The sequence below is a fragment of the Tsukamurella sp. M9C genome (genome assembly GCF_020169415.1).
Taxonomy (GTDB): Bacteria; Actinomycetota; Actinomycetes; order Mycobacteriales; family Mycobacteriaceae; genus Tsukamurella.
On the sequence record NZ_JAIULG010000042.1, the window covers coordinates 1 to 41,941 of the forward strand.

The following is a 41,941-nucleotide window of genomic DNA, read 5'->3' on the forward strand; positions in this document are numbered from 1 at the left end:
GCGGGGGCTCGTACGGCGGGCGGGAGCAGCGGTCCGACGGTGGCTGGACCCCCAAGCGGGCGCTCAGGCCCACGCGGCGTGCGAACAAGCTCTCGCTCGCCGTGGGCGACCGGGTCTCGCACGACTCATTCGGGCTCGGCACCGTCACCGCGGTCACGGGCGCGGGTCCGATGGAGCGCGCGACCTTCGACTTCGGCTCGTCGGGCACAGTCACCCTGATGACCTTCGGCGGCCTGCCGATGGAGAAGCTCTAGCCCGAACGGCGCGAGCGCCCCGAACAACGCGAAAGGCGCCCCGGTGATCCGGGGCGCCTTTCAGCGTGTGGGGAGTCTTAGACGCGGACGCCGCGCTCGGCGAGCCAGCTCTGCGGGTCCAGCTTCGCGCCGCCGGCGCCGTGCACCTCGAAGTGCAGGTGCGGGCCGGTGGAGTAGCCGTTGTTGCCGACCCAGCTGATGAGGTCGCCCGCCTTGACCGTTTGGCCGGCCTGGACGTTGACGTTGTACATGTGGCCGTAGACCAGCACGGTGCCGTCGGTGAGGCGGATCTTGATCCAGATGCCGAAGCCCGAGGCGGGGCCGGCGTCGGTGACCACGCCGTCGGCGGCCGCGAACAGCGGGGTGCCGAGCGGGGCGGCGAGGTCGAGGCCGCCGTGCATGGCGCCCCAGCGGGTGCCGAAGTTCGAGGTGAGGGTGGCGCCGTTCACGGGTGCGGTCACCTTCGGGCGCATCGAGTCGATGATGCGCTTGTCGTCCGCGTCCTTGCGGGCCTTGCCGCCGGCGAGACCGGCGGTGAACTGCTCGGTGTCCTGCGCGGCGGGCAGGGGCGCCTGACGGCCGGCGTTGGCCTCGGGGCCCGCGGCGGGCGGCACGATCGGCTGCTGCGAGGTCGACGGGCCCTCGCTACCTGCGGCGTTGACCACGGCGGCGCCGGCGACGCTGGCACCCGCGGCGAGCGCGAGCAGGGCGGCGCGGCCCTTGAGGGCGTGCGGAGCGGTGGGGACGCGGTGCTTGCCGCCCTTGCGGACCGGCGTGGGGAGCAGCTCGGGGGCGGCCTCCGGCGAGCCGAGGAGTGCGGTGTCCTCGATCTCGTCGAGCTCGGGCGCGTCGAGCTCGGTGTCCCCGGTGAACAGCACCTCGGGGATCATGAGGTCCTGCGTGACCTCGGAGCTGGAGGGGCGGTAGACCAGGCCGGTGTCGTCCGGCGCGTCGGCCCAGGTCTCGGAATAGGCCTCGTCGAGACGGGCCTCGAGCTCATCCAGCGGGATGATCGCGGTGATCGACTCATCATCGAGGACCTGCGTGCCGCCTTGCCAGCGCACGTGGTTCTCGCGACTCCGTGTCATATCTCGCCTACTCCAACCGTAAAACCGCACTTCGGACCACGTGGTGATCCGACGATGTCCTCATCGTGACCGCTTCGTGATCCGCGTCCCGTCGACGATAACGAAATGATTGCGGCGAGACAACCTCTAGGGGGGCGGTTCGGTCGAATGTGCGCTTGGTCACAATGAGATCACAAAGCCTCAGGTCACTATGTGTCATTGCTGGTCCAGCAGGATCCGGCCGCCGTCCGCGTCGTAATCGTAGAGTTCGCCGTACCGACCCCAGTCGACGGCCAGCCGGAGCTGGCGTTCCGCGTCGTCCGGGCCGAAGCCCCGCCGCAGCAGATCCAGGAAGAAGCCGCTGCGCAGCGCACCGGCGGGCGCCGTCCGCAGCGCCCGCAGCACCGTCCGCACCAGCGGGGCCCGCTCGGCGGCCTGCCGCGCGAAGACCTCCTTGGCCTCCGTGAGCGGCACCGAGGCGAACGTGCGACCGATGTCGGTGAGCACGATGTCGTTGCCGCTCACCTCGGCGAAGCCGAGCAGGGCCGCGGCGTCGACCAGCGGCATGATGTCGTCGAGCTCGAAGTTGAGGTCCGCCGCGAGGTCGGGGAGGTCGGCGTGGTCGCCGTGCGCGGCGACGAGCTCGAGCAGGCCGGCGATGCCGTCGACGGTGGCGTCGGGGAGCGGCCGGCTCACGGGCGTCGCCTCGACGGGGTCGGGCTCGTGCTCGATCTCCGCGTCGCGGCCCGTCAGCGCCCCGTACAGCCGGTCGACGATCGCCTCGAACTCCGGCGCCGTGCGGGTGCGCGGGCGCGGCAGGTCGATCCGGGTCTCGTGGACGATGCGGCCGGGCTTGGAGCCGAGCACCACGACGCGGTCGGCGAGGAGCACCGCCTCCTCGATGTTGTGCGTGACGATGCAGACGCTCCGGGTGGGGAAGCCGTCGCCGCCCCACAGCTCCACCAGCTCGCCGCGCAGGTTCTCGGCGGTCAGCACGTCGAGGGCGGAGAAGGGCTCGTCCATGAGCAGGAGGTCCGGCTGCCGCACCAGCGCCCGGGCGAAGCCGACCCGCTGCCGCATCCCGCCCGACAGCTCCCGCGGGTACGCGGACTCGAAGCCGTCGAGGCCGATGGTGTCGATCGCCTCCAGCGCCCGGGTGCGGCGCTCGGCGCGCGGCACGTTCCGGGCCGTCAGGCCCAGCTCGACGTTGTCCTGGACGGTCAGCCAGGGCATGAGTGCGAAGGACTGGAAGACCATGGCGGTGGCCGGGTTGGGCCCGGACAGCGGCGCACCGTCGGATTCGACGGTGCCGGACGTCGCGGGGATCAGCCCCGCCATGATGCGCAGCAGCGTGGACTTGCCCGAGCCGGACCGGCCGAGTAGCGCGACGATCTCGCCGTGCTCGATGGTGAGGTCGATGCCGTCGAGCACGGTCAGGGTGTCGCCGTGGGCGCCCTCGAAGCTCTTGGTGAGGCCCTGCAGCCGGATCAGCGGGGTGGCGAGCGTGGTGGTCATGGAACGGCTCCTAGTAATAAGGGGTGACTAGAGGGAGTAGCGGCGCTCGGCGGTGCGGTAGAGGCGGCGCCAGAGGGCGGCGTTGGTGCCCACGACGAACAGGCACATCACGACGATCCCGAGGAGGAGATGGGAGGTGTGGTCGGGTCCCGTGGCCGCGGTGGCCTGCGCGATGTAGTCGCCGAGCCCGTAGGCGTGGTGGGTCTCGCCGTCGTAGGAGACGACTTCCGCGACGATCGAGGCGTTCCAGGCGCCGCCGGCGGCGGTGATCCCGCCGGTGACGTATCCGGCGAAGACGCCGGGCAGCAGCACGTACCGCCACGTCAGCAGCCGGGGCAGCCGCATGTCGTCGGCCGCCTCCAGCAGGTCGCCGGGGATCGCGCTGGCCGCGGCGATCACGTTGAACAGGATGTACCACTGCGTGCCGAGCGCCATGAGCACGACGCCGCCCAGGTCGAGCGGTATGTTCCACGCCACCAGGACCGCGGTGACCAGGGGGAACAGGAAGTTCGCGGGGAAGCTCGCGCACACCTGGACGACGGGCTGCAGCGCGCGGGTCAGGCGCGGGCTGCGGCCGATGATCACGCCGATCGGCACCCAGACGACGGTCGCGAACACCATGACGACCGCGACCCGCGCCATCGTGGCCAGGCCCAGCAGCAGCACGTGCCCCACCTCGGCGAGTCCGGCGTCGCGGAGGATCACCTCGAGCGCCCGCCACAGGCCGTACGCCAGGACCGCCAGGACGACGGTGCCGAACGCCAGGTCGCCGAGGCGGGTGCGGCGCGGGTCCGCGGGCGCCGCGGTCCCGGTCCGGCCGAACACGGCGAAGGCCCGGTCCAGCCCCGTGATCACCGGGGCGGCGGCGCGGCGCACCCCGTCCGTGACGTGCGAGCGGTGCAGGAGGGTGAGCACCGCCGAACGCGGGACGCGCCCGGTGGCGGAGTCCTCGAGCCGGAACCGCTCGGCCCAGGCCGTCAGGGGGCTCCAGAACAGCAGGTTCACCCCGACGATGACCACGATCATCGCCGCGATCGCCCACCCGACGCGGGCGAGGTCACCGTCGGACGAGGCGGTGGCGACGTAGGCGCCGATGCCGGGGAGGGCGTACTCGTCGCCCGCCACGGAGACGGCCTCCGAGGCGGTGAGGAAGAACCAGCCGCCGCCGAAGCTCATCATGGCGTTCCAGACCAGCGGGATCATGCCGCCGGGCACGTCGAGCCGCCAGAACCGTTGCCAGCGCGACAGTCCCAGGTCGCGGGCGGCCTCGCCGAGCTCGCGCGGCTGGCTGATCAGGCTCTGGTAGAAGGCGAAGGTCATGTTCCAGGCCTGCGAGGTGAAGATCGCGAAGACCGCGGCGCACTCCAGGCCGAGCGTCGACCCGGGGAACAGCGCGAGGAAGACGGTGACGGTCACTGACAGGAAGCCCAGGATCGGCACGGACTGCAGTACGTCGAGCAGCGGCAGTAGTACCGCGCGGGCCCGCCGCGACCGCGCGGCGAGCAGGGCGTAGCCGAAGGTGAAGACGATCGACGCCGCGAGCGCCAGGAACATCCGCAGCAGGGAACGCAGCGCGTAGTAGGGCAGGTTCGCCGGGTCCGTGTCGACACGGGCGGTGCTGTGCGCCAGGTCGATCGGCGCGCCCATGCCCTGGCCGACGCGGATCGTCAGCCAGATCAGCGCGGCCGCGCCGGCGACGACGAGCACGTCGGCGACGATCGAGCGGCGACCGTCGCGCTCGGTCCGCCGGCCGCCGAGCGGGGGAGCGGTCAGCGTGCTCACAGGTCCTCCTCCTCGCGCTCGGGCAGGGCGTCCCAGCGCACCGCCGTCACCGACGGCTCCATGCTGAGCTGGCTGATCGCGGTCTCCAGCGCGCGGTCGTCGCGGCCGTCGGCGGCGAGGGTGGCACGCACCTCCACCTTGCCGTCGGCGGTGTCGACGCTGCTGATCGACTGCAGGTGGAAGACGGTGCGGCTCAGGGCCTGTACCAGCATCACGCGGACGTGCGCCTCGTTCTCGTCGCGCGTCACGGCGACGAACTCGTAGCGGCTCGGCGCCTCCTTGCCGTTGTCGGGCGCGCGGTCGACGGCGTGCCCGACCGAGCGCAGCGCGGTGTTCACCCCGATCACGACGACGGTGCCGATCGCGGCGGGGACGTACATCCCCGCGCCCGACAGCGCACCGACGGCGGCGGAGCACCACAGCGTGGCGGCGGTGTTCAGCCCGCGCACGGTGAGGCCGTCGCGCAGGATCACGCCGCCGCCGAGGAAGCCGATGCCGGAGACGATCTGCGCCGCGACCCGGGTGGGGTCGCCGCCTTCGAATCCGTAGGCGGACAGGACGACGAAGAGCGCGGAGCCGACGGAGACCAGCGCATTGGTGCGCAGGCCGGCCATGCGGGCGCGGTACTGGCGCTCGAGTCCGATCAGGGTGCCGAAGCCGACGCCCGCGACGATGCGCAGCAGGATGTCGAGCTGGTCGATGTTCGTGGTGGCGTGCATGGTGATTCCCCTCGTCCGGGCACGCGCCACTGCGCCGCGGCCCAGGGGAGCGCGGCGGAGTGGGGTGTGGAGGTGTCAGTGGGACGGAGGCGACGCGAGGGCGCCGACGGTGCGTCGTCGGCGGGGCGGGCCTCCGGCCCGGATCATGGTGCGCTCAGCGGCTTCCCGCGGTGATGCGGGAAGCGCCGAGCGATCGACTACGACTGTCGTCGGGCATTGCATCACCTCCGTCGGTTCGACTTCCGCGCGCCGGGAGGGAGGGTGGAGAAAGTGCGCCCCTCCACGTCAGACCTTCAGCACTTCGCGGCGTGAACCCGTGAACGGGAGCCAATCGGGGAGCACCCTTAAGCCGGATGCGCCTGTCCTGACCCGGGGCGTCTCTCGACGTTCGGGGTCGCTGGCCTGTTTCCGCGAAGGAGCCTCAGCGAACGATTGGCGCCTTGCGGAACAAGCATGACACGGGGTCGTTAGCGCTGCAAGCCGAGTAGTGTGGCCCGCCATGGAGGTACCGACGACCCGCCGGTCCGGCGCGGCAGGGCTCGAGGCGGGGACGGCGCGCGAGCGCGCGAAGGCGGCGCGCCGCCGCGAGCTGCTCGCCGCGGCGGCGGCGCTCATGGCCGAGCGCGGCTTCGCCGGCGTGCGCCTCGAGGACATCGGCGCGGCAGCGGGCGTCTCCGGCCCGGCCATGTACCGCCACTTCGCGGGCAAGCAGGACGTGCTCGCCGCCCTCCTGGTGGAGATCTCCGAGTACCTGTACGACGGTGGCCGCCGGGTCGCGGAGGAGCGCGCCGACGATCCGCGGCAGGCGCTGCGCGACCTCGTCGACTTCCACGTCGACTTCGCCGCCTCCGAGCCGGATCTCATCCGCGTGCAGTACCGCGACATGTGGTCGCTCGCGCCGGAGTCGGCGCGCCGGGTGCGCCGGCTGCAGAGGCAGTACGTGGAGCTGTGGGCCGACGCGCTCACCGCGCTCGGCGGCGATCCGGTGGACAACCGCGCCGTCGTGCACGCCGTCTTCGGCCTGATCAACGCCGCCCCGAGCCTGCCGGCCCTGCCGCAGCCCCGGCTGCGCGCGCTGCTGCGCGACAAGGCGCTCGCCGCTCTGGGCGTCTAGCCCGACCAACCCGCGCAATCCGCCGCGCGGAAGCTACCCCCGGGTAAGACTGGACACGGTGGCCGGGCTCACATATTCTCATTTTCAGTTAATGGTGAATAACCCAAAGGAGCGGGCGTGACATTCCGCGAGGAACACGAGGCGAACGTCGCCGAGCTGCGTGAACGGCTCGACAGGGTGGCGCAGGGCGGCGGTGAGCGGGCACGCGCCCGGCACGAGGGCCGCGGCAAGCTGCTGGTGCGCGAGCGGATCCGGCGGCTGCTGGACACGGGCAGCCCGTTCCTCGAGGTGGCGCCCCTGGCGGCCGAGGACATGTACGACGGCAAGGCCCCCTCCGCGGGCGCCGTCGCCGGCATCGGCACCGTCTCCGGGCGGCAGGTGATGATCGTCGCCAACGACGCGACGGTCTCCGGCGGCACCTACTACCCGGTCACCGTGAAGAAGCACCTGCGCGCGCAGGAGATCGCGATGCAGAACCGGCTGCCCTGCGTGTACCTCGTGGACTCGGGCGGTGCCATGCTGCTCAACCAGGAGGAGGTCTTCCCCGACCGCGAGCACTTCGGCCGCATCTTCTACAACCAGGCGACCATGAGCGCCGCGGGCATCCCGCAGATCGCCGCCGTGCTCGGCAGCTCCACCGCGGGCGGCGCCTACGTGCCGGCCATGAGCGACGAGACGATCATCGTCCGCGACCAGGGCACGATCTTCCTCGCGGGTCCGCCGCTGGTGAAGGCCGCCACGGGCGAGGACGTCTCCGCCGAGGACCTGGGCGGCGGCCTCATGCACTCCACCAAGTCCGGCGTCACCGACCACCTGGTCGACTCCGACGACGAGGCGCTGGAGAAGGTCCGGCAGATCGTCGGGCGCCTCGGCCCCGTCGGCGAGCGGCAGTGGGAGGTGCGCCCGGCGCTGCCGCCCCGCCGCCCGCAGACGGACCTCTACGACGTGGTGCCGACCGATCCGAAGATCGGCTACGACGTCCGCAAGCTCATCGAGATCATCGTCGACGACGGCGAGTTCGACGAGTTCAAGGAGCTCTTCGGCACCACCATGGTGACCGCCTTCGCGCGGATCCACGGCCACCCGGTGGGCATCATCGGCAACAACGGCGTGATCTTCGCCGAGGCCGCGCAGAAGGGCGCGCACTTCATCGAGCTGTGCGACAAGCGTCGGATCCCGTTGCTGTTCCTGCAGAACATCACCGGGTTCATGGTGGGCCGCCAGTACGAGGAGGGCGGCATCGCCAAGCACGGCGCCAAGATGGTCACCGCCGTCGCTTGCGCCCGCGTCCCCAAGTTCACCGTGATCGTGGGCGGCTCCTTCGGCGCCGGCAACTACTCGATGTGCGGCCGCGCCTACTCGCCGCGTTTCCTGTGGATGTGGCCCAACGCCCGGATCTCCGTCATGGGCGGCCCGCAGGCCGCCGACACGCTCGGCTCCGTCCGCCGCGAGCAGGAGGGCATGGAGGAGTTCAAGCAGGGCGTGCGCGACCAGTTCGAGCGGCAGTCGCAGGCCTACTACTCCACGGCCCGGCTGTGGGACGACGGCGTGATCGACCCCGCCGACACCCGCACCGTCCTCGGCCTCGCGCTCGAGGCGGCGTCCCGGACGCCGCTGGCCGAGGTCTCCTACGGCGTCTTCCGGATGTGACGCATGTCCATGAGCGGAGGGCACGAAACAAGAGGAACCGACATGCGCACTGATGTGGCACGTGGCAAGAAAATCGAGAAGGTCCTGATCGCGAACCGCGGCGAGATCGCCTGCCGCGTCATCGATACGCTGCGCACGCTCGGCATCGCCAGCGTCGCGGTGTACTCCGACGCGGACGCCGACGCCCGGCACGTGCGGCTCGCCGACGAGGCCGTGCGCCTCGGCCCGGCGGCCGCCACCGAGAGCTACCTGCGCATCGACAAGGTGGTCGAGGCGGCTCGCGTCACCGGCGCCGACGCGGTGCACCCCGGCTACGGCTTCCTCTCCGAGAACGCCGCCTTCGCGCGGGCGCTCGCCGATGCCGGAATCGAATTCCTCGGCCCGCCCGTCGAATCCATCGAGACGATGGGCGACAAGATCACCGCGCGCGCCGCCGTGGTCGAGCGGGACGTGCCCGTGGTCCCCGGCATCAGCCGCCCGGGCCTGACGGACGCCGACCTCATCGGCGCGGCCGAGGGCATCGGCTTCCCCGTGCTCATCAAGCCCAGTGCGGGCGGCGGCGGCAAGGGCATGCACCGGGTCGAGAACCCGGCGGATCTGCCCGCCGCGGTCGCCGCCGCGCGCCGCGAGGCGGCCGCCGCCTTCGGCGACGACACGCTGTTCATGGAGCACTTCGTCGACACCCCGCGCCACATCGAGGTGCAGGTACTGGCGGACAAGCACGGCAACGTGATCCACCTCGGCGAGCGCGAGTGCTCGCTGCAGCGCCGCCACCAGAAGGTGATCGAGGAGGCCCCGTCGGCCCTGCTCGACGAGGCCACCCGCGCCGAGATCGGCCGCGCCGCGTGCGATGCCGCGCGCTCCGTCGGCTACACCGGCGTGGGCACCGTCGAGTTCATCGTCTCGGCCAAGCGCCCCGATCAGTTCTTCTTCATGGAGATGAACACCCGCCTGCAGGTCGAGCACCCCGTCACCGAGCTGGTGACCGGCGTCGACCTGGTGGAGCAGCAGATCCGCGTCGCCAACGGGGAGGCGCTGGCGCTGTCCCAGGACGACATCGTGCTGACCGGGCACGCCGTCGAGGCGCGCGTCTACGCGGAGGACCCGGCGGCCGGCTTCCTGCCCACGGGCGGCACCGTGACGGCGCTGCGGTATCCGCGCAGCGACCGCCGCGGCCCCGTCCGCGTGGACACCGGCATCGAGGCCGGCAGCGTCGTCGGCAGCGACTACGACCCCATGCTCGCCAAGGTGATCGTGCACGCCGACGACCGCGAGCAGGCCCTGCGCCGCCTCGACGAGGCCCTCGCCGGCACCCAGCTCACCGGCCTGCGCACCAACGTCGACTTCTGCCGGTTCGTCCTCGCCGACGCCGACGTGGTCTCGGGGGAGCTCGACACCGAGCTGCTGGATCGCCTGGCGCCCACCTACACCCGCCCCGAGCCGACGGTCCGCGCCTACGCCGCGGCGGCGCTCACCGCGGTCGCCGCATCCCGTGGCGAGGGCGCGTGGGGCACGGAGACCGGCTGGCGCATCGGGGGCGCGCAGCCCACCGTGGTCCGGTTCGCCGGCACCGAGGAGACCGGCGAGGTCCACGTCTCGGTACTCGGGGACGCGGTCACGGTGCGCGGGACCTTGGAGGGATCCACGCTCGACAGCTCCGGCACGGCGCGGATCGTCGGCGAGCGGCTGGTGGTGGACGGCTTCTCGACGCCGGTCACCGTCGCTCTCGACCGCGGAACCTATTGGGTCAGTGGCGAGGACGGCACGTACGAGCTGCCGCTCGCGAAGTCCACGTCGAAGGACCGCGACGGCGCCCACGGCGGCGACGTCGTGAGCCCCATGCCGGGCGCCGTCGTCGCGGTCCCGGTCGAGGACGGCCAGACGGTGACCAAGGGCGAGACCCTGGTGATCATCGAGGCGATGAAGATGGAGCAGCCGCTGACCGCGCCGCACGACGGCGTGGTGTCCATCGCGGTGCGCGCAGGAGACAAGGTGACCGCGGCCCAGGTGCTCGCGAGCGTCACGGCTACCGGAACGGAAGAGAATTGACATGGAACTGACCCAGGACTACGCCGACCTGCGGGACACGGTGCGCGACTTCGCGAACCAGGTGGTCGCGCCCGTCTCGGCCAAGCACGACGAGGAGCACTCCTTCCCGTACGAGGTCGTGAAGCAGATGGGCCAGATGGGCCTGTTCGGCCTGCCCTTCCCCGAGGAGTACGGCGGCATGGGCGGCGACTACTTCGCCCTCGCCCTCGCGCTGGAGGAGCTCGGCCGCGTCGACCAGTCGGTCGCCATGACGGTGGAGGCCGGCGTCGGCCTCGGCGCCATGCCGATCTACAAGTTCGGCACCGAGGAGCAGAAGCAGAAGTACCTGCCCTCCCTGGCCGCGGGTGAGAACCTCGCCGGCTTCGGGCTCACCGAGCCCGGCTGCGGCTCGGACGCCTCCGGCACCCAGACCACCGCCAAGCGCGACGGCGATCAGTGGGTCATCAACGGCTCCAAGCAGTTCATCACCAACTCCGGCACCGACATCACCAGCCTGGTGACGGTGACCGCCGTGACCGGCACCAAGCCCGACGGCCGCAAGCAGATCTCCACCATCATCGTGCCCAGCGGCACGCCCGGCTTCACCGTGGAGCCCGCGTACAACAAGGTGGGCTGGAACGCCTCCGACACGCACCCGCTGAGCTTCTCCGACGTGCGCGTGCCGACGGAGAACCTGCTGGGCGAGGAGGGCCGCGGCTACGCGAACTTCCTCTCCATCCTCGACGAGGGCCGCATCGCCATCGCCGCCGTCGCCACCGGCGCCGCGCAGGGCTGCGTCGACGAGTCGGTGAAGTACGCCAAGGAGCGCAACGCCTTCGGCAAGCCGATCGGCGAGTTCCAGTCGATCGCCTTCGCCATCGCGCGGATGGAGGCGCGGGCGCACACCTCGCGCGTCGCCTACTACGAGGCCGCGCGGCTCATGCTGGCCGGCAAGCCCTTCAAGAAGGAGGCCGCCATCGCCAAGATGATCTCCTCCGAGGCGGCGATGGACAACGCGCGCATGGCCACCCAGATCCACGGCGGCTACGGCTTCATGAACGAGTACCCCGTCGCGCGGCACTACCGCGACTCGAAGATCCTCGAGATCGGCGAGGGCACCACCGAGGTCCAGCTCATGCTGATCGCGCGTTCGCTGGGGCTGAATTCGTGAGCGAGCAGGAGCCCGTGCGGCGGGTCACTCAGCGCGGCCTGTGGTTCGACGAGTTCGAGGACGGCGTGCTCTACGAGCACCGGCCCGGCGTCACCGTCACCGAGGCCGACAACATGCTGTTCACCAAGCTGACCATGAACACCCAGGCGCTGCATCTGGACGCGCACTGGTCGGCGCAGCAGCCCGGCTTCGGCGGCCAGCGCCTGGTGAACTCGATGTACACGCTCTCCACCCTGGTGGGCCTGTCCGTCGCGCAGCTCACCCAGGGCACGCTCGTCGCGAACCTCGGCTTCTCCGAGATCGCCTTCCCCGCGCCGGTGTTCGCCGGCGACACCCTGTACGCGGAGACGCTGTGCACGGGCAAGCGGGAGTCGAAGTCGCGGCCGGGCGAGGGCATCGTCAACCTGCGGCACGTCGCGCGCAACCAGGACGGTGCCGTCGTCGCCGTGGCCGAGCGGTCCACGCTGGTGCGCCGGGCACCGTCGGGGGAGGGGGCGTAGATGTTCCACCACGATGACCTGAACGCGCCCGCCTGGCAGCCGCCCGGCCCCGCGATCCTGTTCTGCCCCGCCGACCGGCCCGAGCGGTACGCCAAGGCGGCCGAGCGCGCCGACGCGGTGATCATCGACCTGGAGGACGCCGTCACCGCCGACGATCGGCCCGCGGCTCGCGAGGCCCTGATCGCGGGCGATCTCGACCCGGCGACGACGATCGTGCGGGTGAACGCCTTCGGCACCTACGACTTCGCAGAAGACATCGAGGCGCTGCGCCGCACGGCCTATCGTGTGGTCATGCTCGCGAAGACCGAGTCGGCGCACCAGCTGGACAAGCTGGCGCAGGTCGACGGTCTGCAGGTGATCGCGCTCATCGAGACGCCCCTGGGCGCGGTGAACGTCAACGAGATCGCCGCCCATCCGCGGTGCATCGGCCTCATGTGGGGCGCGGAGGATCTGGTGGCCGCGATGGGCGGGCGGTCCAGCCGCTTCGCCGACGCGACCTACCGCGACGTCCCGCGGCACGTCCGCTCGGCGACCCGACTCGCGGCCGCCGCGCACGGCAAGTTCGCGCTCGACGCGGTGCACATCGACATCGCCGACACCGAGGGCCTCGCGGCGGAGGCCGAGGACGCCGTGGCGCTCGGCTTCGCCGCCACCGTCTGCATCCACCCCTCGCAGGCGGCCGTGATCCGCGCGGCCTACCGGCCCACGGACGACGAGATCGCCTGGGCCCGCGAGGTGCTCGAGGCCGAGGCCGGCAACAACGGCGTCTACCAGGTGCGGGGTCAGATGATCGACGCGCCGCTGCTCGCCCAGGCCCGCGCGATCGTCGCCCGGGCCGACTGAAGAATCAGTAGGAGTGAAGAGATGACCACCCCGTCCTACGATCGCGGCGAGGCCGAGCCCGCGCTGCTCACCGCCACGATCGGCGCCCAGCTCGAGATGACGACCGACCGGTTCGGCGAGCGCACCGCCCTCGTCGACGTGCCCTCGGGCCGCCGGTGGACCTACGACGAGCTGCTCGCCGACTCCCGCGCGTTCGCGGCGGGCTTGCTGCGGAACGGGATCCGCCGCGGCGACCGCGTGGGCGTGTGGGCGCCCAACACCCCGGAGTGGGTCGTCGTGCAGTTCGGTACGGCGCTGGCCGGCGTCATCCTGGTCAACCTCAACCCCGCCTACCGGCAGCGCGAGCTGGAGTACGCGCTGAACCAGTCCGGCATCGTCGCCGTGTTCACGATGACCCGCTTCAAGACCTCCGAGTACGCGGCGATGCTCGCGACCGCCCGGCCCGAGGCCCCCGAGTTCCGCGACGTGGTGGAGTTCGGCACCCCGGCGTGGGACGCCTACCTCGCCGCGCCCACCGAGGACGAGCTCGACGCCCTCGCCGATCTCGGCGACGAGCTGCGCGCCGACGACCCGATCAACATCCAGTACACCTCGGGCACCACGGGATTCCCCAAGGGCGCCACGCTGACCCACGGCAACATCCTCAACAACGGCTTCCTCGTGGGTGAGCTGCTGAACTACACCGAGCAGGACTCGATCTGCATCCCCGTGCCCTTCTACCACTGCTTCGGCATGGTGATGGGCAACCTCGCGGCCATCACCCACGGCGCCGCCATGGTGATCCCCGGGCCCGCCTTCGTGCCGGAGGACGCGCTCGCCGCCGTCGCCGCCGAGAAGTGCACCAGCCTCTACGGCGTGCCCACGATGTTCATCGCGGAGCTCGCCCTCGGGACCTTCGACACCTACGACCTGTCCAGCCTGCGCACCGGCATCATGGCCGGCTCGCCGTGCCCGGAGGAGGTCATGCGCAAGGTGGTCGACCGGATGGGGATGACCGAGGTCTCGATCTGTTACGGCATGACGGAGACCTCGCCGGTGTCCACGCAGACCCGCGTCGACGACGCGCTCGAGCTGCGCGTCGGCACCGTCGGGCGGGTGGGACCGCACTTGGAGATCCAGGTGATCGACCCGATCGACGGCACCGTGATGCCCCGCGGCGAGGTCGGGGAGCTGTGCACCCGTGGCTATTCCGTGATGAAGGGCTACTGGAACAACGCGGAGAAGACCGCCGAGGCCATCGACGCCGACGGGTGGATGCACACCGGCGACCTTGCGACCATGGACGAGGCCGGCTACGTGCGGGTCACCGGCCGGATCAAGGACATGGTGATCCGCGGGGGCGAGAACATCTACCCGCGCGAGATCGAGGAGTTCCTCTACACGCACCCGGACATCCTCGACGCGCAGGTGATCGGCGTGCCCGACGAGAAGTACGGCGAGGAGCTGATGGCCTGGATCCAGCTCCGGGAGGGAGTGGACTCCTTCACCGTCGACGATCTCAAGGCCTTCGCCGACGGGAAGATCGCCCGCCACAAGATCCCCCGCTACGTGCACGTGGTATCGGCTTTCCCTATGACGGTATCGGGAAAGATTCGCAAGGTGCAGATGCGAGAAGAGTCCGTGACGCTGCTCGGTCTGGAAGGCTGACGGGGTGCATTCGATCGATCGCTTCGCAGAGTCCGCCGGCGTCCCCACGGGGGACTACGACGCCGTGTACCAGTGGTCCGTGTCCGAGCCCGAGGCGTTCTGGGGCGCGGTGTGGGACTTCTTCGAGCTCGGTGAGCGGACCGGACCGGTGCTGGCGGCGCGGGAGATGCCCGGCGCCCGCTGGTTCCCGGAGGTGGAGCTGAACTACGTCGATCGGGTGCTGCGGTTCTCCTCGCTCCCGGGTGCCGCGATCGTGGGCCTGTCGGACGACGGTGCGCGGGTGGAGATCCCGTGGTCGGAGCTGCCCGCGCGGGTGTCCGCGATCGCGGAGCTGCTGCGTTCGCTCGGCGTGGGCGTGGGCGACACGGTCGCCGCGTACCTGCCGGACGAGCCCTTCGCGGTGCTGGCGTTCCTGGCGACGGCGTCGATCGGCGCCGTCTGGTCCGGCTGCGGGCAGGACTACGCGCCGGAGGGCGCGGCCGGCCGGATGGCTCAGCTGGCGCCGAAGGTGCTCTTCGCCCGCGACGGCTACGCCTTCGGGGACAAGCGGGTCGACAAGCGTGCGGACACCGCCGAACTCGCCGGGCTGCTGGGGGTCCCGGCGTCGCACGTGATCACGGAGCTGCCGGAGCCGACGGCTTCCACACCGCCGTTGAACCCGGTGCAGGTGCCGTTCGATCACCCGCTGTGGGTGCTGTTCTCGTCGGGCACGACGGGCAAGCCGAAGGGCATCGTGCAGGGCCACGGCGGCATCCTCGTCGAGCACGTGAAGGTGATCGGCCTGCACAACGAGATCGGCCCGGGCGACGTCTTCTTCTGGCACACCGCGCTGTCGTGGATGATGTGGAACTACCAGATCGCCGGCCTGCTGGTGGGCGCGACGATCGTCACCTTCTCTGGGCACCCCCTGGCCCCGACGGCCGACCGGTTGTGGCAGGTCTGCGAGGACGAGAAGGTCACCTTCTTCGGCACCAGCCCCGGCCAGCTGCAGGCCTCCCGCAAGGCGGGCCTGAACCCCGGCGCCGAGCACGCGCTGGTGCTCAAGACGATCGGCAGCACCGGCTCGCCGCTGGCGCCGGACCTGTTCACCTGGGTCGACGAGCACGTCGCCGCCGGACTGCCGGTGAGCTCCGTGTCGGGCGGTACGGACGTGTGCAGCGCCTTCTGCGGCGGCACCGCCTCGGTGCCCCACGTGCCCGGCGAGCTGACCGTCCGCTACCTGGGCTGCGCCCTGGAGGCGTGGGCGCCGGACCGGACGCCGCTGATCGACGAGGTCGGCGAGATGGTGATCACCGTGCCGATGCCGTCGATGCCGACGAACTTCTGGAACGACCCGGGCGACGCCAAGTACCGCGCGGCGTACTTCGAGCACGAGTGGACCGACGGCATCGCACCGAATGTGTGGCGGCACGGCGATTGGGTGGAGCTGACCGACCGCGGGTCGATCACCATTCACGGTCGCAGCGATGCGACCCTGAACCGCAACGGGATCCGGATGGGCTCGGCCGACATCTACGAGGTCGTCGAGGCCGTCCCGGAGGTCGCCGAGGCCATGGTCGTCGGCGTCGACGGGCCGGACGCGAAGTACTGGATGCCCATGTTCCTCACCCTCGTCCCGGGCAAGGAGATGACGGACGAGTTGGTTTCGCGAATCCGAGCGGATGTGCGGGCGAGGCTCTCGCCGCGGCACGTGCCCGACGAGGTGATCCTCGCCCCCGGCATCCCGCACACCAAGACGGGGAAGAAGCTGGAGATCCCCGTGACCGGCATGCTCGCCGGCCGCGACGTCAACGTCGACCCCAAGTCCGTCGACGACCCGGACCTGCTCGGCTGGTACGAGGAGCAGGGCCGCGCGCACGCCTGGTGATCACTTTTCGCCGGCGGCCTTGTTGATCAGGTACGCGGCGGAGATCGACTGGCGTGCGAGGTCGAGAGAGGTGGAGGTCGCCTGGATCGCCCACCGCCCGACGGTGACGTAACACGAGTACGGCTGAGTGGGGTGCGTGATGGAGTCGCAGCCCGCCTGGTCTCGGGAGAACCCCGGAACGTCGTACGCGGTGGCGGTCGGGTCGGCGCGGGTCTCGGAGAGGAAGGCTTTGGCGGCCGCGGGATCCCGGGCCCGCAGCACCGTCGTGCGAGCCGTGTTCCCGACGAGGTCGACGCCGTTCCGGGTCGCGGACGCGAGCCAGTCGGGGCGGCGGTTCATCAGATATCGGGTGCGCGGCGAGTAATAGCCGTCGCCGAGCTCGAACCCGCTCGAGAAGCCGAACGCGGTCCGGGTCCGGGAATCGTTCTGCGAGGCCAGCGTGCGCGACATGATCCCGTCCTTGTCCATCGGCACGGCCGGCACGGTGAGCCCCGAGAGTCGCACCGTCGGGACGTACGTCCGCGACCGTTCGACCTGGGCCGCGAGGCCCTTGATCGCGAGCTCCTCGCTGCCGGCGCCCCGGGTGGTGGCCCAGACCAGCGAGATGAGGTTGTTCACCGGCGCCGCGACCGCCGTCTTGGTCAGCCCGCCCGCCGTCGTGCTCGACACCACGACCGCGCCGGGGATCCGCGCAAGCGCGGCGGGCGGCGGAATGTCCGCCCGGAGCGTCGTCATGGCCTTCTCGGCGCTGTCGTCGGTGGTGAAGCGGAGGAGCGCCACCGCGAGCTGCGTCTTCGGGGCGGTGGAGGAGTCGCCGGCGGCGGTCGCGAACCCGGCGTCGAACCTGGTGTTGAGCTCCAGGTTCGCTGCAATCCGGGGAGGGATCCCGCCGGTCCGGATGCCGCGGGCGCTGTCCCGCTCGATGAGCTGCCCCACGCGGAGCAGCGGACCGGCCCCGGCCTCTGGCTCGTCCGATACCGCCACCGTCAGGTCCGACCGGATGTCCGACGGCGCCACCACCGCGTCGGCGATGATCATCCCCTCCTGCTGCCACGCGTCGGCCGCGGACTGCGCGGTGACAGCGCGCGGCGTCGTCGGGAAGTTCCCGGGGTCCACCTTCGACACGGTGGTCTCGGCGACCGGCGTGCCCGCGACCACCGTCGAACAGGCGGAGAGCAGCCCGACGACCAGCGCGACGGCGGCCGTCGCCGTTCCGCTACGTGCTTCCATGATCGCCCCCGAACCCGACGACACCGAGTATGTCGGGCCGAGGGGCCGGAGGCCCGGCGAGCGGCGGATCGTGTTCGAATCGCAACAGTACCGATGGAACGGGCCAGGTCAGGTAGGAACCGGGTCAGCGGAAGGCGGCGCGCAGGGCCTCCCAGGCGGGCTTGGCGCCGTAGTTCCGGTCGAGGAGGTTGGCGCTGCCGTAGCCGGAGAAGGTGTCCGGGTAGTCGGTGATCCACGAGCGACGATCGGTGAAGCCCCAGACCGTCATCCCGGTGCAGCGGCTCAGCTCGCGGCACAGGCCGGCCATCGTCGCGTACACGCGCGCCTGCCGCTGCAGGTCGGCCTCGGCGGCGCGCCCCGTGTCCGTGGGGATCCGGACGTCCAGCTCGGTGAACCGGATATCGAGGCCGAGGTCGGTGAAGCGCCGCAGGTTCTTCCGCATGTCGTCGGTGCTCGGCTGCTGATCCGCTCCGCCCAGCATGTGCGCCTGGAAGCCGACACCGTCGAGCAGCGGGCGCCGCTCGGTCCGCCCATCGACGGACACCTCCACGGTCTCGGCGCGCAGCCTCGTCGCCAGCGCCAGCAGCGCAGTCGACTTGTCGCTCACCGTCTCCGCGCTGTGCTCGTTGAGGTACAGCTTCATCGACGGCGCGGCCAGCCGCGCCGCGCGGAAGGCGTCCACGATGTACCGCTCGCTGGAAGTGGTGCGCCACCAGGCGTTGCGCTGCAGCCCGCCGCGCTGGTCGAAGGGCTCGTTGACGACGGTGACCGCGCTCGCGCGGCCCGCGTACCGCTGCACGACCCGCGTGACGAGGTCGGCCATGAACCGGTGCCGCTGCGGGTCGGAGAGGTTTCGCACGTACTCGGGGACGATGCCCCACGCCTGCTGGTCGAGCGGATCCCAGATCAGGGAGTGGATCTGGAAGTCCTGGCCGTGGCGCTGCGCGAGGTCCGCGACCGCGTCGGCCTCGCGGAAGTCGAACCGGCCCGCCTCCGGCGCCACGGTGTTCGTCATGGTGCCGATCTCCGTGGTCAGCGAACCGAATTCGCGCCCGGCGATCGCGTCGTAGCAGGGATCGCCCGCGGCGAAGATGGAGCGGTAGGCCGTGCCGATCGTCTTGCCCTGCGCCGCGACGAGGTCCCGGAGCGCCGGCGCGGGGAGGGGGCAGGCACCGTCGGACGACGGTGACGGTCGCGCGGGCTCCTGCGCGCTGCCGCAGCCCGTCACGGTGAGGGCGACGGCGAGCAGGCCGAGGAACAGCGTTCTGGGCGTCACTACCGCGAGCGTACCGAGGGCGAGGGCGTCCGGTCAGTTCTCGCCGGCGGCCTTGTTGATCAGGTACTCGGCGGAGATCGCCTGCTGAGCGAGCTGCAGGGTGGACTGGTGCACCTGGACGGTCCACCGGCCCAGGATGAGGTAGCACGTGTATTTGGTCTTGTCGGCGTTCGATTCCCGGCCGCAGAGGACGTTGTCGCGGGGGATGCCGGGCGTGTAGAAGACGTTCGCGGACGTGTCGACGCCGCCGCCCTTCCCCTTGTTCCGGACGAAGGCGACCGCGGCGTCGTGGTCGCGGGCGCGCATCACCACGGCGGACTTCGTCTCCGCGATGAGGTCGATCCCGTTCGCCTCGGCGCTGTTCAGCCACTCGGGCAGCAGGTTGACCATGTACCGCGTGCGCCGGGAGTAGTAGCCCTCGAAGTAGGCGACACGTGGCGAGAGACCGAAGACCGCGTTGTCGGTGGCCGGGCTTGCGAGCGTGCGCGACATGATCCCGTCCTTGTCCATGGGAACCGACGGCACCGCGGTGGGAGACAGGACCCCGTTCTGCCGGTACGACGTGGCCTTCGCGACCTGGGCGGTGAGGGCTTCGACCGCGAGTGCGCCGGCTTCGACGGCCGTCGGCCCGGCCGCCGCGGTGAGGGCGATGAGATTGCCCCGACGGGCGGCGACCGTCACCCGTTGCAGCCCAGCTCTGTCGCCGGCTGAGACCGGGACGGCGTCGGCGACGGCGTCGAGACCCGCCGGAGCAGTTGTCTTGTCGTCGCGCATGATGGCGAGCGCTTGTGTCGCGGATTCCGGTGAGTAGAACCGGAGGAGCCCGATGGAGAGGAACGCGGTCGGGTTGGTGGTGGAGTCAGCAGCGGTGGCGAGGAATCCCGTTTGGTAACCGAAGCCGCCGAGGGCGATCACCTTGTCCGTCGGAATGAGTGCCAGCGACTTCGAGCTTCCGTCGTCGCCGAAGCCGGCGACTAGGGTGATCGGGCCGGTGAGCATGGAAATGGCGGTTGCGCGCTTCGACAGGGTCGGCCGGATGTCGAACGGTGCCACCACGGAGTCCGCCATGATGAGCGCCTCCTGCTGCCACGCGTCCCCGGGCGTCACCGCGGCGACGGTTCGCGGCGTGGTGGGGAAGTTGCCGGTGTCGATCTTCGTCGCGGCGGGATCCGGTACCGCTTCGCCGCCGATCGTCGCGGTGCATCCCGTACTCGCCGCGAGCGACAGTGCGAGGACGGCAGCGAGTCGGCGCTTCACACGGGGGTCGGGAGGCCCGACGGGGTGCGATCTCTTCACTGCCCAAGTCTCCCAATGCTCGGTCATAGACGGACCAGGATCTGTGGATGCGAGGGGGCGGCACCGTCGGAAACGGTGCCGCCCCTGCACTATGTGACCGGTCAGAGGTGACCGGAGGTGCACTGCCAGACCAGGATCGAGCCGCCGCCGTTGCGGGCGAGGGCGCTCGACCGTGCGGCGCCGATGGAGCGGCCCGTGCCGCCCTGGAACCAGCCCGGCTTCTGGGCGACCGCACCGCAGCCGTTGGAGAAGGAGGCCAGCACCTTGCAGCTGGCGTAGCCGCACGAGCCGAGCGCGGCCCGCTCGGCGGCGCCGGGGCTGGCGTAGTCCCAGGACCGGCCCGTAGCACCGTTGCTGGCGACGGCGATGGCGCCGAAGTTGACCGCGGCGTTGGCGGCGGGAGTCGCGACGGCGACCTGGATGCCGCCCGCGATGCTCGCGGTGGCGACGGCGGCGACGAACGCCTTCGTGGTGAACGTCTTCATGGTGGTGCCTTTCTCGGGGTTCTGGGGGGGAGAGGGTGTTTCAGTGGGTCGTCAGCGGGGGAGGCTCTCGCCCGGTCCCGGGTTGCTGGGGGTCTCCTCGGGGGCGACGTCGGGCTTGGTGACGGACACCTTCTCGCCCCACTTCGAGAACGTGAGGGTGATGGTGCCCTCGGTCGAGGGCTTGACCTCGATGCGGACGAGCTGCTTGTCGCCGGAGCTCTGGACCCACAGCGTCGTGGGAACGGGGACGCTCTTCGCGGGATCGACCCGGGAGCCGGTGATCGTGGCGATCTCGGTCGCGGGCACCGTGCCGGTGATCTTGGTGGTCTCCTGGCCGTCGATCGTCTCGGTGCCGGCGACCTTCGCGCCGGTGACCTTGGACAGGATGTTGGGGATGCCCTTGCTCTCGTCGAAGAGGGCGGAGACGTCGTAGATCGACGCGCCGTCGCCGTAGTCCGCGTACTTGTCGCCGTAGAGCGAGGCGTACATGCGGCCGTCGATGAAGGTGAACTTGCCCTCGGCGTTGCCGGGCTGGATCATCGCGGTGCCCTGCGCCTGGGTGGACGGCTTGACCTGGAGGTCACCGTCGACCTTGCTGACGGGCAGGCCCTGCACCTTGCCGCCCACGGCGACGGTGAAGTGGGCGCTCGTGACCTTCTTGGCCGACGCGGCGGCGGAGGACAGCAGGGCGGGCGCGTCGGTGGTGGACGCGTTCGCGCCGGCGGTGGTCTCGGAGCCGCTGGTCGACGTGCCCTTGTCGGAGCAGCCGGTGAGCACGACGCTCAGCGCGACGGCTGCCGAGGCCGCGATGAGGGCGGGGCGGGAAGTGCGCTTCATGGGTGTGGTTCTCCTTCAGTAGGACTGAGGAGAGTTTCGATGGCCGGGCTTAACCGGCGCTTGCAACCGCCTGAAGCGGACTTCGGGGGTCCTTTGCCTGGGCCGATCCAAAAACTTACCGACGGGTAGGTTGCGATGACTGATAACCGCAGGTCAAGTGAGATACGTCATTGAACAAGGGTCGCCGCCCGAGCGGATTCGCGGAGGCATAGAGTCGACCCCGGACCCGTGAAGAATGCGGGTGGACCGAGTAACCAGACAGATGGTGAGCTGATGGATCTCTTCGAATACCAAGCGAAGGAACTGTTCGTCAAGCACGGCGTACCGACCTCGCCGGGCCGCGTGACGGACAACGTCGCCGATGCACGCGCGATTGCCGAAGAAGTCGGCAAGCCCGTGATGGTCAAGGCGCAGGTCAAGGTGGGCGGCCGCGGCAAGGCCGGCGGCGTCAAGTACGCAGCCACCCCGGACGACGCCGAGCGCTACGCGAACGACATCCTCGGCCTGGACATCAAGGGTCACGTCGTCAAGAAGCTGCTGGTGGCCGAGGCGAGCGACATCGCCGAGGAGTACTACATCTCCTTCCTGCTCGACCGCGCCAACCGCACCTACCTGGCCATGTGCTCGGTCGAGGGCGGCGTGGAGATCGAGGTCACCGCCGAGGAGAACCCGGACGCGCTGGCGAAGATCGCCGTGGACGCGACCAAGGGCGTCGACCTGGCCACCGCCCGCTCGATCGCCGAGGCCGGCAAGCTGCCCGCCGAGGTGCTCGACGCCGCGGCCGTGACCATCCAGAAACTGTGGGAGGTCTTCGTCGCCGAGGACGCCACCCTGGTCGAGGTCAACCCGCTCGTCCGCACCCCGGACGACCAGATCCTCGCGCTGGACGGCAAGGTCTCGCTCGACGAGAACGCCGACTTCCGCCACCCCGATCACGCGGCCTTCGCCGACGCCGGGTCCACCGACCCGCTCGAGCTCAAGGCCAAGGAGAACGACCTCAACTACGTCAAGCTCGACGGTCAGGTCGGCGTCATCGGCAACGGTGCGGGCCTGGTCATGTCGACCCTCGACGTGGTCGCCTACGCCGGTGAGAACCACGGCGGCGTCAAGCCCGCCAACTTCCTCGACATCGGCGGCGGCGCCTCCGCGGCCGTGATGGCCGCCGGCCTCGACGTCATCCTCGGTGACGAGCAGGTCAAGAGCGTCTTCGTCAACGTCTTCGGCGGCATCACCGCGTGCGACGCGGTCGCCAACGGCATCGTCGGCGCCCTCGAGACCCTCGGCGCCTCGGCCTCCAAGCCGCTCGTCGTGCGCCTCGACGGCAACAAGGTGGAGGAGGGCCGGGCGATCCTGGCCGCCGCGAACCACCCGCTGGTGACGCTCGCGCAGACCATGGACGAAGGCGCCGACAAGGCCGCCGAGCTGGCGAACAAGTAAGGGAGACAACAGAAAAATGGCTATCTTCCTGACCAAGGACAACAAGGTCATCGTCCAGGGCATCACCGGCGGCGAGGGCACCAAGCACACCGCGCTGATGCTCAAGGCCGGCACCAACGTCGTGGGCGGCGTGAACGCGCGCAAGGCGGGCACCACCGTCTCGCACACCGACAAGGATGGCAACGCCATCGAGCTGCCCGTCTTCGGCTCCGTGGCCGAGGCCATCGAGAAGACCGGCGCCGACACCTCGATCGCCTTCGTGCCGCCGGCGTTCTCCAAGGACGCCATCGTCGAGGCCATCGACGCCGAGATCCCGCTCCTGGTGGTCATCACCGAGGGCATCCCCGTGCAGGACTCGGCGTTCGCCTGGGCCTACAACGTGGAGAAGGGCCAGAAGACCCGCATCATCGGCCCGAACTGCCCCGGCATCATCACCCCGGGCGAGGCCCTCGTCGGCATCACCCCGGCCAACATCACCGGCACCGGCCCCGTCGGCCTCGTGTCGAAGTCGGGCACGCTGACCTACCAGATGATGTACGAGCTGCGCGATTTCGGCTTCTCCACCGCCATCGGCATCGGTGGCGACCCGGTGATCGGCACCACCCACATCGACGCCATCGAGGCGTTCGAGAAGGACCCGAACACCAAGCTCATCGTCATGATCGGCGAGATCGGCGGCGACGCCGAGGAGCGCGCCGCGGCGTACATCCAGGCCAACGTCACCAAGCCCGTCGTGGGCTACGTGGCCGGCTTCACCGCTCCCGAGGGCAAGACCATGGGCCACGCCGGCGCCATCGTCTCGGGCTCCTCGGGCACGGCCGCCGCGAAGAAGGAGGCCCTCGAGGCCGCCGGCGTCAAGGTGGGCAAGACGCCCTCCGAGACCGCCGCTCTCGCCCGCGAGATCCTGCAGTCGCTGTAACCGCAGCGCATTCGGTCCACGACCCCGTCTCCCGTCAGGGAGGCGGGGTCGTCCCGTTTCTCCGGCCCGACGGTGCCCGGCCTAGGCCGACGGTGCGCGCTCGACGCCCCGGAACACCAGGTACAGAACCAGCGCCGCGGCGGCGAGGCCCGCGCCGAGCAGGCATGCGCCCGTCCAGCCGGCGAGGGGCCACAGCGCGGCGGTCGCCGCGGAACCCAGGGTGCCGCCGAGGAAGAACGTGCCCATGAACACGGCGTTGATGCGGCCGCGCGCCTCGGGTCGGAGCGAGAAGACCACGGCCTGGGACGAATTCAGTGCCGCCTGCTGGCCGATACCCATGAGTGCCAGCCCCACGATGAGGGCGGGCAGGCCGATCGCGCCGCCCGCGGGAATCATGAGCAGCCACGCCGTCGCCTGCAGGCCCAGGCCGCCCGCGGTGAGCACCGCCCCGTGGCCGCGGTCCACGAACTTCCCGATCGTCGGGCCGGAGAGCGCGCCGACGGCGCCGAGCAGCCCGATCGCGCCAATGGCGGCGGGCGTCCAGCCGTAGCGCGAGCCGGCGAGCAGGAAGGTCACCGCGGCGCCCTGCACCATGAACGAGCCGAGCGCGAGGCCGATCAGCACAGCCCGCAGCCGCAGCACCGGCAGCTCGCGCACCAGCCCGGCCATCGAGACCAGGAGCGCGCGGTAGCCCGACGGGGTCAGGCCCGGCCGGCCCGGATCGTGGCGGGGGAGTGCCCGGGACAGGGCGGCGGTGACGACGACGAGCAGCGCCGCGAGCACGAGGTACGGCGTGCGCCAGCCCGCGAGGTCGGACAGCACGCCCGAGAGGAAGCGGCTCACGACGGTGCCCAGCACGAGCCCGCTCATCACGATGCCGACGGCGCGGGCCTGGTGCTCCGGCCCCGCGAGCTCGGCCGCGTAGGGAACGATCACCTGCGCGCCGACCGAGGTGATCGCGGCGACCGTCGCCGCGACCAGCAGCACCCCGCCCGACGGCGCGGCCCCGGCCGCCACCAACGCGGCCGCCGTGATCAGGAGCAGCGCGAGCGCGAGCGGGCGGCGGCGGACCGCGTCGGCCATCGGCACCAGCAGGACCAGCCCGACGGCGTAGCCGGCCTGCGCCGCGGTGACCAGCATCCCGGCCGCGGTCTCGGACATGCCGAGCCGCTCCTGAAGCAGTCCGAGGATCGGGTGCGCGAGGTAGTTGCCCGCCACCGACAGCCCCGTCGCCAGGGCCATGAGGCGCAGGAGGCCGGGGGCCGACGTCGCGGTGCGGGGAGCGGTGGTGGTCATGGCTTCCAGTCTCTGCTCCCGCTCATCATGAGTCCAACGTATGATTTCGATGGAATGATCTGTCTGGGAGATGGTCGATGGAGCTGCAGCAGCTGCGGTACGTGATCGCGGTGTCCGAGACGCTGAACTTCACGCGGGCCGCCGAACGCTGCCACGTCGTGCAGTCCGCGCTCAGCCACCGCGTCGCGGCGCTGGAGAAGGAACTCGGCGCGCGCCTGTTCGACCGCACCAACCGGTCCGTCCGGCTCACGGCCGCGGGGGAGGCCTTCCTGCCGCAGGCCCGGGCCGCGCTCGCGGCCACCGAACGCGCGGCCGACGAGGTGGCCGCCACCTTCGGCGGGGTCCGCGGCACCGTCACCGTCGGGATGATCCCCACCTTCACCGTCTTCGACGTGGTCGACGTCCTGCGTACCTACCGCGCCGCGTACCCCGACGCCACCGTCCGCCTGCGCAGCGGGGCGAGCGAGGTCCTCATCGAGGGCGTTCGCACCGGCACCGTCGACCTGGCGCTCCTCGGCGTGCCGGACGGCTTCTCGACGGCGGGCGTCGTCGCCCGCAGGCTCGCCGTCGACCATCTCGTCCTCGTCGTCCCCGAGGCCGAGCGGGTCGACGGTCCGCTCACCCTCTCCGCCACCGCGGACCGCCCGTACGCCGACTACCCCGCGGGCGGCGCCGGCCGCGCCGAATCCGATCAGGCCTTCGAGCGGGCGGGCGTGCGGCGCACCGTCGCCTTCGAGGTGGACCGGTCCGAGACCATGCTGGAGCTCATCGCGGCGGGCCTGTGCGTCGGGATGGCCGCGCGGGAGACGGTGCCCGACGGTGCCGGGCTCGCCGTCGTGCCGCTCGTCGACGGCCCCACCCGCTCCCAGCTGCTGGTCCATTCGAAGCTGCTCAGCCCCGCGGCCAGGGCCCTGTTGACTGTCATGGATCATCACACTCAATGAGTTGAATCCCGTTGACGTCGGACTCCGTGTATAGGGTGGTGGCGTACTGGCTCCGTGGGGAGCCGCGTCGACCTTCGGGGAGAAGAACATGACCTACTCAGGTGGAGGGTACGGGCAGCAGCCGGGCCAGGGGGGCTACGGGCAGCAGCCTGATTACTCGCAGCAGGGCTACGGCCAGCAGGGTTACGGGCAGCCGGGTCAGCCGGCTCAGCAGGGCGGCTACGGCCAGCCCGCGCAGCAGGGCGGCTACGGCCAGCCCGCGCAGCAGGGCTACGGCCAGCAGCCGGACTACTCGCAGCAGGGCTACGGCCAGCAGGGCTTCGGCCAGGGCTACCCGCAGCAGCAGGGCTACGGCCAGCAGTACGGCGGCTTCCCGCAGGCCCCGGCCGCGCCGTCGAAGCCGCTCGACCTGGCGCTCGTGCTGTCCATCGCCACCGCCGCGCTGGGCGTGATCACTTTCCTCCTCGGCTTCCTGACGTTCAGCGACTCCAGCACCGAGATCCTCGGCCGCACCTTCGACGGTGCCGTCAACGCCTTCACCGGCCCGCCGCTCACGGCGCTCACCCTCGCGCTCGCCGCGGGCGTCGCCGCCGGCCTCAGCCTGATCTCGAAGGGCAACACGGGCCGCACCCCGGCCGCCGCGCTCGCCGTCGCGGGCTTCATCTCGCTGCTCTTCGGTCTCTTCACCTGGGAGAACCTGGTCTACGGCTACTGGATCGCGCTGGTCTTCTCGCTGTTCACCGCGGCCGCCGCCGTCGTGCTGGTGCTCGTCGACGCGGGCATCGTGAAGAACCCGGCCGCCGTGGCCGCCGCTGCGGAGACCGCCACCGCTGACGCCGCCGCGTCCGCCACCGCCGCTCCGGCCGCCACCGACGCGCCGTCCGCGCCGTCGAACCCGGCGGCCCCCGCCGCCGCCCCGGTGCAGCAGGAGCAGCAGGCCGCCCAGTCGCAGTGGCCGTCCTACGGCGGCTACCAGGCGCCGGCCTCGTCGGGCTACCAGGCTCCGGCCTCGACGCCGTCGACCCCCGCGGCGCCGGCCACCACGGGCTTCCCGTCGGCACCGTCGAACCCGGGCGCCTCGGCGTCGCCCGACGAGGTGACCACGGCCTTCGGCCAGGCCTCCACGGCCAGCACGCAGGCCTTCGGCAGCCCGTCCACCCCGCAGTACGGTTCGCACTCGTCGGACGACGAGAACAAGCCGCAGGGGCAGTAGTCCCCGCCAGCGGCGCGCCTGAGACAACATCGGCCACTGCGATGTCACAGTGGTGAAGATGATCGACTCAGCGCGCGCCGCCGGGCCGGGCCAGAGCGAGACCCGGCCGCTGTTCGTGATGGCCTTCGGGCCGTCGCTCGTGACCCTCGCGTCCACCCTGCTGGTGGGCGTGGTGGTCCTGCTCACCACGTCGACGGGGCTCGGGGCGATCGCCCCGACCGTCGCCGGACTGTGGCTGGCCGTGCACCAGGTGCCGGTCACCATCAGCGACATCACCCTCGGCGTGCTGCCCTTGATCCCCACCGCCGCGCTGGTCGTGGGCGTCGCCCGGGCCGCGCGCCGCGCCGGCGGCGAGGGCCGCCCGCTCGCTGATCTGCGCTCGGTCCTGCTCTGCGCCATCGCCGGCCCCGCCCTCTTCACCGCCATCGCGCTGGCCGTCGTCAACGACGCCGCCGGGCGGTTCACCATCGGCACGCCTCCGCCGCTCACCGCCTTCGTCGCGACCGTCGCGGTCCACCTCGGGGCCGCCCTCATCGGCCTCGCGCCCGCGTACTGGCGCGACGTGGCCCGCTTCCTCCGGATCCCCTCCTGGGTCGACGACTGCGCCCGCCTCGCGGGCCGCGCCCTGCTCACCTTCGGCGCCGTGGGCCTGGCCATCGTCGTGGTGCGTCTCGTGATCCGCTGGGAGACGGTCTTCGAGCTCGTCCGCTCCGGCAACGACGCCGTCGGCATGGTGTCGCTGGTGCTGCTCTCGCTGCTGTACCTGCCCAACGCGGTGATCGCCGCCGCCGCCCTGCCGCTCGGCGCGACCGTGGACCTGGGTCCGATCTCGATGAGCGTCTTCTCGGCGGTCCCCGGCCGCGCGCCCGGCGTGCCGATCCTCGCGGTGCTGCCCCAGGGCCCGTCGCCCTGGTACCTGCTGCCGCTGCTCGCGGTACCGGCCTTCGTGGCGGTCCAGGTGGGCCGACGGTGCGCCGCCCGCTCCCTCGACCTCGGGCCGACGGTGACGGCCGTCGCCGCCACCGCCGCGCTCACCGCGACCGGTTTCGCGGCCGCGGCCTTCCTCGCCGGCGGCGAGCTCGGCGGCTTCGGCTACGCGGGCGCCGACCTGCTCCAGGTCTTCGGCTTCACCCTCGGCTGGATCGGCCTCGTCGGCGTGCTCGCCGCGCTGGTGCTGCAGCAGGCCGGCGAGTCCCGCGCCGTGCGCGCCGCGCGCCGGGCCGAGGAGGAGGCACCGTCGGGCTACACCACCTACGCCGACGAGGCGGACGTGATCGACGACGGCGTGACCGTGGAGATCGAGCCCGCCGAGCGCGGCGACCACGACGACGAGCAGCGCGAACCCGAGGACGAGGCGGCCGACACCGGCGACTTCGACGCCCTCGCCGAGCAGCCCACCGAGGAGGTGCGGCCGGTGTCCCGGCAGGCCGTCGGGCCCGCCGCCTCGAAGCGCGAGCGCGACATAGCAGACATCGAGGAACTGGACAGCTACACCTTCGGGCAGTAGCCCGACGGGGCGGCGCTAGGCTGTTGCCGAATCGTCCCTCTGCGAGGAGTGCATCCTGACCACGCCCAGCCCCACGGTCGTGCCGCCGTGCGCGCCCGCCCGGATCGTCGTGCTGGCGTCCGGCACCGGCTCGTTGCTCGAGGCGCTGCTCGCGGCGGCGGCGGAACCCGGCTATCCCGGGTCGGTGGTCGGGATCGTCGCGGACCGGACCTGCCGCGCGCTGGAGGTCGCCGCGGACGCCGGCATCGACTCCGCCGAGGTCCCCCTGAAGGCGTACGAGGACCGCGCGGCGTGGGACGAGGCGCTCACGGCCGCCGTCGCCGAGCTGGAGCCGCACCTCGTGGTCGCGGCCGGCTTCATGAAGATCCTCGGCCCCGCCTTCCTCGCCGCGTTCGGGGGCCGCGTCATCAACGCGCACCCCGCGCTGCTGCCCGCCTTCCCGGGCGCCCACGCCGTTCCCGCTGCCCTCGAGTACGGAGTCACGCTCACCGGCTCCACTGTGCATCTCGTGGACGCGGGGCTGGACACCGGACCGATCCTCGCGCAGGAGGCGGTCGCGGTGCAGCCGGGGGACACCGAGGAGACCCTGCACGAACGGATCAAGGTCGTTGAGCGCCGGCTTCTGACAGAGGTCGTCGCCGCAGTCGCCCGCCAGGGCTACAGCACGGATGGACGAAAGGTCACCATTCCATGAGCAGCAACATCCCGATCAAGCGCGCGCTCATCAGCGTGTACGACAAGTCGGGCCTGGTGGAGCTGGCCACCGGCCTGGCCCAGGCGGGCGTCGAGATCGTCTCGACCGGCTCGACCGCGCGCACCATCGCGGACGCGGGCGTCGCCGTGACCCGCGTCGAGGACGTCACCGGTTTCCCCGAGTGCCTCGACGGCCGCGTCAAGACCCTGCACCCGAAGATCCACGCCGGCATCCTCGCCGACACCCGCCTGCCCGAGCACCTCGAGCAGCTGCGCGAGCTGGACGTGAAGAAGTTCGAGCTGGTCGTCGTGAACCTCTACCCGTTCACCGACACCGTCGCCTCCGGCGCCTCCGAGGACGAGTGCATCGAGCAGATCGACATCGGCGGACCGTCGATGGTGCGCGCCGCCGCCAAGAACCACCCGTCGGTGACCGTGGTGGTCTCGCCCGACGACTACGGCGACGTGATCGACAGCGCCCGCCGGGGCTTCTCGCTGGAGCAGCGCAAGTCCTTCGCCGCGAAGGCCTTCCGGCACACCGCCGACTACGACGTGGCCGTCGCCTCGTACATGACCTCGGTCGTGGCCCCCGAGCCCGACCAGAAGTTCCCGTCGTGGATGGGCGGCACCTGGACCCGGGAGGCCGTGCTCCGCTACGGCGAGAACCCGCACCAGGGCGCGGCGCTGTACGTCGGCGGCGCGAAGTCCGGGCTGGCGCAGGCGCAGCAGCTGCACGGCAAGGAGATGAGCTACAACAACTACACCGACGGTGACGCCGCCTGGCGCGCCGCCTACGACTTCAACGAGCCGGCCGTCGCGATCATCAAGCACGCCAACCCGTGCGGCATCGCGATCGGCAAGGACGTCGCCCAGGCGCACCGCAAAGCGCACGCCTGCGACCCCGTCTCCGCCTACGGCGGCGTGATCGCCGCGAACCGCGAGGTCAGCCTGGAGATGGCCGAGCAGGTCTCGGAGATCTTCACCGAGGTCATCATCGCGCCCTCGTACGCCGACGGTGCGCTCGCGGTGCTGCAGCGCAAGAAGAACATCCGTGTGCTGCTCGCCGAGCCGCCGGTGCTGGGCACCGAGATCAGGCAGATCACCGGCGGCCTGCTGGTGCAGCAGTCCGACGCCATCGACGCCGCGGGCGATTCGCCGGACGAGTGGACGCTGGCCGCGGGCGAGCCCGCCGACGAGGCCACCCTCGCCGACCTCGAGTTCGCTTGGCGCGCCTGCCGCGCCGTGAAGTCGAACGCGATCCTGCTGGCCTCCCGCGGCGCGTCCGTGGGCGTGGGCATGGGGCAGGTCAACCGCGTCGACTCGGCGCAGCTCGCCGTGACCCGCGCGGGCGACCGCGTGCTGGGCTCGGTCGCCGCGTCCGACGCCTTCTTCCCGTTCCCCGACGGCCCGCAGATCCTCATCGACGCGGGCGTGAAGGCGATCGTGCAGCCGGGCGGCTCCATCCGCGACAAGGAGGTCGTCCAGGCGGCCGTCGAAGCGGGCGTGACGATGTACTTCACCGGGACACGCCACTTCTTCCACTGATCCGCGCGTAGCGAACGCCTCCGGGGTGAATCATTGACCCCCGGGGGCGTTCGCCGTTTCCGCCCCCTCGTCGTGCCCGCGGCGATCGCACGGAGGAGATGTCGATGCAGGTGCCAGCCGAATACCTACCGCTGCTCGAGGCCGCCGTCGGGCCGATGCCCGAGAACGCCGAGCTGCCCCTGCCGCCCATGGGGCTGTCCGTCGACGAGGAGCGCGAGCAGCGCAAGCGCGACCTCGCCGTGGCCTTCCGCGTCTTCGGCCGGCTGGGCTTCTCCGAGGGCGTGGCGGGGCACATCACGGCTCGCGACCCGGGTGACCCCGGCCTGTTCTGGGTGAATCCGTTCGGCATGAGTTTCAACCAGATCCGCGTCTCGGACCTGATCTGCGTGGACCACAACGGCGTCGTCGTGCACGGCCGGCGGCCCGTGAATCGGGCCGCGTTCGTGATCCACGCGCAGGTGCACGACGCGCGGCCCGACGCCGTGGCCGCCGCCCACGCGCACTCCGTCCACGGCAAGGCCTTCTCGTCGCTGGGCATCCCACTCGCGCCGCTCACGCAGGACGCCTGCGCCTTCTACGAGGACCACGGCATCTACGACGACTACGCCGGCGTGGTGAACGAGACCCTCGAGGGCAAGCGGGTCGCGGCGGCGATCGGCGATGCGAAGGCCGCGATCCTCAAGAACCACGGGCTCATCACCGTCGGCGGGTCGGTGTCCTCGGCCGCCTGGTGGTTCGTGACGATGGAGCGCTCCTGCCAGGCGCAGCTCCTCGCGATGGCGGCGGGGGAGCCGCAGGAGATCGATCCCGCGACGGCGCGGTTGACCCACTCGCAGGTCGGCGGCGACATCGCCGGCTGGTTCCAGTTCCGCCCGCTGTGGGAGCAGACCGTCGCCTCCTCGCCCGACGTCTTCGAGTAGACCGCCGCTCGGCGGGTCGAGAACGAGTTCGGGGGCGCGGGTGCTGCCGGACGACGCCGACCCGCAGCGCGTCGTCGCCGAGCATCAGGCAGTAGACGGCCAACTCCGCCGAACAGCCATGCGTTTCTCCTATGTCAAGCGGCGGTCGGGAGGGCGGTGTCGGGGGCTGCTTTCGCGTCGGTTCTGAGGGTGTTGAAGACGGTGCGGGCTAGTCGTCGTTTGAGGCAGCGGAGGGCTTCGCGTTTGGTGTCGCCGGCGGCGAGGCGCTTGCGGTAGTAGATCTGGCCGCGGCTGTCGGGCATGCGGATCTGGGTGATCGCGATCCGATGCAGGGCGCAGTTCAGTTGCCGGTTGCCGGTTCGGGTCATCCGGACGCGACCGTTGGTGCTGCCGGACCAGACGGAGATCGGGGCAACCCCGGTGTGCCGGGCGTAGGCGGCTTCGGTGCGGAACCGTTGAATCCCTGCGGTCTCGCCGACGATCTTGGCGGCGGTCAACGCTCCGCATCCGGGCAGTTCAAGGAGGGCGGGAGCGATTGCGGCAGAGGCCTTCTCGATGCGTCTGGCCAGGGTGTTGATCTGCTCGGTGAGGCGGTCGATGTCGGTGAGTTCGTCGAGGGTGAGCTCAGCGACCAACCCGGTTTGGGTGGTGAGCCACTCGCGGATCGCGGTCCGATGTTTGCGGCAGTCCAAGGTCTGCGGCTTCGGTTCCCGGCGGGGCTCGAGCTCGTGCAGATGCCACCGCAGCCGGTTGATCATCGCGGTGCGGATCTTGACCAGGTCCTCGCGGCGGTCGACCAGCAGCTTCAGCTCGCGGGACCGCTCATCATGGGACGCGACCGGCAGGTCCGGCTCCCGGAGCACCGCGCGGGCGACGGCGAGAGCATCGATCGGGTCGGACTTGCCCCGGGTTCGGGCGGAGGCGCGGACTTGGGCCATCAGCTTCGCCGGGACCCGCACCACGTGCTGCCCGGCGGACAGCAGGTCACGTTCGAGACGGGCGGACATCTGCCGACAGTCTTCGATTCCCCAGGTCAGATCGGTTCCGAACTCGGACCTCGCCCAACGGATCACCTTCTGATGCCCGACCGTGGTGGCCGCGACGACCTTCTCGCCGAGCCTGCGGCCGACGTCATCGACGGCGACGAAGGTGTGCGTGCGCTTGTGTACATCGGTTCCAACTACAACCATGGTGGTTGCCTCCCAATCCTGTGAGGTGGATGGTTGGACCGGCCGGCGGACACATCTCAGTGGGGGCGGTGCCACGCTCCTATCAAGTCACGCCGGTCGGTTCCAGCTCACCGAGCACCGGCAAAACGCATGGTGACCAGCCCTGAACGAGCGGGGCGGCAGGCGCGCATAGAGCCAGATGCCCGGTGAACTGAACCCAACCACCGCAGCGGCGTCAGCACCAGAGACTCCCCAGCTAAGAAAGTGTCTCGGGCCGGTGACACGACCGCGGCAGCTCCAGAATCACACTGAGCTGCACGCATGGGGTGTGACCAGCTGATTTCCGATCGAGTTATGCGAGCGACGCATAACTGGTGCGGGCGTGTGTCGTGCCCCGGCAGTGGAGGGGCTCGACTGAGCGGGCGACGGAGCGCAGGCGCGAAGTGTGCCACGGTGCGCGACGGCTGAGTGGCCTTCGTCCGCGTGGGCTGCGCGGCAGGCCCTCGGTCCCGAGGGGAGTCGCACCGAGGTATGCGGCCGGCGCATGGCTTGCCTCCGTTCGCGCAGGTCAGAGGGGATGCGTCAGACGCATCGCCGGCTGACGGGACTCGTATGTCCCGCCAGACCTCCGCCGCCGCGCCTGCCGAGCCCCGTCGACGTCGCCGGACTCAGTCGCGGGTGAGGTCGTCGAGGAGGGACACCGCCGCGCGGGCGTACTCGCCGATCCAGCGGTCGTGGATGCGCTTGATGGGGACGGGCGCCAGCGTGAGGTGTCGCTCGCGGCCGACCTTGCGGCCGATCACCAGCTCCGCGCGCTCGAGGACGCGCAGGTGCTGCAGCACCGTCGTGCGGTCGAGGTCGGGGAACTGCGCGCACAGGTCGCCCGTGGTGCGGGGCGACTCCTTGAGCACGTCGAGCATGCGGCGACGGGTGGCGTTGGCGAGCGCCTTGAAGACGGCGTCGTCCGCGTCGTCGTCGCCGGCGGGTTCCGCGGAGCCCTTGCGATCGCTCGTAGACATGTTGTAGTTTTATCACATGTCCGAACTCAAAGAACTCTCCTTCACCGTCTCCGGCTACGTGGCGCGCCCCACTGCGCAGGTCTACGAGGCCGTCGCCGACCCCGACCAGCTGTCCAAGTACTTCACCACCGGCGGCGCCCGCGGCCGACTGGAGCCGAACACCGAGGTCACCTGGGACTTCGCCGACTTCCCCGGAGCCTTCCCCGTGCAGGTCGTCGAGGCGACGCCGCACTCGAAGATCGTGATCCGCTGGGACGCCGAGAACGCCGTCGCCGGCGACGGCCACACCACCACGACCTTCGAATTCGCGCCGATCGACGACGACAGCCGCACGCTCGTCACCATCACCGAGTCGGCGTGGACCGCGACCGAGGACGGCGCCAAGGGCGCGTTCGGCAACTGCATGGGCTGGACCGGCATGCTCGCCGCGATGAAGGCCTGGGTCGAGCACGGCATCAACCTGCGCGAGGGCTTCTACAAGTAGCCCACCGTCGACATCCCGCGCCCGCCCTGACAGGGTGAGGGCATGTCGGACAACGCCGTCGCCCTCGCCCGGACCGCCTACGAGACGGTCGAACCCTTCCACGTCGTCGCTTACTTCAATCCCGGTATCCGGGACGCGGTCAGCGACTTGGGGATCGACCAGCACGCCTTCTACGTGGGCGCGCGGGCCGCACCGATCGGCGAGGCGCACGCCGCCGTCGTCGCCGCGGCCTTCTACAACTTCGCGCCGTCGCTGATCGAGGCCGCCTGGCCGGTCGCCGTCGACGCCGGCCTGGCCGAGATCGACGAGCGCCGCTACGTGATGCTCGCGGAGCAGTACCGCACCATCCTCGCCGGGATCGACCCGGCCGAGGTGCGCGCGCTCGCCGACGGATTCGGCACCGTCGTCGCCAACCTGCCCCTGGCCGGCCGGACGCTCGCGGCGGCCTGGGCGTCGTCGACGGTCCCCGACGACCCGGCCCTGGCGCTCTGGCGCCACCTCTCGGTGCTCCGCGAATGGCGCGGCGACAACCACCTCGCCGAGCTGATCCGGCACGGTCTGACGGGCCTGGAGGCGGGCGTCCTGCACGAGGCCGACCTGCCCGACCCGGACGTGCGCCGCCGCGTCATGGGCCGCCGGTTCTTCCGCATCACCCGCGGCTACAGCGAGCAGGAGTGGGGCGACGCGGTCGCGCGCCTCACCGAGCGCGGCCTGGTCGAGGGCGACGCCGAGGAGCACCGGCTCACCGCCGAGGGCATGGGCGTCTACCTGGACATCGAGGCCGGAACCGACGCCATCACCGCGGCGGCCTTCGGGCCCGGGACCGAGGAGCTGATCACCCGCATCCGGCCGCTGACCAAGGCCGTGATCGACGCGGGCGTCATCCCCGGCACGAAGAAGAAGTAGCCGCCGATTCCGCGGTGCCGCCCTCGGCAACCCCGCCGACGTGAGCGTCTATTCCCGGTTTCGCTGCGGGCGTACTCGCTAGGGCGGGGGCCGCGGATCGGCGTAGCGTTGACGGCGTGAGCACTGCACGCCCCGACACGCTGCCCGCCACCCTCGGCGAACTCAAGGCCTCCGGCCACGTCTACCGCGGGATCAAGGACGAACTCCGTAACAACCTGCTCGCCGCGCTGCGCGCCGACACCGATCCCTGGGACGGCATCCAGGGCTTCGACGACACCGTCATCCCGCAGCTCGAGCGCGCCCTCCTGGCCGGCCACGACGTGGTCCTGCTCGGCGAGCGCGGCCAGGGCAAGACGCGGCTGATCCGCACCATCGTCGGCCTGCTCGACGAGTGGACCCCCGTGATCGACGGTGCCGAGCTCGGCGAGCATCCGTACCACCCGATCACGCCCGCCTCCATCCGGCGCGCGCAGGAGCTGGGCGACGAGCTGCCCGTCGCATGGAAGCACCGCGACGAGCGCTACTCCGAGAAGCTGGCGACGCCGGACACGTCCGTCGGCGACCTGGTCGGCGACGTCGACCCCGTCAAGGTCGCGCAGGGCCGCAGCCTCGGCGATCCCGAGACCATCCACTTCGGCCTCATCCCGCGGGCGCACCGCGGCATCGTCGCCGTCAACGAGCTGCCCGACCTCGCCGAGCGCATCCAGGTCGCGATGCTCAACGTGATGGAGGAGCGCGACATCCAGGTGCGCGGCTACACGCTGCGCCTGCCGCTGGACGTGCTGCTCCTGGCGTCGGCGAACCCCGAGGACTACACCAACCGCGGCCGCATCATCACGCCGCTCAAGGACCGCTTCGGCGCCGAGATCCGCACGCACTACCCGCTGGACCTCGAGGACGAGGTCGCGGTCATCGAGCAGGAGGCCGACGTCGTGGCCTCCGTGCCGCAGTACCTCACCGAGGTGCTGGCCCGGTTCACCCGCGAGCTGCGCGAGTCGCCCGCCGTCGACCAGCGGTCCGGCGTCTCCGCCCGGTTCGCCATCGCGGCGCAGGAGACCATCGCCGCGGCGGCGCTGCACCGCGCGGCCGTGGGCGGCGAGGAGCTGCCCGTCGCGCGCCCCGTCGACCTGATGACGGTGCCCGACGTGCTGCGCGGCAAGGTCGAGTTCGAGGCCGGCGAGGAGGGGCGCGAGATCGCGACGCTCGTGCACCTGCTGCGTCGCGCGACGGCCGAGACGATCGGCGAGTACCTGCTGGGCGTCGACCTGGGGCCGCTCGTGGAGGCCATCGAGGCGGGCGGGCCCATCGTCACCGGTGACGACGTGACCGCCGCCGAGCTGCTGACCGCGCTCCCGGAGGTCCCGGTCCTCGCGGAGGTCTACCGCCGCCTCGAGGCCGAGTCGCCGGGGGAGCGGGCCGCCGCCGCCGAGTTCGCGCTCGAGGGGCTGTACCTGGCCCGGCGGATCGGCAAGGAGTCCGACGAGGAGGGCCAGACCGTCTATGGCGGATAGGTCCTCGCGCGCGGGGCGCGACCGGCAGGGACGGCGCGGGCACCTGGCCCGGTACCGCCGCTACACCGGCGGGCCCGATCCGTTGGCGCCGCCGGTGGATCTGCGGGACGCGCTCGACGAGATCGGCCGCGACGTGATGAGCGGCGTCTCCCCGCGCCGCGCGCTGCAGGAGTACCTGCGCCGCGGCGGCGAGAACCGTCGCGGCCTCGACAAGCTCGCCGAGCTGGCGAACCGCCGGCGGCAGGAACTGTTGCAGCGCAACAACCTCGGCAAGACCTTCGAGGACGTGCAGAAGCTGCTCGACGAGGCGGTGCTCGCGGAGCGCAAGGAGCTCGCCCGGGCGCTGGACGACGACGCCCGGTTCCAGGAGATGCGCATCTCGAACCTGCCGCCGTCGGCGGCGCAGGCCGTGCGCGAGCTGGGCGACTATCCGTGGCGCTCTCCCGAGGCCGCACAGAAGTACGAGGAGATCCGCGACCTGCTCGGCCGCGAGCTCCTGGACCAGCAGTTCGCCGGGATCAAGCAGGCCCTCGAGGGCGCGACCGACGAGGACCGCGCGGCGATCCAGAAGATGCTCGACGACCTGAACACCCTGCTGGACAAGCACAACGCCGGCACCGCGACGCAGGACGACTTCGAGGACTTCATGGCCGAGCACGGCCAGTACTTCCCCGAGAACCCGCGCAACATCGACGAGCTCATCGACGCCCTGGCCCAACGCTCGGCGGCCGCGCAGCGGCTCTACAACAGCCTCACGCCCGAGCAGCGGGCCGAGCTGGAGGAGCTGTCGCAGGCGGCCTTCGGCTCGCCCCAGCTCTCCCAGGCGCTGAGCGACCTCACCGGCAAGCTCATGGACGCCCGCCCCGGCGAGGACTGGTACGGCAGTCAGGAGTTCGAGGGCGATTCCGGGATGGGGTTGGGGGATGCCACGCAGGCGATGCAGGACATCGCCGACCTGGAATCCCTTGCCGAGCAACTGAGCCAGCAGCACAACGGCGCCGCGCTCGACGACATCGACCTCGACGCACTGCAGCGGCAGCTCGGCGACGAGGCCGTCGCCGACGCGCGGACACTCGCCGAACTGGAGAAGGCGCTCAAGGACCAGGGCTACTTCTCCCGGGACCCCGACGGAGCGCTGCGCCTGTCGCCCAAGGCGATCCGGCAGCTGGGCCAGTCGATCCTCCGGGACGTCGCGGACCGTCTGACCTCCCGCGGAGGGGAGCGCAACACCGCCCGCGCCGGTGCCACCGGCGAGACCACCGGCGCGAGCCGGGAGTGGCGGTTCGGCGACACCGAGCCCTGGGACGCCACCCGCACCGTGCTCAACGGCGTGCTCCGCCAGGCCGCCTCCGGCGAGTCGGGCCCGGTGACGCTGGACGCCAAGGACATCGAGGTCACCGAGACCGAGGCGCGCAGCCGCGCCGCCGTCGCGCTGCTCGTGGACACCAGCTTCTCCATGGTGATGGAGGGCCGCTGGCTGCCGATGAAGCGCACGGCTCTCGCTCTGCACCAGCTGATCTCGACCCGATTCCGCGGGGACGACCTGGCGCTCATCAGCTTCGGGCGGTACGCGCGCACGCTCAGCGTCGGCGAACTGACGGGGCTGGACGGCGTCTACGAGCAGGGCACCAACCTGCACCACGCGCTCGCCCTGGCGCAGCAGCACTTCCGGTCGCATCCGAACGCGCAGCCGGTGCTCCTAGTGGTCACCGACGGCGAGCCCACCGCGCACCTCGAACGCGACGGCGAACCCTTCTTCGACTACCCGCCGCACCCGCGGACCATCGCGATGACGGTGCGCGGACTGGATGCGGTTGCCGCGCAGGGCGCGCAGATCACCGTCTTCCAGCTGGGCGACGACCCGGGCCTGACCCGCTTCCTCACCGCCGTGGTGCGGCGCGTCGGCGGGCGGCTGGTCTCGCCGGACCTGGACGGGCTCGGTGCCGCCGTGGTCAGCGACTACCTGGGCAGTCGCAAGCGCAGGTAGCTACTTGATCTCGACCTCAACGCCGCCCCAGAAGGCGAAGCCCTTCACCACGATCCGCGGGCCGGTGGGATCACCCGTCTGCGGATTCTTGTGGTCGAAGGCGCCCATCACGCCCACGCCCTCGACGTGCACGTTGGCGCCGCGCGGCAGGATGATCTTCACGCCGCCCATGACGGCGTAGGCGTTGAGCGTCACGTCGCCGACGAGGAACGTCGCCTCCCGCAGGTCCAGCGAGACGCCGCCCCAGAACGCGATCGCGGTGTGCTCGGGCCCGACGGCGACCGGCCCACGCACCTTGGTCTCCGACATCACGGCCCACTTGGTCTCGCCCATCCGCGGCACGCCGGCCGGCGCGGTCGACGGTGCGCGGTAGGCCGGGGCCGCCGTCGCGGGGAGGTTCTGCACGGCGGGCAGGTCCACCACGAGCCGGTCGAGATCGGCGAACGTGCGGGCCGCGACCGCCTGGTGCGAGCGGTCCTCGTACTCGGGAAGCGTGAGTTGCCCGAGGCCGAGGGCCTCGGAGAGCATCTCGACCACCCGGTTGCGGTCGTGATCGGATGCTCGGAGGACGTCGCGGCGCAGGGGCTCCAACTCGTCGGACATGCCCTCGACTCTAGGCGAATCGCCCGGCGTCGCGCTTCCCAAAAACTGCTTCGCCTTCAGGGGGCGCACTCGTCCCGGAACGCGACCGTCCCCCGGTCCGAGGGACCGGGGGACGGTGCTGCTCCCGCGGGGGAGCGAGATGTTCGGTGCCGCGTCAGAGCAGGCGACCCACCACGGGGAGGCGCTTGAGCAGCAGCGCGATCCCGGAGGGCTGGCCCTTCTTCGGGGCCTTCTCCTCGGCCTTCGCGACCGTCTTCGACGGTGCCTTCGGCGCGGCCTTCGCGTCCGCCTTGGCGGCGGGCTTCGAGGACTTCGCGTCGATCGAGGCGGGCGCCTTGCTCTTCGAGGCGGCGTCCTTCTGGGCGGCGATCGGGGTGATCTTGGCCTCGGAGGCCTTGACCGGCGCCTTCTTCGCGGCGGGCTTGGCGGCCGCGGGCTTCGCGGCCGGCTTGGACGCAGCGGTCTTGGCGGCAGCCGGCTTCGCAGCAGCAGTCTTGGCAGCAGCGGGCTTGGTGGCGGCCGGCTTCGCAGCGGCGGGCTTGGTGGCGGCGGACTTCGCCGGCGCCTTCTTCGCGGGCGCCTTCTTGGCCGGGGCGGCCTTCTTCGCGGCCGGGGTCGCCGTCTTGGCGGCGGCCTTCTTGGCCGGGGCCTTCGCGGCGGCCGGCTTCTCAGCGGCGGGCTTGGCGGCGGGCTTCTCAGCGGCGGCGGGCTTCGCGGCACCGTCGAGGCCGAGAACGGCCCAGGCGTCCTCCCACGCGGCGACGGCGTCGGCGGTCACGGCGAGGTTGGTGCCGGCGGTCAGCGCCTTGCCCGGGTTCTTGCCCTCCCACGCGGCGGCGAGCTTCGCCACGTGCGCGGCGTAGTCGGCGGCCGGGGCGAGCGCGATCGGCGCACCGTCGGACAGGTCGACGAGCGCCCACGCGGTGACGGGGGCCTTCGCGGCGGCCTCGGTCTTACGGGCCTGCCATGCGTCACCGGTGGTGGCCTTCACGCGGAGCGTCTCGGTACGGCCGTCGGCTGCGGTCACGGTGACGAGGGTCGTGCTGCCCTTCGTGGTCACCTCTGCCTTGCCCCCGCGGGCCTCAACGGCAGAGACGAACAGGTCGACGGCGCGCTGTGCGGCGGTCTGAGCCATGGGGTCTCTCCTGGGTTCGGTTCGTAGTGCGCCGTTCAGCGCCCTACTCGTGAGTTCATTAACCCACGAGTAGTTTCGTCAACCCAAGCCGAAACGGGGGTCACAGGCGTAATGTGACGGGGTCGTACGTCACATTCGTCAGGTGAGAAGGACCGCGATCAGCATGATCGCCGGAATCGACAGGGCCGTTGTGATAAGCCCGGAATCCCTCGCCAGGATTACGCCCCGGTTGTACCGCAGGCCGTAGACCAGCACGTTCTGCGCGGTCGGGAGGGCGGCGGTCACCGTCTGCGCCATCAGGGCGTGCCCCGACTGCCCGAACAGGAAGCGCGCCATCGCCCACGCCAGTACGGGCATTGCGATCATCTTGAGCACGGTCGCCAGGGCGATGTCCCGGCGGGGCGCCTCGCCCTTCTGGAGCACCCGCACGCCGCCGAGCGAGAGCCCGAAGACGATCAGGGCCATCGGGACGGAGGCGTCGCCGAGCAGCTTCACCGGGCTCATCAACCACTCCGGCGGGTGCCACCGCGTCAGGGAGATCGTGAGCCCGATCAGCGCGCCGACGACGATCGGGTTCAGCAGCGGGGTCGCGACGGTGCGCCACAGCGGCTGCTTCGGCCCCGTGCGTTCGCGGGCCTCGGCGAGGTCGAGCATCGTGAGCGCGATCGTCGAGAAGACGAGGATCTGGAAGAGCAGCAGCGGCGCCACGTACGAGGTGTCGTGCAGCACGAAGACCGCGATCGGGATGCCGAGGTTCGACGAGTTCACGTAGCTCGAGGCGAGCGCGCCGATCGTGGCGTCGCCCATCGTCCGCCGCCAGAAGACGCGGACGATCACGTAGTAGACCGCCGCGATCGCGAGCGCCGACCCCGCGCTCACCCACAGCCGCGAGCTGAAGAGGACGGTCACGTCGGTGGTGGCCAGCGCGTGCAGCAGGAGCGCCGGCGTCAGCAGGTAGAAGACCAGCAGCGACAGTTGCTTCTCCGGCTGCTCGCCCAGGACTTCCAACCGGCCGAGGAGCCACCCGGCCGCGATGATGATCGCGATCACGGCGAAGCCTGCCAGCACGGAAGTCACGTGCCAGAAGGTTACGCGACCGAACTATCACCGCCTCGCGGGTGGGTTCGGTGCACGCGGCGCTCGACCCTCGGATTCTGTCCGGAATGGACAGGGCCGGCGCGGCTGTTCGACGGGCCTCCCCGGTCGCGACACAGCGCCGCGCGGGCGCCGCATGGGGGACGTCGACGCCGCGTGGGGGACGGTCGGTCCCCCCACAGGAAGCCGGTCGTGCGGTGGGGGAAGAACCGCGGCGTGGGGGACGTCGACGCCGCGTGGGGGACGGTCGGTCCCCTCCGGGAAGCCGGTGGTGGGG

Annotated in this window: 35 protein-coding genes, 1 pseudogene and 1 riboswitch; of the genes and pseudogenes, 21 read left to right on the forward strand and 15 right to left on the reverse strand. The window is 71.2% G+C overall.

The window, feature by feature from the left end:
• Positions 1-254: pseudogene (locus LB823_RS17705) on the forward strand (ATP-dependent DNA helicase PcrA); the annotation flags it as partial.
• Between the two features lie 77 nt (positions 255-331).
• Here LB823_RS17705 and LB823_RS17710 read toward each other — a convergent pair.
• The 4 genes from LB823_RS17710 to LB823_RS17725 all read right to left on the reverse strand — a co-directional run bounded on the left by LB823_RS17710 (position 332) and on the right by LB823_RS17725 (position 5,319).
• Positions 332-1,342 (reverse strand): M23 family metallopeptidase, encoded by a 1,011-nt coding sequence (locus LB823_RS17710; protein ID WP_224649480.1) that lies wholly within the window; start codon positions 1,340-1,342, stop codon positions 332-334.
• 195 nt (positions 1,343-1,537) lie between these two features.
• The gene (locus LB823_RS17715; protein WP_224649482.1) at positions 1,538-2,836 is read right to left on the reverse strand and encodes a nitrate/sulfonate/bicarbonate ABC transporter ATP-binding protein; all 1,299 of its coding nucleotides are present in this window, start codon (positions 2,834-2,836) and stop codon (positions 1,538-1,540) included.
• A 27-nt stretch (positions 2,837-2,863) separates the two neighbouring features.
• Positions 2,864-4,618, reverse strand: coding sequence for an ABC transporter permease subunit (locus tag LB823_RS17720; protein WP_224649484.1), 1,755 nt, complete (start codon positions 4,616-4,618; stop codon positions 2,864-2,866).
• Positions 4,615-5,319: an MgtC/SapB family protein gene (locus tag LB823_RS17725; RefSeq protein WP_224649592.1), complete on the reverse strand. Its 705-nt coding sequence runs from the start codon at positions 5,317-5,319 to the stop codon at positions 4,615-4,617. The genes LB823_RS17720 and LB823_RS17725 overlap by 4 nt, the downstream gene beginning before the upstream one ends.
• A gap of 289 nt (positions 5,320-5,608) precedes the next feature.
• A riboswitch (M-box (ykoK) riboswitch) is annotated at positions 5,609-5,777 on the reverse strand.
• 59 nt (positions 5,778-5,836) lie between these two features.
• On the opposite strand from LB823_RS17725, the gene LB823_RS17730 reads away from it, so the two are divergent.
• The 8 genes from LB823_RS17730 to LB823_RS17765 all read left to right on the forward strand — a co-directional run bounded on the left by LB823_RS17730 (position 5,837) and on the right by LB823_RS17765 (position 16,157).
• The gene (locus LB823_RS17730) at positions 5,837-6,451 is read left to right on the forward strand and encodes a TetR/AcrR family transcriptional regulator (RefSeq protein ID WP_224649486.1); all 615 of its coding nucleotides are present in this window, start codon (positions 5,837-5,839) and stop codon (positions 6,449-6,451) included.
• Positions 6,452-6,568: 117 nt separating this feature from the next.
• Entirely contained in the window at positions 6,569-8,101 is a 1,533-nt protein-coding gene (locus LB823_RS17735) for an acyl-CoA carboxylase subunit beta (RefSeq protein ID WP_224649488.1), read from the forward strand.
• Positions 8,102-8,143: 42 nt separating this feature from the next.
• A complete protein-coding gene (locus tag LB823_RS17740; protein ID WP_224649501.1) occupies positions 8,144-10,150 on the forward strand; it encodes a biotin carboxylase N-terminal domain-containing protein in 2,007 nt (668 codons plus the stop codon).
• A gap of 1 nt (position 10,151) precedes the next feature.
• Positions 10,152-11,300 carry an acyl-CoA dehydrogenase family protein gene (locus LB823_RS17745; protein ID WP_224649503.1) on the forward strand — a complete coding sequence of 383 codons (1,149 nt, stop codon included), beginning with the start codon at positions 10,152-10,154 and terminating at the stop codon, positions 11,298-11,300.
• A complete protein-coding gene (locus LB823_RS17750) occupies positions 11,297-11,800 on the forward strand; it encodes a MaoC family dehydratase (RefSeq protein WP_224649506.1) in 504 nt (167 codons plus the stop codon). The genes LB823_RS17745 and LB823_RS17750 overlap by 4 nt, the downstream gene beginning before the upstream one ends.
• Positions 11,801-12,643 (forward strand): CoA ester lyase, encoded by an 843-nt coding sequence (locus LB823_RS17755; RefSeq protein WP_224649508.1) that lies wholly within the window; start codon positions 11,801-11,803, stop codon positions 12,641-12,643.
• 21 nt (positions 12,644-12,664) lie between these two features.
• Positions 12,665-14,290 carry an AMP-binding protein gene (locus LB823_RS17760; RefSeq protein ID WP_224649555.1) on the forward strand — a complete coding sequence of 542 codons (1,626 nt, stop codon included), beginning with the start codon at positions 12,665-12,667 and terminating at the stop codon, positions 14,288-14,290.
• Between the two features lie 4 nt (positions 14,291-14,294).
• Positions 14,295-16,157 carry an acetoacetate--CoA ligase gene (locus LB823_RS17765; protein ID WP_224649557.1) on the forward strand — a complete coding sequence of 621 codons (1,863 nt, stop codon included), beginning with the start codon at positions 14,295-14,297 and terminating at the stop codon, positions 16,155-16,157.
• Here the strand turns inward: LB823_RS17765 and LB823_RS17770 are convergent, their stop codons facing one another.
• The 5 genes from LB823_RS17770 to LB823_RS17790 all read right to left on the reverse strand — a co-directional run bounded on the left by LB823_RS17770 (position 16,158) and on the right by LB823_RS17790 (position 21,281).
• A complete protein-coding gene (locus tag LB823_RS17770; RefSeq protein WP_224649559.1) occupies positions 16,158-17,387 on the reverse strand; it encodes a hypothetical protein in 1,230 nt (409 codons plus the stop codon).
• Between the two features lie 124 nt (positions 17,388-17,511).
• The gene (locus tag LB823_RS17775; protein ID WP_224649561.1) at positions 17,512-18,663 is read right to left on the reverse strand and encodes an endo-1,4-beta-xylanase; all 1,152 of its coding nucleotides are present in this window, start codon (positions 18,661-18,663) and stop codon (positions 17,512-17,514) included.
• Positions 18,664-18,696: 33 nt separating this feature from the next.
• A complete protein-coding gene (locus tag LB823_RS17780) occupies positions 18,697-19,959 on the reverse strand; it encodes a hypothetical protein (protein ID WP_224649563.1) in 1,263 nt (420 codons plus the stop codon).
• 101 nt (positions 19,960-20,060) lie between these two features.
• On the reverse strand, positions 20,061-20,444 hold the full coding sequence (locus tag LB823_RS17785) for a DUF4189 domain-containing protein (RefSeq protein WP_224649565.1): 384 nt from the start codon (positions 20,442-20,444) through the stop codon (positions 20,061-20,063).
• A 51-nt stretch (positions 20,445-20,495) separates the two neighbouring features.
• Positions 20,496-21,281, reverse strand: coding sequence for an LppX_LprAFG lipoprotein (locus LB823_RS17790; protein WP_224649575.1), 786 nt, complete (start codon positions 21,279-21,281; stop codon positions 20,496-20,498).
• Between the two features lie 273 nt (positions 21,282-21,554).
• Here LB823_RS17790 and sucC point away from each other — a divergent pair, with 273 nt between their 5' ends.
• Together sucC and sucD are read left to right on the forward strand one after the other, a co-directional pair.
• Positions 21,555-22,718: an ADP-forming succinate--CoA ligase subunit beta gene (gene sucC / locus LB823_RS17795; RefSeq protein WP_224649576.1), complete on the forward strand. Its 1,164-nt coding sequence runs from the start codon at positions 21,555-21,557 to the stop codon at positions 22,716-22,718.
• Between the two features lie 16 nt (positions 22,719-22,734).
• Positions 22,735-23,637, forward strand: a complete 903-nt coding sequence (gene sucD, locus LB823_RS17800; protein WP_224649577.1) for a succinate--CoA ligase subunit alpha — start codon at positions 22,735-22,737, stop codon at positions 23,635-23,637.
• 81 nt (positions 23,638-23,718) lie between these two features.
• Here the strand turns inward: sucD and LB823_RS17805 are convergent, their stop codons facing one another.
• Entirely contained in the window at positions 23,719-24,933 is a 1,215-nt protein-coding gene (locus LB823_RS17805) for an MFS transporter (protein ID WP_224649578.1), read from the reverse strand.
• Between the two features lie 77 nt (positions 24,934-25,010).
• Between LB823_RS17805 and LB823_RS17810 the strand changes: the two genes are divergently transcribed.
• The 6 genes from LB823_RS17810 (at position 25,011) to LB823_RS17835 (ending at position 31,755) form a co-directional block, all read left to right on the forward strand.
• On the forward strand, positions 25,011-25,877 hold the full coding sequence (locus LB823_RS17810; RefSeq protein ID WP_224649579.1) for a LysR family transcriptional regulator: 867 nt from the start codon (positions 25,011-25,013) through the stop codon (positions 25,875-25,877).
• Positions 25,878-25,965: 88 nt separating this feature from the next.
• A complete protein-coding gene (locus LB823_RS17815) occupies positions 25,966-27,090 on the forward strand; it encodes a DUF5336 domain-containing protein (protein ID WP_224649580.1) in 1,125 nt (374 codons plus the stop codon).
• 58 nt (positions 27,091-27,148) lie between these two features.
• Complete coding sequence (locus LB823_RS17820) at positions 27,149-28,597, forward strand: DUF6350 family protein (protein ID WP_224649581.1); 1,449 nt, start codon at positions 27,149-27,151, stop codon at positions 28,595-28,597.
• 79 nt (positions 28,598-28,676) lie between these two features.
• Positions 28,677-29,291, forward strand: a complete 615-nt coding sequence (purN, locus tag LB823_RS17825; protein ID WP_224649582.1) for a phosphoribosylglycinamide formyltransferase — start codon at positions 28,677-28,679, stop codon at positions 29,289-29,291.
• On the forward strand, positions 29,288-30,835 hold the full coding sequence (gene purH, locus LB823_RS17830) for a bifunctional phosphoribosylaminoimidazolecarboxamide formyltransferase/IMP cyclohydrolase (protein ID WP_224649583.1): 1,548 nt from the start codon (positions 29,288-29,290) through the stop codon (positions 30,833-30,835). The genes purN and purH overlap by 4 nt, the downstream gene beginning before the upstream one ends.
• 155 nt (positions 30,836-30,990) lie before the next feature.
• Complete coding sequence (locus LB823_RS17835) at positions 30,991-31,755, forward strand: class II aldolase/adducin family protein (protein ID WP_224649600.1); 765 nt, start codon at positions 30,991-30,993, stop codon at positions 31,753-31,755.
• Positions 31,756-31,889: 134 nt separating this feature from the next.
• On the opposite strand, the gene LB823_RS17840 is transcribed toward LB823_RS17835, so the two are convergent.
• A complete protein-coding gene (locus LB823_RS17840) occupies positions 31,890-32,945 on the reverse strand; it encodes an IS110 family transposase (protein WP_224649603.1) in 1,056 nt (351 codons plus the stop codon).
• A gap of 647 nt (positions 32,946-33,592) precedes the next feature.
• The gene (locus LB823_RS17845) at positions 33,593-33,943 is read right to left on the reverse strand and encodes a helix-turn-helix transcriptional regulator (RefSeq protein ID WP_224649584.1); all 351 of its coding nucleotides are present in this window, start codon (positions 33,941-33,943) and stop codon (positions 33,593-33,595) included.
• A 16-nt stretch (positions 33,944-33,959) separates the two neighbouring features.
• Here LB823_RS17845 and LB823_RS17850 point away from each other — a divergent pair, with 16 nt between their 5' ends.
• The 4 genes from LB823_RS17850 to LB823_RS17865 all read left to right on the forward strand — a co-directional run bounded on the left by LB823_RS17850 (position 33,960) and on the right by LB823_RS17865 (position 38,831).
• Positions 33,960-34,427 carry an SRPBCC domain-containing protein gene (locus tag LB823_RS17850; RefSeq protein WP_224649585.1) on the forward strand — a complete coding sequence of 156 codons (468 nt, stop codon included), beginning with the start codon at positions 33,960-33,962 and terminating at the stop codon, positions 34,425-34,427.
• Positions 34,428-34,469: 42 nt separating this feature from the next.
• On the forward strand, positions 34,470-35,333 hold the full coding sequence (locus LB823_RS17855) for a hypothetical protein (protein ID WP_224649586.1): 864 nt from the start codon (positions 34,470-34,472) through the stop codon (positions 35,331-35,333).
• 116 nt (positions 35,334-35,449) lie between these two features.
• Positions 35,450-36,844 carry a sigma 54-interacting transcriptional regulator gene (locus LB823_RS17860; protein WP_224649587.1) on the forward strand — a complete coding sequence of 465 codons (1,395 nt, stop codon included), beginning with the start codon at positions 35,450-35,452 and terminating at the stop codon, positions 36,842-36,844.
• A complete protein-coding gene (locus LB823_RS17865; RefSeq protein WP_224649588.1) occupies positions 36,834-38,831 on the forward strand; it encodes a VWA domain-containing protein in 1,998 nt (665 codons plus the stop codon). Before LB823_RS17860 ends, LB823_RS17865 begins: the two co-directional genes overlap by 11 nt.
• Here the strand turns inward: LB823_RS17865 and LB823_RS17870 are convergent, their stop codons facing one another.
• From LB823_RS17870 to LB823_RS17880, 3 genes are all read right to left on the reverse strand, one after another.
• Complete coding sequence (locus LB823_RS17870) at positions 38,832-39,434, reverse strand: DUF1707 domain-containing protein (RefSeq protein WP_224649589.1); 603 nt, start codon at positions 39,432-39,434, stop codon at positions 38,832-38,834.
• 154 nt (positions 39,435-39,588) lie between these two features.
• Positions 39,589-40,569 (reverse strand): hypothetical protein, encoded by a 981-nt coding sequence (locus LB823_RS17875; RefSeq protein ID WP_224649590.1) that lies wholly within the window; start codon positions 40,567-40,569, stop codon positions 39,589-39,591.
• A gap of 138 nt (positions 40,570-40,707) precedes the next feature.
• Positions 40,708-41,646 (reverse strand): AEC family transporter, encoded by a 939-nt coding sequence (locus tag LB823_RS17880; RefSeq protein ID WP_224649591.1) that lies wholly within the window; start codon positions 41,644-41,646, stop codon positions 40,708-40,710.
• Positions 41,647-41,941 lie beyond the last annotated feature (295 nt).

Bases quoted from the DNA above. Each gene is read 5' to 3' on its own strand.
- LB823_RS17805 (WP_224649578.1), bottom strand. From the start codon at position 24,933: ATGACCACCACCGCTCCCCGCACCGCGACGTCGGCCCCCGGCCTCCTG.
- LB823_RS17840 (WP_224649603.1), bottom strand. From the start codon at position 32,945: ATGGTTGTAGTTGGAACCGATGTACACAAGCGCACGCACACCTTCGTC.
- LB823_RS17820 (WP_224649581.1), top strand. From the start codon at position 27,149: ATGATCGACTCAGCGCGCGCCGCCGGGCCGGGCCAGAGCGAGACCCGG.
- LB823_RS17710 (WP_224649480.1), bottom strand. From the start codon at position 1,342: ATGACACGGAGTCGCGAGAACCACGTGCGCTGGCAAGGCGGCACGCAG.
- LB823_RS17865 (WP_224649588.1), top strand. From the start codon at position 36,834: ATGGCGGATAGGTCCTCGCGCGCGGGGCGCGACCGGCAGGGACGGCGC.
- LB823_RS17740 (WP_224649501.1), top strand. From the start codon at position 8,144: ATGCGCACTGATGTGGCACGTGGCAAGAAAATCGAGAAGGTCCTGATC.
- LB823_RS17810 (WP_224649579.1), top strand. From the start codon at position 25,011: ATGGAGCTGCAGCAGCTGCGGTACGTGATCGCGGTGTCCGAGACGCTG.
- LB823_RS17715 (WP_224649482.1), bottom strand. From the start codon at position 2,836: ATGACCACCACGCTCGCCACCCCGCTGATCCGGCTGCAGGGCCTCACC.
- LB823_RS17835 (WP_224649600.1), top strand. From the start codon at position 30,991: ATGCCCGAGAACGCCGAGCTGCCCCTGCCGCCCATGGGGCTGTCCGTC.
- purH (WP_224649583.1), top strand. From the start codon at position 29,288: ATGAGCAGCAACATCCCGATCAAGCGCGCGCTCATCAGCGTGTACGAC.
- LB823_RS17770 (WP_224649559.1), bottom strand. From the start codon at position 17,387: ATGGAAGCACGTAGCGGAACGGCGACGGCCGCCGTCGCGCTGGTCGTC.
- sucC (WP_224649576.1), top strand. From the start codon at position 21,555: ATGGATCTCTTCGAATACCAAGCGAAGGAACTGTTCGTCAAGCACGGC.
- LB823_RS17760 (WP_224649555.1), top strand. From the start codon at position 12,665: ATGACCACCCCGTCCTACGATCGCGGCGAGGCCGAGCCCGCGCTGCTC.
- LB823_RS17855 (WP_224649586.1), top strand. From the start codon at position 34,470: ATGTCGGACAACGCCGTCGCCCTCGCCCGGACCGCCTACGAGACGGTC.
- LB823_RS17745 (WP_224649503.1), top strand. From the start codon at position 10,152: ATGGAACTGACCCAGGACTACGCCGACCTGCGGGACACGGTGCGCGAC.
- LB823_RS17875 (WP_224649590.1), bottom strand. From the start codon at position 40,569: ATGGCTCAGACCGCCGCACAGCGCGCCGTCGACCTGTTCGTCTCTGCC.
- LB823_RS17755 (WP_224649508.1), top strand. From the start codon at position 11,801: ATGTTCCACCACGATGACCTGAACGCGCCCGCCTGGCAGCCGCCCGGC.
- sucD (WP_224649577.1), top strand. From the start codon at position 22,735: ATGGCTATCTTCCTGACCAAGGACAACAAGGTCATCGTCCAGGGCATC.
- LB823_RS17815 (WP_224649580.1), top strand. From the start codon at position 25,966: ATGACCTACTCAGGTGGAGGGTACGGGCAGCAGCCGGGCCAGGGGGGC.
- LB823_RS17730 (WP_224649486.1), top strand. From the start codon at position 5,837: ATGGAGGTACCGACGACCCGCCGGTCCGGCGCGGCAGGGCTCGAGGCG.
- LB823_RS17870 (WP_224649589.1), bottom strand. From the start codon at position 39,434: ATGTCCGACGAGTTGGAGCCCCTGCGCCGCGACGTCCTCCGAGCATCC.
- LB823_RS17845 (WP_224649584.1), bottom strand. From the start codon at position 33,943: ATGTCTACGAGCGATCGCAAGGGCTCCGCGGAACCCGCCGGCGACGAC.
- LB823_RS17790 (WP_224649575.1), bottom strand. From the start codon at position 21,281: ATGAAGCGCACTTCCCGCCCCGCCCTCATCGCGGCCTCGGCAGCCGTC.
- LB823_RS17785 (WP_224649565.1), bottom strand. From the start codon at position 20,444: ATGAAGACGTTCACCACGAAGGCGTTCGTCGCCGCCGTCGCCACCGCG.
- LB823_RS17850 (WP_224649585.1), top strand. From the start codon at position 33,960: ATGTCCGAACTCAAAGAACTCTCCTTCACCGTCTCCGGCTACGTGGCG.